Annotated in this window: 50 protein-coding genes, 1 tRNA gene and 1 pseudogene (2 of these 52 running past the window's edge); 29 read left to right on the top strand and 23 right to left on the bottom strand. The window is 42.8% G+C overall.

Translation table 11 applies throughout. The features are described from left to right. A protein-coding gene (locus tag HUX74_RS10185; RefSeq protein WP_174646605.1) for a recombinase family protein crosses the window boundary here: on the bottom strand, window positions 1–743 show its beginning. Its footprint begins 1,144 nt before the window's first position; 743 of the gene's 1,887 nt are visible here — the first part of the coding sequence; the start codon lies at window positions 741–743; its stop codon lies beyond the left edge, outside the window. An 86-nt stretch (window positions 744–829) separates the two neighbouring features. Here HUX74_RS10185 and HUX74_RS10180 point away from each other — a divergent pair. After that, window positions 830–1,450, top strand: a pseudogene (locus HUX74_RS10180) (ATP-binding protein); the annotation flags it as partial. A gap of 73 nt (window positions 1,451–1,523) precedes the next feature. On the opposite strand, the gene HUX74_RS10175 reads toward HUX74_RS10180, so the two are convergent. Continuing rightward, window positions 1,524–3,584, bottom strand: coding sequence for an acetate--CoA ligase family protein (locus HUX74_RS10175; RefSeq protein WP_174646604.1), 2,061 nt, complete (start codon window positions 3,582–3,584; stop codon window positions 1,524–1,526). A gap of 168 nt (window positions 3,585–3,752) precedes the next feature. Here HUX74_RS10175 and HUX74_RS10170 point away from each other — a divergent pair, with 168 nt between their 5' ends. Next, window positions 3,753–4,685, top strand: coding sequence for an acyltransferase (locus tag HUX74_RS10170; RefSeq protein WP_117601403.1), 933 nt, complete (start codon window positions 3,753–3,755; stop codon window positions 4,683–4,685). Between the two features lie 235 nt (window positions 4,686–4,920). Here HUX74_RS10170 and HUX74_RS10165 read toward each other — a convergent pair whose 3' ends face one another. Continuing rightward, on the bottom strand, window positions 4,921–5,349 hold the full coding sequence (locus HUX74_RS10165) for a hypothetical protein (protein ID WP_117713745.1): 429 nt from the start codon (window positions 5,347–5,349) through the stop codon (window positions 4,921–4,923). Window positions 5,350–5,528: 179 nt separating this feature from the next. Beyond that, window positions 5,529–6,380 (bottom strand): PepSY-like domain-containing protein, encoded by an 852-nt coding sequence (locus tag HUX74_RS10160; RefSeq protein WP_165491368.1) that lies wholly within the window; start codon window positions 6,378–6,380, stop codon window positions 5,529–5,531. 165 nt (window positions 6,381–6,545) lie between these two features. On the opposite strand from HUX74_RS10160, the gene metG reads away from it, so the two are divergent. The 7 genes from metG (at window position 6,546) to HUX74_RS10125 (ending at window position 15,045) form a co-directional block, all read left to right on the top strand. Beyond that, a complete protein-coding gene (gene metG / locus HUX74_RS10155; RefSeq protein WP_009037611.1) occupies window positions 6,546–8,588 on the top strand; it encodes a methionine--tRNA ligase in 2,043 nt (680 codons plus the stop codon). Window positions 8,589–8,680: 92 nt separating this feature from the next. Further along, window positions 8,681–10,126, top strand: a complete 1,446-nt coding sequence (locus tag HUX74_RS10150) for a lipopolysaccharide biosynthesis protein (protein ID WP_117713744.1) — start codon at window positions 8,681–8,683, stop codon at window positions 10,124–10,126. Continuing rightward, window positions 10,123–11,034, top strand: coding sequence for a beta-1,6-N-acetylglucosaminyltransferase (locus tag HUX74_RS10145; protein ID WP_087333210.1), 912 nt, complete (start codon window positions 10,123–10,125; stop codon window positions 11,032–11,034). The genes HUX74_RS10150 and HUX74_RS10145 overlap by 4 nt, the downstream gene beginning before the upstream one ends. Before the next feature lie 64 nt (window positions 11,035–11,098). Continuing rightward, window positions 11,099–11,968: a phosphorylcholine transferase LicD gene (locus HUX74_RS10140; RefSeq protein WP_005834345.1), complete on the top strand. Its 870-nt coding sequence runs from the start codon at window positions 11,099–11,101 to the stop codon at window positions 11,966–11,968. Between the two features lie 15 nt (window positions 11,969–11,983). Beyond that, window positions 11,984–13,000, top strand: a complete 1,017-nt coding sequence (locus HUX74_RS10135) for a hypothetical protein (RefSeq protein ID WP_016272354.1) — start codon at window positions 11,984–11,986, stop codon at window positions 12,998–13,000. Between the two features lie 40 nt (window positions 13,001–13,040). Beyond that, a complete protein-coding gene (locus tag HUX74_RS10130; RefSeq protein WP_008662500.1) occupies window positions 13,041–14,306 on the top strand; it encodes a glycosyltransferase family 4 protein in 1,266 nt (421 codons plus the stop codon). Then, window positions 14,299–15,045: a glycosyltransferase family 2 protein gene (locus HUX74_RS10125; RefSeq protein ID WP_174646603.1), complete on the top strand. Its 747-nt coding sequence runs from the start codon at window positions 14,299–14,301 to the stop codon at window positions 15,043–15,045. Before HUX74_RS10130 ends, HUX74_RS10125 begins: the two co-directional genes overlap by 8 nt. Before the next feature lie 265 nt (window positions 15,046–15,310). Here HUX74_RS10125 and HUX74_RS10120 read toward each other — a convergent pair whose 3' ends face one another. Then, window positions 15,311–16,027, bottom strand: a complete 717-nt coding sequence (locus HUX74_RS10120) for an NAD-dependent deacylase (protein WP_117601410.1) — start codon at window positions 16,025–16,027, stop codon at window positions 15,311–15,313. Between the two features lie 182 nt (window positions 16,028–16,209). On the opposite strand from HUX74_RS10120, the gene HUX74_RS10115 reads away from it, so the two are divergent. The 20 genes from HUX74_RS10115 to HUX74_RS10020 all read left to right on the top strand — a co-directional run bounded on the left by HUX74_RS10115 (window position 16,210) and on the right by HUX74_RS10020 (window position 34,272). Continuing rightward, on the top strand, window positions 16,210–16,803 hold the full coding sequence (locus HUX74_RS10115) for an FKBP-type peptidyl-prolyl cis-trans isomerase (protein ID WP_138346247.1): 594 nt from the start codon (window positions 16,210–16,212) through the stop codon (window positions 16,801–16,803). 18 nt (window positions 16,804–16,821) lie between these two features. Next, entirely contained in the window at window positions 16,822–17,688 is an 867-nt protein-coding gene (locus HUX74_RS10110; RefSeq protein WP_138346245.1) for an FKBP-type peptidyl-prolyl cis-trans isomerase, read from the top strand. Between the two features lie 229 nt (window positions 17,689–17,917). Continuing rightward, complete coding sequence (locus HUX74_RS10105) at window positions 17,918–18,382, top strand: Lrp/AsnC family transcriptional regulator (RefSeq protein ID WP_005830846.1); 465 nt, start codon at window positions 17,918–17,920, stop codon at window positions 18,380–18,382. A 9-nt stretch (window positions 18,383–18,391) separates the two neighbouring features. Further along, entirely contained in the window at window positions 18,392–18,703 is a 312-nt protein-coding gene (locus HUX74_RS10100) for a DUF4491 family protein (protein ID WP_005830847.1), read from the top strand. Between the two features lie 92 nt (window positions 18,704–18,795). Next, window positions 18,796–18,869: transfer RNA gene (locus HUX74_RS10095), tRNA-Ile, on the top strand. Window positions 18,870–19,022: 153 nt separating this feature from the next. Then, entirely contained in the window at window positions 19,023–20,291 is a 1,269-nt protein-coding gene (locus tag HUX74_RS10090) for a phage integrase SAM-like domain-containing protein (RefSeq protein WP_174646602.1), read from the top strand. A gap of 107 nt (window positions 20,292–20,398) precedes the next feature. Further along, window positions 20,399–21,391 (top strand): hypothetical protein, encoded by a 993-nt coding sequence (locus HUX74_RS10085; RefSeq protein WP_038605116.1) that lies wholly within the window; start codon window positions 20,399–20,401, stop codon window positions 21,389–21,391. Window positions 21,392–21,618: 227 nt separating this feature from the next. After that, window positions 21,619–22,101 (top strand): hypothetical protein, encoded by a 483-nt coding sequence (locus HUX74_RS10080; protein WP_032944109.1) that lies wholly within the window; start codon window positions 21,619–21,621, stop codon window positions 22,099–22,101. Between the two features lie 61 nt (window positions 22,102–22,162). Beyond that, window positions 22,163–23,971 (top strand): DEAD/DEAH box helicase family protein, encoded by a 1,809-nt coding sequence (locus HUX74_RS10075; protein ID WP_038605110.1) that lies wholly within the window; start codon window positions 22,163–22,165, stop codon window positions 23,969–23,971. A gap of 663 nt (window positions 23,972–24,634) precedes the next feature. Further along, the gene (locus HUX74_RS10070; RefSeq protein ID WP_234237639.1) at window positions 24,635–25,150 is read left to right on the top strand and encodes a winged helix-turn-helix domain-containing protein; all 516 of its coding nucleotides are present in this window, start codon (window positions 24,635–24,637) and stop codon (window positions 25,148–25,150) included. 369 nt (window positions 25,151–25,519) lie between these two features. Beyond that, window positions 25,520–26,536, top strand: coding sequence for a DUF3871 family protein (locus HUX74_RS10065; RefSeq protein ID WP_038605103.1), 1,017 nt, complete (start codon window positions 25,520–25,522; stop codon window positions 26,534–26,536). Window positions 26,537–26,589: 53 nt separating this feature from the next. Continuing rightward, window positions 26,590–26,862: a hypothetical protein gene (locus tag HUX74_RS10060; RefSeq protein ID WP_016272340.1), complete on the top strand. Its 273-nt coding sequence runs from the start codon at window positions 26,590–26,592 to the stop codon at window positions 26,860–26,862. Between the two features lie 416 nt (window positions 26,863–27,278). Continuing rightward, entirely contained in the window at window positions 27,279–27,545 is a 267-nt protein-coding gene (locus HUX74_RS10055; RefSeq protein ID WP_021970885.1) for a hypothetical protein, read from the top strand. 447 nt (window positions 27,546–27,992) lie between these two features. After that, window positions 27,993–28,256 (top strand): hypothetical protein, encoded by a 264-nt coding sequence (locus HUX74_RS10050; RefSeq protein ID WP_229126086.1) that lies wholly within the window; start codon window positions 27,993–27,995, stop codon window positions 28,254–28,256. Between the two features lie 41 nt (window positions 28,257–28,297). Continuing rightward, the gene (locus HUX74_RS10045) at window positions 28,298–29,713 is read left to right on the top strand and encodes a hypothetical protein (protein WP_038605090.1); all 1,416 of its coding nucleotides are present in this window, start codon (window positions 28,298–28,300) and stop codon (window positions 29,711–29,713) included. Window positions 29,714–29,723: 10 nt separating this feature from the next. Next, window positions 29,724–30,593 (top strand): penicillin-binding transpeptidase domain-containing protein, encoded by an 870-nt coding sequence (locus HUX74_RS10040; protein ID WP_038605087.1) that lies wholly within the window; start codon window positions 29,724–29,726, stop codon window positions 30,591–30,593. Further along, entirely contained in the window at window positions 30,590–31,225 is a 636-nt protein-coding gene (locus HUX74_RS10035) for a hypothetical protein (protein WP_022192717.1), read from the top strand. Before HUX74_RS10040 ends, HUX74_RS10035 begins: the two co-directional genes overlap by 4 nt. A 20-nt stretch (window positions 31,226–31,245) precedes the next feature. After that, window positions 31,246–31,719: a lipocalin family protein gene (locus tag HUX74_RS10030; protein WP_038605082.1), complete on the top strand. Its 474-nt coding sequence runs from the start codon at window positions 31,246–31,248 to the stop codon at window positions 31,717–31,719. A 258-nt stretch (window positions 31,720–31,977) separates the two neighbouring features. Then, the gene (locus HUX74_RS10025; RefSeq protein ID WP_038605079.1) at window positions 31,978–32,550 is read left to right on the top strand and encodes an ORF6N domain-containing protein; all 573 of its coding nucleotides are present in this window, start codon (window positions 31,978–31,980) and stop codon (window positions 32,548–32,550) included. Between the two features lie 453 nt (window positions 32,551–33,003). Next, window positions 33,004–34,272, top strand: a complete 1,269-nt coding sequence (locus HUX74_RS10020) for a phage integrase SAM-like domain-containing protein (RefSeq protein WP_174646601.1) — start codon at window positions 33,004–33,006, stop codon at window positions 34,270–34,272. A 206-nt stretch (window positions 34,273–34,478) separates the two neighbouring features. Here the strand turns inward: HUX74_RS10020 and HUX74_RS10015 are convergent, their stop codons facing one another. From HUX74_RS10015 to HUX74_RS09930, 18 genes are all read right to left on the bottom strand, one after another. After that, a complete protein-coding gene (locus tag HUX74_RS10015) occupies window positions 34,479–35,591 on the bottom strand; it encodes a BF3164 family lipoprotein (RefSeq protein WP_230583255.1) in 1,113 nt (370 codons plus the stop codon). Between the two features lie 315 nt (window positions 35,592–35,906). Then, complete coding sequence (locus tag HUX74_RS10010) at window positions 35,907–38,006, bottom strand: family 20 glycosylhydrolase (protein ID WP_229034792.1); 2,100 nt, start codon at window positions 38,004–38,006, stop codon at window positions 35,907–35,909. Window positions 38,007–38,029: 23 nt separating this feature from the next. After that, window positions 38,030–38,329, bottom strand: a complete 300-nt coding sequence (locus tag HUX74_RS20755) for a hypothetical protein (RefSeq protein WP_254592855.1) — start codon at window positions 38,327–38,329, stop codon at window positions 38,030–38,032. Between the two features lie 12 nt (window positions 38,330–38,341). Then, entirely contained in the window at window positions 38,342–39,901 is a 1,560-nt protein-coding gene (locus tag HUX74_RS10000; RefSeq protein ID WP_057281450.1) for a DUF4434 domain-containing protein, read from the bottom strand. 30 nt (window positions 39,902–39,931) lie between these two features. After that, on the bottom strand, window positions 39,932–40,939 hold the full coding sequence (locus HUX74_RS09995; RefSeq protein WP_057281451.1) for a GRP family sugar transporter: 1,008 nt from the start codon (window positions 40,937–40,939) through the stop codon (window positions 39,932–39,934). Between the two features lie 30 nt (window positions 40,940–40,969). After that, a complete protein-coding gene (gene rbsK, locus HUX74_RS09990; RefSeq protein WP_174646600.1) occupies window positions 40,970–41,866 on the bottom strand; it encodes a ribokinase in 897 nt (298 codons plus the stop codon). 33 nt (window positions 41,867–41,899) lie between these two features. Further along, complete coding sequence (locus HUX74_RS09985; protein ID WP_174646599.1) at window positions 41,900–44,677, bottom strand: sugar-binding domain-containing protein; 2,778 nt, start codon at window positions 44,675–44,677, stop codon at window positions 41,900–41,902. A 9-nt stretch (window positions 44,678–44,686) separates the two neighbouring features. Then, window positions 44,687–45,574, bottom strand: coding sequence for an ROK family protein (locus tag HUX74_RS09980; RefSeq protein ID WP_229034790.1), 888 nt, complete (start codon window positions 45,572–45,574; stop codon window positions 44,687–44,689). Further along, window positions 45,574–46,635, bottom strand: coding sequence for an SIS domain-containing protein (locus tag HUX74_RS09975; RefSeq protein WP_035447300.1), 1,062 nt, complete (start codon window positions 46,633–46,635; stop codon window positions 45,574–45,576). Before HUX74_RS09975 ends, HUX74_RS09980 begins: the two co-directional genes overlap by 1 nt. A 74-nt stretch (window positions 46,636–46,709) precedes the next feature. Then, window positions 46,710–48,320, bottom strand: a complete 1,611-nt coding sequence (locus tag HUX74_RS09970) for a DUF4434 domain-containing protein (protein ID WP_035447789.1) — start codon at window positions 48,318–48,320, stop codon at window positions 46,710–46,712. 5 nt (window positions 48,321–48,325) lie between these two features. Further along, window positions 48,326–49,837: an ADP-ribosylglycohydrolase family protein gene (locus tag HUX74_RS09965; RefSeq protein ID WP_131225606.1), complete on the bottom strand. Its 1,512-nt coding sequence runs from the start codon at window positions 49,835–49,837 to the stop codon at window positions 48,326–48,328. Continuing rightward, complete coding sequence (locus HUX74_RS09960; protein ID WP_035447304.1) at window positions 49,834–50,901, bottom strand: DUF4434 domain-containing protein; 1,068 nt, start codon at window positions 50,899–50,901, stop codon at window positions 49,834–49,836. The genes HUX74_RS09965 and HUX74_RS09960 overlap by 4 nt, the downstream gene beginning before the upstream one ends. A gap of 21 nt (window positions 50,902–50,922) precedes the next feature. Further along, a complete protein-coding gene (locus HUX74_RS09955) occupies window positions 50,923–52,026 on the bottom strand; it encodes an SGNH/GDSL hydrolase family protein (RefSeq protein WP_035447306.1) in 1,104 nt (367 codons plus the stop codon). A 10-nt stretch (window positions 52,027–52,036) separates the two neighbouring features. Beyond that, window positions 52,037–53,419 carry a DUF4434 domain-containing protein gene (locus HUX74_RS09950; RefSeq protein WP_131225607.1) on the bottom strand — a complete coding sequence of 461 codons (1,383 nt, stop codon included), beginning with the start codon at window positions 53,417–53,419 and terminating at the stop codon, window positions 52,037–52,039. Window positions 53,420–53,486: 67 nt separating this feature from the next. After that, window positions 53,487–54,479, bottom strand: a complete 993-nt coding sequence (locus tag HUX74_RS09945; protein ID WP_131225608.1) for a metallophosphoesterase family protein — start codon at window positions 54,477–54,479, stop codon at window positions 53,487–53,489. A gap of 121 nt (window positions 54,480–54,600) precedes the next feature. Beyond that, window positions 54,601–56,019, bottom strand: coding sequence for a DUF5018 domain-containing protein (locus HUX74_RS09940; RefSeq protein ID WP_131225609.1), 1,419 nt, complete (start codon window positions 56,017–56,019; stop codon window positions 54,601–54,603). A 37-nt stretch (window positions 56,020–56,056) separates the two neighbouring features. Further along, entirely contained in the window at window positions 56,057–57,646 is a 1,590-nt protein-coding gene (locus HUX74_RS09935) for a RagB/SusD family nutrient uptake outer membrane protein (protein ID WP_131225610.1), read from the bottom strand. A 12-nt stretch (window positions 57,647–57,658) separates the two neighbouring features. Beyond that, window positions 57,659–57,671: the 3' portion of a TonB-dependent receptor gene (locus tag HUX74_RS09930; RefSeq protein ID WP_131225611.1), read on the bottom strand. Its footprint extends 3,104 nt past the window's final position; the window shows 13 of its 3,117 coding nt (coding positions 3,105–3,117); its start codon lies off the right edge, out of view; it ends in the stop codon at window positions 57,659–57,661.

The following is a 57,671-nucleotide window of genomic DNA, read 5'->3' as shown; positions in this document are numbered from 1 at the left end:
AGATTCACCTTCTTAATACCAGTAGCATAGCTTTCATAAGTAAGAATATGTTCGATAGTACCTAAAGAGAATTTCCTATTTAGCTTCTCACCATACTTATCAGTAATAGCCAAAGCAGTGGACTTTAAAGTAGCACCTTCCTTTAGATATTCATTATATACTGCCTGTACTACTTCTGCTTCTTCTTCATTAACTACTATCTGGTTCTTCTTACTCTTATCAGTGCCTTCATATCTCTTATAGCCAAAGTAAGGCTGCCCGATAGATATTCTGTTATTATCCAGTTCGTTTCTTCTAGCAGATGCTATTTGAGTTTTCATACTCTTTAGATACTTCCAAGCTGCATCGAAGGCTGCACCGATAACTAATTCTGCATCCCTTACCTTCTTACCTGTTTCTGGGTTAATAGTCCAAAGGTCTATATCTTTAAAGTAAACAGGTATATTCATATTAATAAGTAGACGCACATAGATACGACCAGAAGCAGGGTCACGGCTCATTCTACTTACTTCTGACACTAACACTACATCAAACCTCTGCTCTTTAGCTGCTCTTAGCAATCTATCAATAGAATCCCTATTCTTCTTAGTAACATCATCCTTACCAGTAATCTTTTCACCATATACTAAATTCTCTAGGTCATATTCATAACCCATAGATTTAGCCAGCCTAGTTAAATCTCTGGTCTGTCTGTTTAAATCTTGGTTCTTAGTAGAACATCTGATTAGAAATGCTGCCTTCATATTCTGTTGGTTTTAAATTCGTTATCTTCGTTTCGGAAGCGAAATTACCAAAAGTCACAGAACTATGCAAGTGATTTCTTTATATTGAATTGCCTGAGTATAACCGCAGCGTTTTGGAGGTTCTCCGCCAACCGCTGGAAGATAGAAAAATTACTGTATCACGCATTCGATGCAATGTGGAATATCCTGCCAGTTTTATGCTGGTAGCCTCCATGAACCCATGCCCATGCGGATACTACAACCACCCGACCAAAGGCTGCGTTTGCAGTCCCGGGCAAGTACAGAAGTATCTAAATCGCATATCCGGACCTTTACTCGACCGCATAGACCTGCAAATCGAAGTTACCCCACTTCCTTTTGAAAAGATGGCAGACACTCGCCCGGGTGAGTCGAGCGCAACAATACGAGAGCGTGTGATACATGCCCGACAAATTCAGGAAACAAGGTATGCAGACATTCCCGGTGTATATTGCAATGCCCAGATGAACAGTAAACTGCTTGCCTGCTACGCCCGTCCGGATGACAAAGGACTTGCCATGCTCAAAACTGCCATGAACCGGCTGAACCTTTCGGCCCGCGCCTACGACCGCATATTGAAAGTATCACGCACCATCGCCGACCTGGAAGACTGCGAATCAATACAGCCGGCACACTTGGCGGAAGCTATCGGATATAGGAATCTGGATAGGGAGGACTGGGCAGGATGAAAAAGGGATTAGGGATTAGCGGTGAGCGATTAACAGTCAGCCCCTTTAATCTCTAATCCCTAATCTCTAACCCTTATTTCTCTATCCGAATGCGCGCATCCACCGCTATCACCTGCTTTTCAGTCGCCAACAATGGATTGATATCCATCTCCTTGATTTCCGTTGCAAAGCGCAGCAAGGTGGAAAGCCGTACAATAATTTCGGCAAATTTATCTTCATTCACACCCTTCTGCCCGCGCGTACCTTTGATAATCTTATAGGCACGCAACGAGTGAATCATGGAGTAAGCCTCCTCATAGGACAACGGTGCAAGACCGGAAGATATATCCTTCAGCACCTCCACAAAAATACCGCCCAGGCCGCAGAGTACCACATGTCCGAACTTCTCTTCATATTTGGCACCGATAAACAATTCCGTCCCTTTCAGCATCGGCTGCACCATAATAGCACTGGCTTCGGGAATCTGCATCATACGGTCGAATTCCAATGCCAAATGCTGTTCACTTTTGATATTGAGCACAACACCGCCTACATCCGACTTATGCACCGGCCCCACCACCTTTGCCACCACCGGGAATCCCGTGCGGCGTGCAAAGGCAAGCACTTCTTCCTTGTTGTCCGAAACAAACTCCTCCACAATAGGAATACCTGCAGAGCTGAGCAATGCCTGCACATAGTGCGGTGCGATATAACCGTCCGCAGGAATGGAATCTATAATCCGGCGGATACGGGGAACATCCACTCCAAAGAGCTCGATTTCATTATTGGCAGGCCTCGGGGCATTCATTATCCGAGAAAGTGCCGTGCCCAAAGTCACTTCATCGGCAAAGTTCACATGGCCTTTTGCCAGAAAAGCAGCAACCTCGGCTCCTGCCGTATTGATGGAAGGAAGAATCGGAAAAATCGGCTTCTTGCAATGCAGCATCTTCTCATGCAGCACGTCATACATTTCAAACATGGTCACCAGTCCCGGAGTACCGAAAATAGCCATTACAGCATCAATATTGTCCAACTTCTCCTCACAATACTCCAGACAGAGGCGCAGATGTTCCGGCGTACCCGTAGCCAGAATATCAATGGGATTCCCCACAGCCGCACCGGGGAAAAGCTTGCCCTTAAGTTCCTCCGCCACCGGTCCTTCCAGTTTCGGGACATTCAGTCCGCCCTTACTCAACGCATCGGTCAACATCACTCCCGGACCGCCGGCATGGGTAATGATGGCGAAGTTTTTCCCTTTCAGTTCCGGCAGTGTAAAGATACAACCTACGGTTGTCAGCTCCTCGCGCGAATAGCAACGCACAATACCCGCCTTACGGAACAAGGCCTCTACCGCCGAATCGCTACTGGCAATGGCCCCCGTATGCGAACTCGCCGCCCGGCTGCCGCTTTCGCTACTGCCCGCCTTGATGGCCGCAATCTTGCAGCCCTTCTTGATGAGCGAGGATGCATGAAACAGCAGACGGTCGGGATCACCGATACTCTCAATATAAAGAAGTTTTATTCTGGAATCCGCTTCCGGATTGAAGTGTTCGTCCATGTATTGCAATACATCCTCCACACCGATTTGCTTGGCATTGCCCACAGACCATACAGAGTTGAACTGCAAGCCCTTGGTCACAGCGCTCTCCAATATGAACACCGCTGTGGCACCGGAGCTGGAAATCAAGTCTACCCCTTGCGGATGCAGTTGCGGGATGGGCTGGCTGAATACACTGTGATGCCACGAGTTCATAAAACCGATACAGTTGGGGCCTATCAGAGAGGCTCCATACCGGTTCACCGTTTCCAGTATGCGATCTTCCAGCACAGCACCCTCATGGGTCTCCTCACCAAAACCGGCAGAAAGGATAATGAACGCCTTCACCTGCTTCTCCGCGGCAAGCACCTCCACCGCATCGGGACAAAGCGCGGCAGGTATGGCAAGGATGGCAAGGTCCGTATCGGGAATGTCCTTCACATCCGCAAAGGCAGCAACACCCTGCACTTCAGTCTCTTTCGGATTCACGGCACGAAGCTCACCGGTATATCCGCCGCTAAGCAGATTTTTCAGGATAGCTCCTCCGGGTTTGTGTACATTGTTAGATGCTCCCACTACCACAATACTGGCCGGGTGAAGCAATTGGCTTGTTATCATAGTTGTTTTTACATTAAGTTAGTGATTCATGCACAAATATACATTTTCCATACATAAAAGCAATCGGTAAAAGAGAAAATAAGCTTAATCCCTTTGCAAAATATAAATAAGTTTACGGAAGTATATATATTTGTGCCATCAATAACAATACGCAGAAAACTACCCCATATGGAAAGCCGTGTCAAAGAGATAGATTATCTAAAATGCATCTTCATCACCCTGATGATTATCTTCCACCTTGTATATATAGGTGACAAGTATCCGTATGCGAAACAAATCGTCTATACGTTCCACATGTCCGCTTTCCTGATTATTTCGGGCTATCTGGCCAATAACCGGAAGGATGCCCGAAGCTTTCTCCGCAAGTTTCTATGGATTTTCATTCCGTATGCCTGCATGGAGGCGGCCTATACGGTGATGTCGCATTTCCTGCCCGTACGCGAAAGTGTAGATGCCATTACTCCTGCTATATTACTCGACAAGATATTCCTCCATCCGATGGGGCCTTACTGGTATCTGCATACACTGATTCTGTGCAGCCTCATCTATTATATCACATTCCGCTATGTACGGCTGTCGGTTGTCTCCCGGCTGGTTGTGGCCGGTGTCTGCCTGTTTGCCCTTTCCCATTGGGGAGGATTGATGAACTTCTCCAATGCCCTCTATTTCCTTATCGGCATGACAGTGAGCCAAAGCGGGCTTCGTTTTACACAAGTCTTTCGCGCCACAACCTTCGCCATTGTTCCATTCGTAATACTATGCTGCTTTCCCGCCAATCTGGATAGGGGTACTCTGGCAGGAGTCGCCATCACCTGGCTTTCCATCAGCCTGTTGTTGGCAGTCTACAATTATCTGCCGGCACAAGCCAAGCGGCTTTCCTTCTTTATAGGACGCAATACGTTGGTCATACTCCTTTTCTCGCCCATTTTCACCATTCTGTCCAAAGCGTTTCTACCCGTATTTGCCTTCGACCCTACGGGGATACTGTTCCTTGTCACTGCTACCGTCTTCACTCTTAGCGGCTGCATGAGTATGGCATGGGCTATGGACAAGATGCACGTTTCCAAATTCTTCTTCGGGAAAAGGAGTATATTGTGCTGAGACGAAATCATCAGATGATAAACAGTAATTCAAGGCAAACTTTTCAGCCAAATCCCCATAGATAGACTGGAGCATTCTCTTCCAGCACCCCAGCCAATACCCGCTCCGCCTGCCCTACCTCGATCACCGTTTCATATTGCTAGCCAGTTCAGCAATGTCTGCATATACCAGACATAGCCTTCGAAACGCCGATACAGCCATATAATCGAAATTCTCCTTCAAAGTCTGCTCGGACTTATCCAGTACAAAATTCAAAGATACGGTAGGTATAGCTCATCAGTACTAACCATCGGATGGCAAGAACGGAAAAAAACAGTTTGTGCAACACCATTTCACTAAGCGTATCCAACTGTCCAAGTACTGTTTTTGCCAGCAAGCAAACAGAAGCAGGCAAATTCCGCGTGGCAAATATGTCCATATAAAAAACAAGCAACATCATCTTTCGCCTGACGCTGCTGCATATTATAGAACACGTCTTTATGAACCCCGTTTTTCCAATACGCTGGAAAGTAATCAAGGCAATGTTTCTACCATTCTCCAATGCAGAAAGCATCTTTTCCGTTTCCTCCGTTTGGTCGCAAAAGTATCGGAGAGAGGCATAGCCATAAATCAGAAAAGGATTTCTCAGTTCTAAGCCGACTTGTTTCACACCTAATGATTCCACGTTTTGCGTTACACACTTTACATAATGCAAAATATGTTTATATGATAACTCCAGTTACCCCAACAGTAACTCCATTTACACTATAAGGTAACGACCGTTCATGGAATAAAAGCCGTTACACCTTACAGTGAACGGCTTTACATTAGAAGGTAAGCAATCGATAAATACACTGTATAAGACTATGGCAGTATTTCACCTTCCGCTGTCACCTTTACGTAGATTTCCCTTTCCCCTTGCTCCATCTCTACCAAAAAGTAACTGCCATCGGGAGTCTCAATAAAGTCGGCATCATCAATGACATAACCAGGATGGGCAGCCATAACAGCGTTCTTCACTACATCCTCCAGATGCCTCTTGCTGATGTCCCAGGTAGTATAGGCCCATGCACCCTCAGCGGTGAACATCACATCCTTGCTGATATTTCCATGCACGATTTCGACTTCTGTCATACCGCTCTTTTCTTTTTCAATATCCACAATGCGGGCATTAGGATATTTCTCTGCTATAAAATCCTTGATGGCGGTGGAAATATCAGAAGGGAGATAATCTTCGGGAGAACCGCCGTTGTGCGCATCGGCCACTTCTTTCACCAGAATGCCGTCTTCCGAATAATAGAGGTCCATTTCCTGATTACCTTTCTCCACTTCGATGATGTAGACAACAGCCATTTCCTTACGTTCCAGCTTGTCTACATCTTCCACCTTCCATACATTATAATAGGTACTACTCTCGTAAGAGCTTCTCACCGGAGCGGGAAGGTCCGCATAACGGAGGTCGGTTTCGGTCATCTGCCATACACCGTCTTTGGTGAACCAAGCCTCCTTCTCGAAATTGTCCTCATGGAAATCGGCCACATAATATGCACCTTTTGTTTCCCATTCTATACGCTGAGCATTGGGATGCTCCTTGGCCAACGCATTACTCAGTTCCGCGGGCACGGAGATTCCGTCGTTGTCGTCATCATCACAGCTTTGCAAGGCAAAGGCAAACACGCCTAACGCCAATAATAAGAAGTACTTTTCCAGTTTCATAGTCATTTCATTTTTTACATTATCAATATCAAATTTGTTCGTTTCGTAGGACAAAGATGAGGCCTAAATCTGGAAAGAATCTGGAAGAATACTCATATTTTGCAGAAAACAGCTATCTTTGTGCCACTAAAAGCGTTCATAACAAAAGAGATACATAATAACACAATGGAAAAGAAATTCAAACGTACCACCGTGACCTCGGCATTGCCGTATGCCAACGGCCCGGTTCATATCGGACACCTGGCAGGCGTTTATGTTCCTGCCGACATCTACGTCCGCTACCTGAGACTGAAAAAGGAAGATGTAATCTTCATCGGCGGCTCCGACGAACACGGAGTGCCCATCACCATCCGCGCCAAGAAGGAAGGCATCACCCCGCAAGACGTGGTGGACCGCTATCATACACTTATAAAGAAGTCTTTCGAAGAGTTCGGCGTCTCCTTCGACGTGTACAGCCGTACTACTTCAAAGACGCATCACGACACGGCTTCCGACTTCTTCCGCAAGCTGTACGATAAGGGAGAATTCATCGAAAAGACCAGCATGCAGTATTACGACGAAGAAGCCAAGACCTTCCTTGCCGACCGCTACATCACCGGCGAGTGCCCCCACTGCCATGCCGAAGGCGCTTACGGTGACCAATGCGAGAAGTGCGGCACCAGCCTCAGCCCCACGGACCTGATTAATCCGAAGAGTGCCATCAGTGGCAGCCAGCCCGTAATGCGCGAGACAAAGCACTGGTATCTGCCGCTGGACAAGCACGAGGAATGGCTTCGCCAATGGATTCTGGAAGACCATAAGGAGTGGCGTCCCAATGTTTATGGCCAATGCAAGAGCTGGCTCGACATGGGCTTGCAGCCGCGTGCCGTGAGCCGCGACCTGGATTGGGGTATTCCCGTTCCCGTAGAGGGTGCCGAGGGCAAAGTGCTCTATGTATGGTTCGACGCCCCTATCGGCTACATCAGCAACACCAAAGAATTGCTGCCCGACACATGGGAGAAATGGTGGAAAGACCCCGAAACGCGTCTGGTACACTTCATCGGAAAAGACAATATCGTGTTCCACTGCATCGTGTTCCCCGCCATGCTGAAGGCAGAGGGTAGCTACATCCTGCCGGACAACGTGCCGAGCAACGAGTTCCTGAACCTGGAGGGCGACAAGATTTCCACTTCACGCAACTGGGCAGTATGGCTGCACGAGTATCTCGTTGACTTCCCCGGCAAGCAGGATGTGCTGCGCTACGTGCTGACAGCCAACGCACCGGAGACAAAAGACAACGACTTCACCTGGAAGGACTTTCAGGCACGCAATAACAACGAACTGGTTGCCGTTTATGGCAACTTCGTGAACCGCGCCCTGCAACTCACCAAGAAGTACTTCGACAGCGTAGTACCCGCCGCAGGCGAACTGAACGACTACGACCGCGAGACGCTGAAAGAATTTGCCGACGTCAAGGCAGAAGTGGAGAAGTTACTGGACGTATTCAAGTTCCGCGACGCACAAAAGGAAGCGATGAACCTTGCCCGCATCGGAAACAAATACCTTGCCGACACCGAACCGTGGAAACTTGCCAAGACAGACATGGAGCGCGTAGCCACCATTCTCCACATCTCGTTGCAGTTGGTCGCCAACCTTGCCATTGCTTTCGAACCGTTCCTGCCCTTCAGCAGCGAGAAGCTTCGCAAGATGCTGAACATGGACAGCTTTGACTGGGCAGAGCTGGGACACACCGACCTGTTGCCTGCCGGACACCAGCTGGGCACCCCCGAACTGCTGTTCGAAAAGATAGAGGACGACGTCATCCAGGCACAAGTGGACAAGCTGCTTGCCACCAAGAAGGCAAACGAAGCCGCCACCTACAAGGCAAACCCCATCAAGCCGACCATCGCCTTCGAAGACTTTGAAAAGCTGGATATCCGCGTAGGTACAGTGCTTGAATGCGAGGCAGTGCCCAAGATGAAGAAGCTGCTGAAGTTCAAGATTGCCGACGGGCTGGAAAACCGCACCATCGTCAGCGGCATTGCCCAGCACTACAAACCGGAAGAACTGGTAGGCAAGCAAGTGCTGTTCATCGCCAACCTCGCTCCACGCCAATTCAAGAACGGGCTGGTAAGTGAAGGAATGATTCTCTCTGCCGAGAATTATGACGGCTCGCTGGCGGTGACTTCACTGCTGAAAGAGGTGAAACCGGGCAGCGAGGTGAAATAAAGCAGTAACAAGGTAACGAGTTAACAAGGCTACAGGGAGGAAGGAAAAGCCTCGTGGCCTTGTTAACTCGTTGGCTTATCAACCAATAAACTATGTCCGATACATCACTCAAAGAAAAAACAGCCAAAGGCCTCTTCTGGGGAGGATTCAGCAACGGCATACAGCAGTTGTTAAATCTGGGATTCGGAATAGTCCTTGCCCGTCTGCTGGATGCTTCGGATTATGGTATGGTAGGGATGCTTACCATTTTCTCCGCCATTGCCGCCGCCTTGCAGGAGGGTGGGTTCATTTCGGCACTGACCAACCGGAAGGAGACTTTGCACAAGGATTACAACGCCGTGTTCTGGTTCAGCCTGATGTGCAGCACTACTATATATATATTACTCTTCTTTGCCGCACCGCTGATTGCCGACTTCTACGATACGCCCGAGCTGATACCGCTGTCCCGTCTCTCTTTCCTCGGATTCGTCATCTCAAGCATGAGCATCGCACCGAGAGCGTATCTGTTCAAGAATCTCAGAATCAAGGACACTACCATCATCTCCATTTCGAGTCTGATAGTCTCCGGCATTGTGGGCATCACACTGGCTGCCAACGGATTCGCCTATTGGGGGATTGCATTGCAAAGCATCTCTTTCATCACCGTAATGACGATTCTTAACTTCTACTTCTCGCGTTGGAGACCCCACTTCCGGTTCGACTTCACACCCATTAAGGAGATGATAGGGTTCAGCAGTAAGATAATCATTACGAATATCTTCACCATAATCAATAACAATTTGTTTTCCGTCTTGTTGGGTAAGTTCTACTCGGAACGGGAAGTGGGTAACTTTACGCAGGCAAACAAGTGGAACGGCATGGGACATACCACGATTACGGGCATGATAAACGGCATTGCACAACCCGTCTTTACCCGTGTTGCCGACGACAAGGCACGGCAACTTGCCGTATTCAGAAAGCTGTTGCGCTTCACCGCCTTTATCTCTTTCCCCGCCATGCTGGGATTGAGTTTGGTTTCGAAGGAACTGATTGTTATCACTATCACGGAGAAGTGGCTGCCCAGTGCCGATATCTTGCAACTGTTATGTATTTGGGGAGCATTTATTCCCGTCATCAATCTGTTCTCCAACCTGCTCATCAGCCGGGGGCATTCTTCTATCTATATGTGGAGCACCATCAGCTTGAGCCTGCTGCAAATAGTAGCTGTATGTGCCATATACCCATACGGGTTGGAGTGGATGCTGCGTATTTTCGTCATTATCAATATCGGCTGGCTATTTGTATGGTTCCGTTTTGTCAAGAGGGAGATAGGATTAAGACTGCGCGATATGCTGAAAGACATCTCTCCTTATCTCTCCCTATCCATTGTACTCGTAGTATCAACTCACTATGCCACTCAGCCCATAGAAAACCTATACTTAAATATGGCAGCCAAAATCATTATGGTAGCTGGGCTTTATGCACTGGTTTTGTGGAAACTACAATCTACCATCTTCCGGGAAAGCATTGAATTCCTCTTAAAGAAAAAAAGAGCATGAGCCGCATAGCCTACATCATATCCGCCTACAAGGATGCCCCACACTTGGCACGCCTGGTTGCCGCACTGGATGACCGGGCAGACTTCTACGTGCACATCGACCTCAATGCCGATATACACCCTTTTGAAGAAGCCTTGGGAGACAAGGTCACTTTCGTGCCCCGCCACCGGATAAGCTGGGGAGGATGGGAACAAGTGGAATACCAGAAAGAATTGCTTGCTGCCGTATTGCACAGCGGTATCCCCTATACCCGCGTAGTATGCCTGAGCGGGCAGGACTACCCATTATGGAGCAACAACGCCATCCACCGCTATTTTGAGGAGCATCAAGACACTGAATTCATCGGCGGTTTCAACCTGACACACTGCACCGTGAAACAGCAGTTGCACAAGATAACCCATTACCACCCTTTCCGTGACCTGCCTTGGAAGAGTATATGGTGGAAGAACAAACTCATCGTAGCATCGCGCAAGCTGGTACAGATACTCCCCATCCGGAAAGCCCCTTTTGCACCCTTGGAAGGCAAGCAGGCAGATGTCTATTTCGGTTCCGACTATTGGGCCATCACGTTGCCCTGCGCACGATATGTATATGAAAAGTTGTGCACGGAGGAGAAGCTGGTGAAGTATTTCAGAACCAGCTTTGTACCCAGCGAACTGTGCATACAGACCATCGTATTCAACTCCCCTTTTGCCTCAAAAGGGCTTCTTTTAGAGGGAGAATACCCCGGACTTACCCGTCTCACCCCCTTGCACTACATAGACTACGGCGCATCCATCCGCGTGATGACACTCGAGGACCTGCCGGTATTGCAGCAGTCTGGAAAGATGTTCTGCCGGAAAGTGGTAAGCGGGGAGTCCGACACACTGATAGAAAAACTCAAGTCCGATTTCGCAAAAGAAGATTGAAATGGAAAGTGCTCCTTTCAACTATTATCATTATTTTTGCAGACATCAATCAAAAATGGTATCCATGGTGAAGCAATATACCCCAGAAGAACTGACCCAACTACATCAGGTGCTATACGAAATACTGGAAGAGATTGTGCGCATCTGCGACAAACACAATATTCCCTATTTTGTAATCGGCGGAACAGCAATAGGGGCACTCTATGACAAAGCGATTCTTCCTTGGGATGACGACATAGATATAGGTATGAAACGGGAAGACTACAATAAGTTTCTCCAGATAGCCTCCCAAGAACTGAGAGAACCATACTTTCTTTCATGGATACATACCGACCCTCATAGTCCTTATTACTTTGCCAAAGTCAAGAAAAACAACACCTTGTTTGTCGAAGAGATGTTTAAAGATGTACCTATGCATCAGGGAATCTTTGTCGATATATTCCCTTTTGACCGTATTCCAAACAATAAGCTATTAAGGAAGATACAATATGAAGCCGTCAACTTTCTGAAATGCTGCCTGATGGGAAAAGAGGTATGGCTATGGAAACACTTCGGAAAATGTCAAATATCCAACCCTACCAATCGTGGAGCTGTTGCCTGCCTTCTGAACCGGATAGTTGATATGACACTCTCTAAAAAGACAATCTACCGTTTGATGGTGATAATGCAAAGTTGTTTCAACTCATGGAAAACTTTGTATTACAACAATGTGATTACCACTACCGACCATGTTTTGGAGACGAGTCTCAACCATTTACAACCAATCAAATTCGGTCCACTTTATCTGAAAGCACCTGATGGATTGGAAAACTTTCTACGGTACAACTATCCCACTTTACACCGGTATACAGAAGAAGAGCAGGACAAGATAAACAATCATTATCCGGCAGTTCTTTCTTTCAACATACCAAATGACCATATAGCCACCTCCTAATCCAACAAAATTGCCATGAAACCAGCCCTTGTAGATGTATCTGTACTGATTCTTTTCTTCAACCGCCCCAAACTGCTGGCGCAAGTATTCGAACAAGTGAAGAAAGCACGCCCCGCACGACTGTTTCTCTATCAGGACGGCCCGCGCGGCGAGCGTGACATGCCGGGCATAGAAGCTTGTCGCAAAGTAGTGGCAGACATCGACTGGGAATGCGAAGTACACCACAACTACCAAGAGAAGAACTACGGCTGCGACCCATCGGAATACATGGCACAGAAGTGGGCATTCTCCTTGTCGGACAAATGTATCGTGCTTGAGGATGACGACGTGCCCGCCGTCTCTTTCTTCGGCTTCTGCAAGGAACTGCTCGACAAGTATGAGCACGACACACGCATCAGCATGATTGCCGGATTCAACAACGAGGAGATTACACCCGACATCACTTCCGACTACTTCTTCGCCACCACCTTCTCCATCTGGGGATGGGCGAGCTGGCGGCGGGTGACGGACCAATGGGATGAATTCTACACCTTCCTGGACGACAAGGAGAACATGCGGCAACTGAAGAACCTCATCCACACACGGCGCTACCGCAAAGACTTCATCTACATGTGCCAACGCCACCGCGAACACGGGAAAGCCTATTACGAAACCATCTTCCACGCTTCCATGTTGTTCAATTCGGGTCTGAGCATCGTGCCCACCCGCAACATGATAAACAATCTGGGAGCCACTGCCGACTCCACCCACTTTGCCGGCTCCGTGCACACCATGCCGCGCGGTTACCGCCGCATCTTCACCATGAAACGCCACGAAGTGGAGTTTCCACTGAAGCACCCTCGTCACGTCATCGAGAACACAGCCTACAAGGATAGCGTTTACCGCATCATGGCATGGCGGCATCCCTGGATAAAGATTGCACGGTCGTTCGAGGAACTGGCGTTGAACCTACGGTACGGCAACTTCACCATCATATGGCAAACGCTGCAAAAGCGTATCCGGAAATGGATGAAACAAGACCGGCATCTGTAACAAGAAAAAACATTCAAAAAAGAAGAAACGAACAACAGTCATGAGAGTACTACTTATCAATACATCCGAACGCATCGGCGGCGCAGCCATCGCCGCCAGCCGTCTGATGGAATCACTCAAGAACCACGGCATCAAAGCCAAGCTGCTGGTACGCGACAAGCAGACCGACCAAATCTCCGTTGTGTCACTGGACCATAACTGGCGCATGGTGTGGAAGTTCGTCTGGGAGCGCATCGTCATCTGGAGCGCCAACCGCTTCAACAAGAAGAACATCTTTGCCGTAGACATTGCCAACACGGGGACAGACATCACCTCACTGCCCGAATTCCAGCAAGCAGACGTCATCCATCTGCACTGGATAAACCAAGGGATGCTCTCGCTGAAGAACATCGAGAAGATTCTCGCCTCGGGCAAGCCCGTCGTCTGGACCATGCACGACATGTGGCCCTGCACTGGCATCTGTCACCATGCCCGCGAGTGCACCCACTACCAGCAGGAATGCCACAACTGCCCCTTCATCCACGGAGGTGGAGGCAAACGTGACCTTTCCTACCGCATCTTCCACAAAAAGCAGGCATTGTATCGCAACCGTCACATCAACTTCGTCACCTGCAGCCGCTGGCTGGAAGAACGTGCCCGGACAAGCGCCCTCTTCTGCGGGCATGCCGTGACATGCATCCCCAACCCCATCAACACCAATCTCTTCAAGCCCCGAAACCGGCAGGAAGCCCGCAGCCGTTGCCTACTGCCGCAAGACAAGAAACTCATGCTGTTCGGCTCGGTGAAGATTACGGACAAACGGAAAGGCATTGACTACTTGATAGAATCGTGCCGACTGCTGGCCGACAAGCATCCCGAACTCCGGGAACAGTTGGGTGTCGTCGTCTTCGGCAACCAATCGCAACAACTGGAAAACCTGCTTCCATTCAAAGTCTACCCGCTGAACTTCGTCAGCAACGAACACCAACTGGTGAACATCTACAATGCCGTGGACATCTTCGTGACCCCCTCGCTGGAAGAGAACCTGCCGAACACCATCATGGAAGCCATGGCATGCGGCATTCCCTGCGTCGGATTCAACGTGGGCGGCATCCCTGAGATGATAGACCATCTGCACAACGGCTACGTGGCACAATACAAATCCTCGGAAGACTTTGCCAACGGCATCTACTGGACGCTGACCGAACCCGACTACCCCAGCCTCTCGGAACAAGCCTGCCGGAAAGCCATCTCCCACTATTCGGAGAACGTCGTCGCCAAGAAATACATTGACCTTTACAACAAAGTGACCGGAAGAAATGCATAACCACCCCACCCCGAAATTCAGCATCATCACCGTGACCTACAATGCCGAAGCGGTACTGGAGGACACGATTCAAAGCGTTATCTCGCAAACCTACCACCACGTAGAATACATCCTTGTGGACGGTGCGTCCAAAGACGGCACGCTCTCCATTATCGACCGTTACCGCGACCGCATCACCCGCATCGTGAGCGAACCGGACAAGGGACTGTACGACGCCATGAACAAAGGTATCCGCCTTGCCACCGGCGATTACCTCTGCTTCCTCAATGCCGGCGACAGCTTCCACGAGGACGACACCTTGCAGCAGATGGTGCGTTCCATCTCCGGCAACGAACTACCCGACGTGCTGTACGGCAAAACGGAACTGGTGGACAAGGAAGGTCACTTCATCCGCATGCGCCGCCTCGCCGCCCCGGAAGTGCTTACCTGGCGAAGCTTCAAGCAGGGCATGCTGGTCTGCCATCAGGCCTTCTTTGCCAAAGCTTCCCTTGTAGAACCCTACGACCTGCAATACCGCTTCTCCGCCGACTTCGACTGGTGCATCCGGGTGATGAAGAAGGCACGGACCTTGCACAATACCCATCTCACCCTCATCGACTATCTGGAAGAGGGAATAACCACCCAGAACCGGCAAGCATCCCTGCGCGAACGCTTCCGCATCATGGCGCGGCATTACGGACTGATGAGTACCATAGCCCATCATGCCTGGTTCGTATTACGGGCCGTGATAAAGAAATAGCACAAATTTCGAGGACAAATATACTTTGTTCCCGCAAGACCTATACCTTGCGGGAATCTCCCCTATACCCAGCTCTCTACAGTATAGGAGTGAGTACCCAAAACATCCCCATGTTTTCACCTAAAACATCCGGATGTAATGGGGCAAAACATCCCCATGTTTTTGGGTAAAACATCCGGGTGTTTTGGAGAAAGACATCCGGATGTTCTGCATATTAAGTCCTATACCGTGAGGGGTTAAGTCCTAAGACGTAGGAGATTAAGTCCTAAGGCAAAGGAGGCTGGGTAGCTGCAAGCAGCGCCTTCAACTCTTTTACCCCTTCCGAAGCTCCCTTTTGAATGACATGTATCGGACGCATGACGTGCGTGTCCACCGGCTTGGGGTCTATCAGATACACTTCGGCGGCACGGGGCACGTAGTTCAGCAGTCCCGCAGCGGGATAAACGTTCAGGCTGGTGCCGATGATGACGAAGATGTCCGCCTGCTCCACATACCGGATGGCAGTTTCAATCTCCGGCACCGACTCGCCAAACCACACGATGAACGGGCGGAGCTGCGTACCGTCGCCCGCCTTGTCGCCCAACTTTACTTCATATTCCTCCGGCGCCAGTTCCTTGACGAAATGCGGATTATAAGGGTCGCGGCTGGAACAAACCTTCGTCAGTTCCCCATGCAAGTGTATCACGTGCGTACTGCCGGCACGCTCGTGCAGATTATCTACGTTCTGGGTGACGACCGTTACATTGAAATCCCTCTCCAGGTCGGCAACGCCCAGATGCCCGGCATTCGGCACCACATCGAGCAACTGCTTGCGACGTTCGTTATAGAAATTAATGACCAGTTCCGGATTACGTGCATACCCCTCGGGAGTCGCCACCTGCTCCACCGGATATTTGTCCCACAGTCCGCCCGCATCACGGAATGTGCTGATGCCGCTCTCGGCGCTCATACCGGCACCCGACAATATGACCAAGTTCTTCATTTTCTGCTCCTTTCCTTTATTAAAGTAAGACAAATATAAGAAGAATGTTCAAGTTGTGATATAAATAAGAAAAATTAAATACTTAAAAGTCTTATCATTCAAATAAAAGACGTACTTTTGCCATTCGTAAATTTGCAATAGACTGGAAAAGAAACCAATCCGGTCGTCAACAAAAGAATCTTATGGATAAATTCAGTTATGCTATCGGCCTTGGAATAGGTCAGAATCTTTTAAGCATGGGTGCCAAAGGCATTGCAGTAGATGACTTTGCACAAGCAATCAAAGACGTTTTGGAGGGCAACCAGACGGCAATCAGCCACACAGAAGCCCGTGACATCGTCAACAAGTACTTCGCCGAACTGGAGGAGAAGATGAACGCAGCAAACATAGAAGCCGGCAAAAAGTTCCTGGAAGAGAACAAAAAACGCGAGGGAGTTGTTACGCTTCCCAGCGGACTTCAATACGAAGTTATCACAGAAGGAAACGTCGGTCACTATGCCAAAGCAACCGACCAGGTACAATGCCACTACGAAGGCACACTGATTGACGGAACGCTGTTCGACAGCTCCATCAAGCGCGGCCAGCCTGCCACGTTCGGTGTAAACCAAGTGATACCCGGTTGGGTGGAAGCCCTTCAGCTTATGCCCGAAGGTGCCAAGTGGAAACTCTACATCCCCAGTGATCTGGCATACGGAGCGCAGGGTGCCGGCGAGATGATTCCCCCCCACAGCACGCTCATATTCGAAGTTGAATTACAGAAAATTTTATCTAAATAAACAACAAGTAAAAGCAAAATGAAAAAAGTAACATTTCTCATGGCTCTTGCAGTAGCTGCCGGCATGGCATCTTGTACTGCTCAAAGTCCGAAAGCTGATTTAAAGACGGACATCGATTCATTGTCTTACGCCATCGGTATGGCACGTACAGAAGGTTTGGACCAGTATCTTGCACAACAAGGCATTGACTCAACCCAGATGTCAGAATTCCTAAAAGGTTTCAACGAGGGTGCAGCCAAAATCGATAAGAAAGACGTGGCCTACATGACCGGCCTGCAAGTAGGCCAGATGGTCAGCAAGCAATGGGTAGAAGGTTTCAACCAGCAAATCTTCGGTAATGACTCTACACAAAGCATCAGCCGCGAAAATATGCTGGCAGGTTTCGTCGCAGGTGTCATTGGCAAGGGTGGTGCCATGGATATGATGAAAGCTCAAGAGTACATGCGCACTCAGATGGATGCCATCAAAGAAAAAGCGACTGCAGAGAAGTATGCTGACAACAAAGCTGCCGGTGAAAAGTTCCTGGCTGAGAACAAGACTAAAGAAGGTGTAGTAACTACTCCGAGCGGTCTACAATACAAAATCATCACCAAGGGTAACGGTGCCGTTCCCGCTGACAGCAGCAAGGTGAAAGTAAACTACAAAGGTACACTGATTGACGGAACAGAGTTCGACAGCTCTTACAAGCGCAAAGAACCTGCTACCTTCCGTGCCAACCAAGTAATCAAAGGCTGGACTGAGGCCCTCACTATGATGCCCGTTGGCTCCAAATGGGAACTCTATATCCCCTACGACCTGGCATACGGTTCAAGAGAAACCGGTAGCCAAATCAAGCCGTTCTCTACTTTGATATTCGAAGTGGAACTGCTGGGTATCGAGAAGTAATGTAACAATCCGAAGGGAGGGGCAAAACCCTCTTGATACTTCTTTTAGGCGCGGATTACGCGGATTTCACGGATTTAGTTTACCAAATCCGCATATTCCGCGTAATCCGCGTCTTATCGTTACCCCTCACTTTTATTCATTTTTCTGTCCATTTTCATAGATAAATTAAAATAAAGTCCTATATTTGCTTACTATTTGATAACAACAAGAACTTTACTTATTTACTATTATGGAAAAAATAGACAATCTTGACCGGCAGATTCTGGAAATCATTTCCCAAAATGCCCGTATCCCTTTCAAGGACGTAGCCGCTGAATGTGGCGTGTCACGTGCCGCCATCCATCAACGTGTACAGCGCTTGATTGACCTTGGCGTTATTGTGGGCTCAGGCTATCATGTAAATCCCAAGTCTCTTGGATATAGAACCTGCACTTACGTAGGAATCAAGCTGGAAAAGGGCTCCATGTATAAGACGGTAGTTGCCGAGCTGGGCAAGATTCCCGAAATTGTTGAATGCCACTTCACCACTGGTCCGTACACCATGCTGACCAAGGTATATGCCCGCGACAACGAGCATCTGATGGATTTGCTGAACAACAAGATGCAGGAGATTCCTGGCGTAACCGCTACCGAGACCTTGATTTCCCTGGAACAGAGCATCAAGAAGGAGATTCCTATTTGCCCCGAGAAATAACGAACAACAATGGATTTCTTGAACGAATATCATCTGTCGGGCCTTGTCATAGGTATCTGCACATTCCTCATCATCGGCTTGTTTCACCCCATAGTTGTGAAAGCCGAATATTATTGGGGCACCAAGTGCTGGTGGATTTTCCTTTTACTCGGCATCGGCGGCATCATTGCCTCCCTTTATACGGAGAACATCATGATAGCCTCCCTTTTGGGCGTCTTTGCATTTTCCTCGTTCTGGACCATCAAGGAGATATTCGAGCAGGAAGAACGAGTGAAAAAAGGCTGGTTTCCCAAGAATCCAAAACGAACTTATAAGTTCTAAGGACAAAGGTTATAAGGAATTTTATCCAAAAGTCTTGCATATTTCAATAGAAAATGCTACTTTTGCCCCCGCTATCCAAGCAAGGATGCATCGGACTTGTAGCTCAGTTGGTTAGAGCAACAGACTCATAATCTGGAGGTCCCTGGTTCAAGCCCAGGCTGGTCCACAAAGAAAACAAGCGCTAATTGCACGAAATCAAGCAGTTAACGCTTTTCTTTTTGCCTTTCGTTATGGGTGGAGGTTGGCTCAAACCAACAGAATTACCTATCTTTTGCAGCATTTGTTTACCGCTTGTTTACCGATAAACAAAAGGATTAATATGCTGACAATCAACGCAGAAATCAAGAAAGACGGACTACGGTCTGATGGTACTTACAACGTAAAGCTAAGATTCACGCTTAACAGAAAAATGAGAAGGCTGGCAACAAGTCTGTTTGCCACAAGTAAAGACTTGAATAAAGAACTGAAAATCAAGCAAAGTTCACCTATTAAAAAAGAGATAGATTCTCTTATTCGCGGTTATCAAGAGAAATGTTCACAGCTCCAAGTTGAGTTAAACAATTACACCATCGAAGATATAATGGATTATTTGGACGGTGAACATCAGAAGCAACAAACCATTGACTTTATAAAGTTCAGTCGTGAGTGGATAGCTTCTGCTACTATTAAAGGTGCTCCTAATTACACTACTGCCATCAATGCCTTGGTACGGTTTGTTGGTAAAGAAGAATTGGACGTAAATCTGATTACCACCAATTTTTTAGATAGTTTCAAAGCGTTTCTGAATAAAGAGCGTGAAGTACGAACGAAGAAACTGATTCTGCAAGGTAAGCGTGTGCCCTCTAATCGGTCTTTATCTCTTTATTTGGTAAGCATTAAGAAACTGTTCAAAGAGGCTCAAAAGAAGTACAATAAGAGAGAGAATAATCTCATACTGATACCTAACAATCCATTTATAGACTTTGAGATACCCAAGCAAGAAGCAACAAGAAAGAGAGCTATTCCGGCAGATATTATCAAAAAAGTATGGAAGCTACCCTATAAAGATATGAAGAAAGGCTATAAATCCACTTGTCGTTATAATTTAGCTAAAGACTGTTTTATTCTATCATTCTGTTTAATGGGCATTAATTCAGCCGATTTATATAATGCTACGGAAATGGTAAACAATACCATCATTTATAATCGTACCAAGACGAAAGACCGTAGATTGGATAATGCTCAAATGAAAGTGGATATACCTAAAATCGCATTACCATTTATAGAAAAATACAGAGATAAAAGTGGTAAACGCTTATTTAACTTTTACCAATATTATGCAGACGAAAAAGGTTTCAATAAGGCTATCAACTACGGTCTAAAAGAAATTGGTACAATATTAGGCGTAGATGATTTGGAATACTACGCAGCCCGGCACTCATGGGCTACCATTGCATTGAACAAAGTTGGCATACACAAATATATAGTCCATGCAGCCCTCAATCATATAGACGATTCCATGAAAGTGACAGACATTTATATTGAACGAGATTTTGTGAATGAGAACAAGGCTAATGCCAAAGTTGTGAAGTATGTATTCGGTAAATGAATATCGTTTACCACTATGAAGAACCTACTATAACAAAAAGAAGTCTGTAGTCCGAAAAGATTGCAGACTTTTCTTTTATTTTGCAGTATAACTAATAATAATGTACGATGTCAAAAGAAGAACTGCACCAAATAGAAGAACTGCCCGATTTAAAAGTGGCTTGGCATGAAAGCCACAAATGTCTAAATGAGCTACTTTTAGAATATGTGTGGGAAGTAGCCAACCACTTCCTGCCCGATAATGAAGATGTGTCCACTGCACCTGCCATATTCGCCAACAGATATGCGGAAAGAAACTTATCCGTTGAAGAAAGGTACGAAAGAAGCAAAAAAATGAAGACTTTCAAAGGGAGTTTGGAAGAATACAAAAAACGAGAATACAGAAAGTTGGACGATTCTTTCAAAGAGAAGTTTCTAACCAACGAAGATTTACAGAATACCATTGAAGCGTATAAATTAGACGTTAGTAAGTTTTGGTATCTGCTTCTGTTCGTATATGATTTTATAGAGGATATTGGCACAAATGCACCTGCATTGAACAAGTCTGTATTGGAGGACTTTAGCTATTTTCATGCCAATCTGCTGGAAGCTACAAGCATCACCTTAAAGAAGGACAATAAGAAAAGCTATGTTATTGAAAGAGAGGGCACAATCAGAATCATTCAAGCAGCCTTGCAGCATTTTGTCAATACATATAGCGATATTATACATAGTGAACAAGACAGAGAAGCTGTGATTAAACAATTAAAAGACATAGGTTTAAATGGATTTATCAGAAATGACTTATCGTCAAAAATCAACTTTACGGACAAGTTCAGTCTTGACATATCTTATAAGAAGTGGAAGTTTACGGATATGTTTCTGTTCTTCATTGAGAGAAGAAAGGCTACCACCATATCCAACAAAAAGGTAAAGGTATCTAAAGACAAGATGATGCTTGTTTCAAGGCTTATCTATACAGTGGGCTATGATGGCAAGAGGTATAATGAAGAATACGATTCAGAGGGCAACAAGAACAGAATGTTATCCAATCTCCTTAGAAGATACAAGAACGAGAAATTTCCGTCTGTCATAGCTAATAACTACATGGTAGTCTCATAAACAACATACATAAAACCATAGCAGAAATGCGTACTGAAAGGCTTATTCTTTTCGGTACGCATTTTTTTTGCGTACTGGAATAGACACGTTTTCTACACACATGGGCATTCGGCAAATTCCTTTGTTACCCCTAAATTCTGCCCTACTTTTGCAATGTCAATCAGAGACAATAAGGCGCCAAAGTCAATGATTGCATTAACATATTCATTAATTAAAAAATTATAACCATGAGTAATTTTGATTACAATTTCGGTACAAAAACCGCTATAAAAGAGTATGATAACCAAGGCGCATACAACACCTTGCAGGAAATGATGAAGCGTAAAGAACAACTGATAGTGAAGTTCTACGGTAGCAAAGACAATACACGTTGTGCATGGATAGAATCCGCTCACGTGGCAGGATTCAAATACCAACTGAAAAGCGCATCCTATCAAGGCTTGTTGAACTACTTATTCAAAGGTGACGTGACAGACTTCGATACAAACCCGAAAGAAGCGGACACGTTGGATGAGAACGAGGACTTCCAGCTTGGAATACTGAAAGCAATGATTGACGCTGGTAAGACAATACAATATGTTCCGTTGTTTAGAGAGCATCCCGAATCTATCAGTGCGATTCTTCCTTGCTTCAAGGGAAAGATAATGTTCAGAATCAAGCGGACAGATGAGACATTGGACTATTTACGTGAGCATAAACAGATTATCTAAACAACCAAAAGTAAAGGGGGAAGTTTCCCCCTTTTTTATTAACTATTTAAGTATAAGAAAAATGAAGAACAGAGAGATAACAGTCAGCAAGGAAGCAAACGGAAAAATCCAATACTTGACAGAGATACTGCCCGAAATCCCCACCAACACCATATTATATAAGAAACTTACGGGACTTGGTGCTACTTATGGAGAACTGAAAGCACACCGCAATTCAATCATCATAGAGCCGAACAAACCCGTTATCAGCGGAAAATGCAAAGACCCGAAGCATGGGAAAGACAATCTTTTCGGTGTTTTTGATGGTGTCTATGCGGATGACATAGTGGCATATATGGAAAGGAGCATCAAACAGAGTAAACATTTCAAGATACTCACCACTCCCGAAAGTTTCCACAAGGTGCAGGAAGCATTTGAAGAAATGGATATGGATATACGCTATAACAGCTTTCTATTGTTTGATGAATGCCATAAGATAGTCAAAGATTCAGGTTTTCGTCCCGATATAACATTACCTATGGACTTGTTTTTTGAATGTGAACAGAAAGCCTTGGTATCTGCCACTCCCATCGAGTTTACAGACCCACGTTTTGAAGAACAGAAATTTCAGACCATTACCATCAAGCCTACATTCGACTATGTAAAAGGCATGAATCTCCATGCTACCAATAATCTGTTGCAGGCAGCAAAAGAAGTGTTTGCAGGTCTGAAAGGTAATTGTTTCGTATTCTGTAATTCTACAGATACCATCTATTCACTGATGCAGCAACTTGGCTTATTGGACGAATCCGCTGTATTCTGTTCCGAAAAGAGTGTGGAAAAGCTGAAAGAATTGAAGTTTGAGAATGTTTCCGATATATGGGACAAGGACATAATGAGGCGTTACAACTGGCTCACTTCACGTTTTTATAATGCGGTGGATATTGAACTTGAAGAGAAGCCGACCATCTTATTACTGACAGACTGTTATTTTGCGGACTATACCGCATTTGACCCGAATACGGACACGATTCAATGTGTGGGAAGATTCAGAAACGGTGTGTCCTCTATCCACCATATCAGCAACACCAACCGCAATTTCATGGTGAGAAGCACGGAAGAACTTAAAGGACGTATTTCGTGTTGGAAAGACGTGTACGATATGTTACAGAATCATTATGACTGTGCGACCACAGTTTCCGCAAAAGACGCATACGGTACAATACTTGTCAGTCTGCCCTATGCGGAGATGCTGGACGAGAAAGGAAGAACCAAATACTTCAAGATAGACAACTACATCAATACGGAACTGGTGAAAGGATATTATAATTGTCCCGATAATCTGCATGAAGCATACAAGAACTGCGATGCTTTTACCATAAATAATTATAGCATTTTGGATTATAAACTCGGTGACTATGAGAGACTGCAACGTAGCAACAAGTCAAATTCCATCAAGGAGAAACGTAAGATAATGGTACAACAGCTTGAATTGCTTGGTGAATGCCAAACGGAAATGGAATACCAATTCAAAAGGGACCTGGAACAAGCGGACAGTTTTATAGTGGAAGCATACGACAAGATAGGCAAGAAAGAAATTGAACGGTTGAAATATAACCGCAAGAAAATAAAGGAAGCAATGATTATTGCAGACTACCATACCAAAGTTACGGGAACAGAAGTCTCACAGATGATATACAACTCTTTTGAAACGGGAAAATGGTATTCCCGAAAATTCATAAAGGAAGAAATCAGCAGGATTTTTAAGCTGTTTGGCATTGTTCCAAAGAAAGCGGTAACATCACATACCATTCTTGATTTTTTTCATGCGGTGGAAAGCAAGCGGAAAAATATAAAGGGTTATCAACTGACCATGCGGAAAGGCATATAGGCGAGTACCTTTTTTATGAAGAAATTCCTATATATACCCTGCTTTAAAAAAGTACCTGCACCTGCATATACAGAAAGTCATCTTACGTTTATACAAGATTATAGGACAGATGCAAACCGTGTCTTTCCTATAATCACTAAAAATGGTTGGTTTTCTCTATAACTAATGATTGCACCGATTCTACTTGGAACTTTTTAATACAATGAATAAGATAGCATATCTGAAAAAACAGAAATCCAACCTCACAAAAACAGCATCCTCAAAATCCGGTTCTGATTCTCAAAAAAGAGGTGTTCATTTTAGGGGGTGCGGAGTGTTCATCTTAGGTGGGTCGCTTATAAATACCTATATATAAATACCTACCTACCCGATTTTTCAAATCGGGACAGATTGGTTAATTCTCAAAATCTCATATTTAATTGCCTATGATTATCTATTTGCCTACAAAACAGACGTTCACGAATCAGAAAGAAGCGAAAAGCTACTTCGGAAACCACCATTACAGAAGATTGGTAAAGAAAGGAGATATTTATTTTACTAACTATAAACATACGGTTGCTAATGACCTCATACAGAAAGATAACATCTAATATCGCAGGAAAACTTAATTTGCTGGAAACGTACCTATTCTATTGCTTGACTCTCTGTTCCGATTGCAATACGATGGAATCATATATCAAACAAGATAACTTGACAGATTTCTACGGAATTAAAAAGACAGACCAGATAAGGGAATGGCTGCACAAGTTTGACTCTCTCGGATTAGTAAGCATAGATAAATTTGATGTTTACGGACAATATGGAAAATTCAACAGATGCAGCTACCGATTAGATACGGAACATTACGTTCTTATAACGAATAAGTTATATGATGAACCTATAAGCAAGGAACTGAAAGGCTTTCTTGTCCTGCTGAAATGCCTATGTTTGAACGGAACGAACACCACTCTTTACAGCCAAAACAAATTAGCGGAAGAACTTGGCTTGTCTAAAGGTACAATATCAAGATATATGAATGAAGCCATAGAAAATGGCTATGTAAAGAGGGACAAGAAAGGAATACACCTGCTTAGAGAGGATATATTTCTGATAACTTCTGAAAGTCAGTTGGCTATTATCAAGAACCTATATCCCGAAATAATCACCGATGAAGACCTTGAAAGAGGTTACATTGCCTAATATATTGCCAAGCCGTAAGTAACCCTTGCGGCTTTTATTTTTGGCGCAGAACCACAGCCGTACATTTTTCCGATTCTGACTTTCTGAAAATTTCCACTTTAATAAGAGTTATATAGCCTATACTTTATAATATGCCACATACAGCCTATGACATTAAAAAGGCTACCTAATTAAAGAATCACCTATATGCAGTTTAGCTAAAAGTCAAGAGAACAGATATATAAGGTACTTAATACAGAAATCCCCCTCCCTATTCAGCCAGTGAACTAAAATATATAAGAGTGGCTGTCTTTACGGCATACTACCCCTCAAGTCCCCCTCTGTACATTGATATAAAAAGAATTATTAATCATTTAAACTTTTATCATTATGACAAATTTAGTTATCATGCCAACAGAGAACAGAGAGAGAATGAATTTAGGTGAGTTTGCAGAAGAAGCAACCATTATTGAAGAAACTGCAACGCCTAAAAGGGTAAATCATTTCATTGAGGCAAACACCCAAGGAGCTACCTTGCAACATTTGAAAAATGATTGTATTACTCCCGTTTTTGCAAAAGACAATGAGCTTACAGTAAACCATGCTGCATTTATTGAAACTGTTTGGGAAGCTGCAAACTCCTACTACAATGGTGAGACTATCGGAACACCCGATATTCGTGTCTCTCATGTGATTAAGGGTCGTATTCCCGAAGCTATCCACAAACCTGCCAATCAGTTGTTGGAATCAGACAAAACAATCTACTATGAGAGGGCAGCTTTCAGTATTGATATTCCTACAATCTATGAAACGGTTGAGGGAAACAAGTTGAACCTTTCAATAGTAGGGGTCAGAGCCTATAATCAAATGAACTTATACAGCAAGAAAGTTCCAGAGTTGTTTAGGTTGGCTATTGGCTTTAAAAACCAAGTTTGTTGCAACATGTGCATCTTTACAGATGGTTACAAGGATGATTTAAGGGTGAGCAATACAAGTGAACTTTACCGTTCTGCCTTGGAGTTGTTCAACAACTACAACCCTGCCAAACATCTGCATTTGATGCAACAGTTGGGCAATACTTCAATGAGTGAACACCAATTTGCACAAATATTGGGCAAAATGAGACTTTATCAGTGTTTGCCCAATGGCTACCAAAAGAGACTGCCAAGAATGTTGCTTACAGATACACAGATTAACAGTGTTGCAAAAGCCTACATTAATGATGAGAACTTTGGCAGCTTTGGAAATGACTTGAATATGTGGAAGTTCTACAACCTATTAACGGGTGCAAATAAGAGCAGCTATATAGATTCATTCTTAGACCGCTCATTAAATGCAACTGAAATGGCTGTTGGAATCAATGCAGCCCTGCATGGGGATGAGCATTACAAATGGTTTATTGACTAACTAATGAGAGGGCATCTATTTATTTAGGTGTCCTTTCCTATTTTTACAGAACTATGGATAAACAGATAGAAAAAGTAATAAAGCACATTAAAGACTTGGAAAACAGATTGGGTTATGTGGATAACAACCTACGCTATATCAAAGTTATACAAGCCTTGAAATATTGGTTGGAAAAGTTTGCAGACCTGCTTAGTAACAACCAAGCATTACAAAGAGAGTACCAAGCAACCTATTTAAGCTACTTTTATACGGGTTGTGGTTTTTCCTTTTATGATAGGGTGTGTAATTCCATATTAGAGTATAAATATGGGAACAGACCTTTTTAATAACTTAAAAATACTACAAAATGGAAGATAATGGAAAATTGATTTTATGGGGAACATTGGTTGTTCTCCTACTGATAATAATTGGTATTATCAATCCTTTTTTGCTGATACTGATTTTATCCATCTTTATTTATATACAATCATAGTTACACTTGTTTTATTGGAATGTGACAAAGTTTGAAGTTTCTGAACCATTTACAGAAACAGAAAAGTTTGTCACATTCTGATAGTTCCAAGAAAAACGGAGTGCAAACCAGTTCTGTAATGGAGTGGGAAACTCTCTTTAAAAAATGGCATAATATGGCTTGTAGTTTATGGTATGTGCGATTTTGGGGCAAATTTATCCTCACAGATACCGCCATAATTGCAAATGAATCATTAATTTTGTGGTCTAATTAACTAAAAGCGCAATAGATATGGAAGATATGTTCTCTTTAGGCAATGTTGGATTATGGAGAATGGCAAGCAATGGCTATATGTCTCTAACTGGAGAAGTGGGTGAATTATTCATTACCAAAATTTTAGGAACTATTATTCTTAAATTGAAATATAAAGATATTGTTTACGCAGTTTCAAAAAACGCAAATGAAAGATATTTTAGAGTACCAACCTCGGAAGGTGGATATTTCTTCTACTTTGACAGCTTTAATGAATTAAAAGAGACTATTGAAAAGAATAAATAACAATCTGATTTTTTTAAAAGTTCGCAGTATTTGCGGACTTTTTTTATACCCATTATGAAGATTAGATACTTCTTTCATTCATTACTTAGTTAGGCAACAAACCCATATACCTTATAATCTCTAATAAAACTACATCTTTCAATCCGCAGAATCTACGGGTACTTTTTTCGGGAAGAAATCTTCTTATAGTCCCCGTTCAAAAAAAGTACCTACTTATGCTATTATGAAGAAAAGAAGATGATACTTCCCTAATTACTTACTAAGGATATGCTTTAGAACACTTGGAGCTGCATTTATCAGCGTTTTATCTTTAGCTATTCAAAACCTTTCGCTAACTTTGCAACAATTTCAGAGGTCTTAATGCTCTGAAAGGACATATTTAACGAAAGGTGTTATTGAGATTATCTTCTTTTCTCAAATTCTCGCAAAATTTGAAAAGGCATGAAGATGATAGCAGTAGCACCCCACCATTTGATATATACCTACCTTATATCTATAAGGCTCTTAGATATTGTCAAAATTGGTGTGGGTTGCTATTGTTTTATCCATGCCAAGGCAATGCGAGAAGCCAGAGAAAAGGATAAAGCAGATATAGTTCCCACACCTTATTTTTTATCCGCTTTCTTCGGGGAATTGGGAAGCATATCTGACAAAAGATATGACATATATTATCGTCTTTCTCATTTTAATTGTCATTTGGAAGGCAGTTGAAGAACAGTAACTACATAATAACCTCAATACTTAATTCTACTATGGCGGAAATTTCAGACATACTCAAAATAGGTAAAGATAAATACTTAGAAAAGAATCTTGAACAGAAATGTGGAAATCCTTTTAACGAATGGATTCCTTATGATATTATCAGTTTTAGGTGTTATGTCGAAAATGGAATCAAAAAATATGAAATCTATGGTGAGGACATATATAGCCGTATAGAAAGGATTAAAATTAGACCTTGGAGATATTTAATAAGCCAAGAAGATGGAGAATTTGCTATAAAATACGGTATAGAATCATATTTTATATGGCGTAATTTTTGGGTATCTAACTATCTTGAATATCAAGGATTTGACTGTCGAATACATCATGATTCAAATTATGATTGTTCTAATTATGATGATAGAATTAAAGAATGCGATAATGATATAAAAGACTTTTGGAAAGACTTTAATAAAGAGCTAAATCGTAGAATAGAAAAACTTGAAGAAAAAGACAGAAATAATGAAGATAGGCTTTTTTACACAAAGGTACGGTTAATGGTAGAATATTGTTGGGGATTAATAAATACTGAATGGGGAGATTTGATTGGTGGTGTTCGTTCCAGTTTTTATTGGCAAAGAAAAAGAGAGGAAGAAGAAGAGAAAAGAAAACAAGAAGAGATTGACAAGAAACTTGAAGCCGAAAGACAAGAAGCCGAAGCACGTAAAGAGAAATTTAGATTCAACCAAAGGAACAAGCATCCACTTGATTCTACTATATCCTTTCGTGCATCTGACCATCTTTATATAGTAAATGGAGTTTGTTTAGAATCTGTAACGACCTTTGTTAGTAGCTGTTTCCCGAAATTTAATACAGAGCTTCATGCAAAACAGAAAGCAGGAGCATTAGGAATATCTGTTCAAGAAGTAATAGAAATGTGGGAACGGAAAGGAAAAGAAAGCAGAGATTTAGGTACTGCAATGCACAAAAAAATAGAGAATTATTATCAAGGTATTGATTCTGCAAATGATGATACTTTCAATTTGTTTAGAACATTTGCGAACAATATTAAATTAGTGCCATATCGTACAGAATGGATTGTATATGATTGGGAGTACAAACTTGCAGGGACTATTGATTTCGTAGATTATCAGAATGGAGAATATACAATTTATGATTGGAAACGAAGCGATAAAATCATAGCCAGTGGTATGCCTATAAAAATAAATAAATATGGAGAAAAAGGGAATTATCCTTTGGAACATATAGATAACTCACCTTATTATCATTATGCGTTACAGTTAAGTCTATATAAATTCATTTTAGAGAGAAATTATGGTATTAAAGTTGATAAATTAAGATTGGGTATCTTTCATCCTACATATAACAAACCATATCTTTTGGAAGTTCCATATCTTGAAAATGAGATTAATACTATTTTTAATTTGCGTTCTGAAGTTATATTTTAATTATGGAGTTATGGCGAAAATATTCTATATTATAACATTAGCTATATTACTTATATCTTGTAATTCTAATAATGGTAAGACAAAACAAGTTTCTACCATAGACAGCACTTTACAAGTAAGTGTTGATTCTATCCTGCAAAACAAACTATCCGAACTTGATGCTACAATAGGGCAAGTTATCATAATGGAAGTACAGACGGGAGAAATCAAGGCTTTTGTTGGTTCTGATTCTATTCTGCAAGAATCGGGATTAGTACGTACCGCTTCACTTTTGGCAGCGTTGGAAACAAAGACAGTTAAATTATCCGATACGATAGATGTTGATAATGGTATCTTAGCTATTGGTAAAGATACATTGTGCGACCATAATTGGCATAGGGGTGGATATGGAAAAATCACAGTGGAACAAGGCTTTGGAGTAGCATCCAATATCGCCAATTACAAAATAGTAAAAAAAGTATTTGAGAATGAACAAGCCTTTTCGGAAGCACTTGCAAAGTATGGCTATCAAGTGAAAGACACAAGTCTTGTTTATAATCCTTTGGGATATGGCATTCTCACCACTCCATTACAGAACTTGACTTTCTTTAATTACATAGCTAAAAGTAAGACTGCCATAAAAGAAGCATTGGAATACGCTGTTTCTGACGGATTAGCCAAGCCTGCCCAATCCGATAAAGTTAAAGTAGCAGGAGCAACGGGAACAATCCAACTTTCAAATGGAGAATATGCCGTAGAATTTTGCGGTTACTTCCCTGCCGATAATCCGAAATACAATGTTATCGTTACCATTAATAAGACAGAATTACCTGCAAGTGGTGGACTGATGGCAGGTAGTGTGTTTAGGCAGATTGTTGATATTATGAATGAAAGACAATGAGAAGATTGCTATTTATCATTATTGGATTGCTTGGTTTTGTGGCTTGCAAAACAGACAAAACATCTGTTCCGCAAGAATTTGAGTGCTTTAATCAGCCACATATCTATATAAAGTACAAACAACCGATAAACGGATATACAGTAAAAGTAATGTGGCTGCAAGATGGTGAGGTAGGTAATGCTCTATTCTGTTTAGAGAAACAAGGAGTAGAATATTACTACTTTGCGGAGAAATGGACTGATAGGGTTCTGTATGATAAAGGCAACACATATCCGAACAACACAGTTATAGAGTTAGACTATACGGCTAAATTAGAGAACGAAGAATACCTTTCGGATAATTCTCCTTTCTTCTTTTCTGATGTTGATTTTGACGGAGAAGATGAGTTCATTATCAACCGCTATAAAAGTGGTTCAAGAGAATCAAATGCTTATGATGTGTACGATGTTAGCCCATACGGTTACTTTATGCAGAAAACAGAAGTACCATTTACAGAGTTGGAAAACGGACAATGTAAGTTTGATTCAGAGAACAAGACCATTACTGTTTACGGCTCTAATGGTTGGAGCAATATTATCAATAAGACCTATCAACTAAAAGGCGAAAAGTTTGAATTAGTACAATCAGAATAACTATTTTAAAATCAAACGAAATGAAAACATTTAGATTTATTGGAATGGCTTTATTAGCCATAGTAATGTGTGTGAATTTTGCTTCTTGCAGTGATGATGATGAAGAAGAACAAGGAGAAACTTACAGTATTGAAGGTACTTGGCTATTGCAAAGTTCAAAAGGTTACATTGAAAATAGTAACGACAAAAACACTTGGGATGAAAGTTATCCAGATTTGCAAGAAACCAAATTAGAAATTACTAAAAATTCAAATGGAAAATATACTTTCAAAGAGTATTATTTTCAAGATGGCTCAAGCTCATGGGAGAATGCCCCTTTTACATACTATCCTACACTATCAGGAACAACATTGACCGTTACCCCTCATATAATGGACTGCTGGGATACTGCCAAGATAAAATCTTTAGATAAAACAAAATTAGTATTGGAATGTGTCGGTGATGATGGAAATGAAAACTGGTACACTTTAGATACTTATGTAAGAGCAAAATAATTAAGTAAAAAGCCAACCTACCCAATTACGGATAAGTTGGCTTTTTCAGTTCTAAACAAACATCTTATTAACTACAAAACTATGTGTTATACAACTGTATTCAAAATTACGCAATAGCCAAAATCAAAAACGAACCAAAATAGAATAAGAGCTTTAATCATACAGAAATACTTTTATGCCATATTCTAAAATATTGTCTATACATTCTATTTACATTATATAGAGTTGGTTATCTTTGCAACATAAAAGATTTAATCAATGGAACAATTACAAATAATTCAAAGCAAAATATATGAAATCAGAGGTCAGAAAGTAATGCTTGACCGTGATTTAGCAGAAATGTATGGAGTTCAAACGAAAGCGTTGAATCAAGCCGTAAAACGCAATATAGACCGTTTCCCCGAAGATTTTATGTTTCAACTGACAAGTGAGGAAACACAAAATTGGAGGTCACAATTTGTGACTTCCAATTCTATCAAGATGGGAGTTAGACGTAATCCGTATGCGTTCACTGAATTAGGGGTAGCCATGCTAAGTAGTGTATTGAACTCCAAAACAGCAATTCAGATTAATATGGGTATCATGCGTGCTTTTGTTGCAGTTCGTCAAATGGTGGCATTACCCAAGACAGACAAACTGACAGAGTTGCAGAACGAAGTAAAAGAGTTGAAAGACTACATAGAAGAAGTGTTTGCTGATTACAACGACATTAATGATGATACACGAATGCAGTTGGAACTCATTAATCAGACATTAGCAGAACTGCAAGCTAAAAAGAAATTGGAAGAAAAGCCACGCAGAAGAATCGGATTTATACAGCATGGTGAATAATCTGATTCTGCCAAGCACGAGATTTTATAAAAACTATGATACTTCCACGTAGGTAAAAAAGTGATTGGAGCAACTCCAATTATAAGATATAATTATTGCATAACAGTGCAACATTGACTAACTTTGCAACAAGAACGATTGTTTACCGCTGGTTTACCGATACGTTCTTAATAGAGTTCATTAACAGGTTTACGAACGCTTAGAAGGTCTTGTAGCTCAGTTGGTTACACACGATAAATCCGCAGGATTTGTCGTGCTCGGCAACAGACTCATAATCTGGAGGTCCCTGGTTCAAGCCCAGGCTGGTCCACGAACTAAAAGGCTGATTCCTAACGGAATACAGCCTTTTTTAGTTCATGGAGACCTCCGATTAAGGGTCTGTTGCTTGGTTATATTAGCCTTAATAAAGAGCAGTTGTTTCACTATTGTTTCACCAATTAAACAATGTGTAATATGCTGACAATCAACCCAGAAGTAGTTAAAGTACAAAGAAAGACAAATGACTGTTTCACCGTAAGGCTTAGATTTACTCTTAACAGAAGAATGAAACGTATATCAACAAGCCTATTCGCAACCCCTAATGATTTAACAAAGAACTACAAGATTAAAGCCTCAGCACCCATAAAACAAGATATAGACGCTTTAATCCACAGCTACTATGACAAGTGTGCCAAACTCCAAATTGAGTTAAACAACTACACGTTAGACGATGTAATGAACTACCTAAGTGGAGAACAAGAGAAGCAACAAACCATTGACTTTATAAAGTTCAGTCGTGAGTGGATAGCCTCAACCACTATCAAAGGTGCACCTAACTACACCACTGCCATTAATGCCTTAGTCCGTTTCATAGGTAAAGAGGAATTGGATATTAATTTGATTACCCTTGACTTCTTAGAAAGCTTTAAAGCATTCTTGAATAAAGAACGTGAGATACGGACTAAAAGATTAATGCAGCAGGGTAAACGGATACCTTCCAATCGTTCACTCTCTCTATATTTGATAAGCATTAAGAAGTTATTCAATGAAGCCAAGAAGAAATACAATAAGAAGGAGAAGAATTTAATCCTAATCCCTAACTCACCCTTCATGGAACTTGAAATACCCAAGCAGGAAGCTACCCGTAAGAGAGCCATATCCGCAGATATTATAAAGAAGGTGTGGAAGCTACCCTATAAAGATATGAAGAAAGGCTACAAGTCCACCTGCCGTTATAATCTGGCAAAGGACTGCTTTATACTTTCATTCTGTCTGATGGGTATCAATTCTGCAGACCTTTACAATGCCACTGAAATGGAAGGTAATACAATCGTCTATAATCGTACCAAGACGAAAGACCGTAGATTGGATAAGGCTCAAATGAAGGTTGACATACCCAGATTAGTCCTGCCTCTTGTTGAGAAGTACAAGGACAAGACTGGTAAACGTCTCTTCAATTTCTATCAATATTATGCTGACGAGAAGGGTTTCAATAAGGCTATCAACTACGGCTTAAAAGAAATTGGTACAATATTAGAAATTGACGATTTGGAATACTACGCAGCAAGGCATAGTTGGGCTACCATTGCACTTAATAAAGTTGGCATTGATAAATATATAGTCCATGCAGCACTTAACCATATTGACGATGCAATGAAAGTAACGGACATTTATATTGAACGTGATTTCGTAAATGAGAACAAGGCTAATACTAAGGTTGCGAAGTACGTGTTTGGCAAGTAAGCTAATAATTCCCCACTAAAAATCTACTGAGCTATAATTAGTCGCTATCCTTTTTCGGCTTCCACATGCTTCAAAGGTAGAATGCCTAAAAAGGATATCAAATCAACACTTCAGTAATTTAATGGATATCAGTTATATACAAATTAAAACATATAATTATACGCTATCCTATTTCTAGTGTATAAGGGAAATACTAGACTATATATCTAAAAAACGACATCAAACGAAACAAATGCAGGTTCTGGCAGATTCCCCAGCCCGATAATCTTATGCAATTTTGTACACAAAGCCATCTGATAGATTCGTTTATCCAATATCAACTTGGCTATGGGTACTCCCGAGTAATTGAAAACCAGCACCTTGTTCGCCATGGATTTTTGCGGGTCATTATAGTCATACTCGCTTAAAAGTTGATCTAAGTACAAAATATAGATATATTGGTCATCCATTGCCAAATCCAACACCTGCCCAAAGCTTCTTGCCTTACTAAACAAGAGGTTATAGTCTTTACATTCATAAAAAGACCGATCAAAATAAAAGTTCCAGTCTTTTACCATGGTTCCATTTTCCAGGTGGTATTTAGCAAGATACGGCAGTTTGCTAGGCGCAAACACCATATGCCCGTCATGCACCGACAGATAACCTTTCAAATTCATCCGTGAAGACTGGACAGAAATTTTGTTCCCCACCGGAGATTCGCCGAACCTCTGTAAAGGCTGCAGATTGGCATCCAGTAAGGAAAAGAAACTACCGTCCTTTCCGCACAATAGGGAGACAAAATGCTGTTCATCCAGTCGTACGAAATTATAATCTGCAGGATTGAGCTCACCTTGCACACGCTTATAAGGAGTTTTTTTTCTGGACAGCTCTTCAATTTCAATAGCATTTCCGTTGCCTTTTAGAGACATCACTGCCAACATTTGTATATTGACATCATTCAAACCGAAGGTGTTTTCGTGAGCGTATGTAATTATTGGCTGTAGGAACTCGCCAGGACCATTTCCCAATGAACCCCAAGTATGGATTTTTTTCATACCCGAAGGAATGGAATATACATGGCAAAAATCATTTTGGGCGACATGCGTCATTACCAAGAATGTATCAACACAGTCAATCCATCCCATATTAATCAGCAATTCTGTATCAGATTGCTCACCATCTACTCTAATCTCCTTATCAAAGGCTGGAAATTCTGTTTTAGATTCGAAGCTACAACTTGACAAGAAGCATAGAAGAATGAATATAATAGAAGTTGTTTTCTGCATAAGTACTTCAAAGCAACATGTAGAATAATCAATGAGCCCTACTTTAAGTTTCACTTTACATCTTATTACATATCTGTTGTAACAAGCTAATGGCTAAAAGTGAAATTTAAAGCAGGCTTAATAATTGCACTTTAGCACTAATCATTATATCCAACCAGGCCTTTTGGTATGACCCAGCAAAATATTTTCACCATAATCTCCGTCAGGATATATTACAACCATTGAATATAAATCAGGGAATTATCACTATCCTTTTTCAACTTCCACATGCTTCAAAGATGAAAAAGCATTAGTGTCCACCAATGAATTCTTACAACAAATTAAAGGCAAAGAATAACCTAAAATGGATCCTTGTAACATGAACTCGAATTACTTTTGCAGTACTTTCAAATTTAACAATTGCCCACTAAAATTTCCAGTAAAAGCTAATGGGAAAACAAGAGTGGACTGGTAGTACACCACCTCCTCGCCAATTTTATAAAGTATCTTTTTATCCAAAGTCTGATGTAGTTTTCCATCAATGTATAAACTTGTAGAGGTATGGTCACCTTTAATCACAATTTGTACCCGTTGACCGATAGGAAACATATAATCAAACTCATTTAAATAACCATCTGACCAGAATGCCAATTTTCCAGACTTTGGGCTACTCTGATACAAAATGGCATTGGAAGATTTAAAAAGCACACTGCCCTTATCTGCGGATTTTGCAGTGAAATCAAAAGCCACTTCATAATCATACCCTATTTCTTCTATCAAAAGCTTTTGATTCCTTTTCAACTTCGAGACTTGAAGCACTTTCCCATCCATCGTTTTTACCTTTGCTCCAATATTCACTCCCGGAGCTTCCGACAAAGCACGACGGCAAGAATCAAACCGTGCGAAAGACAAATCATCCACAGCACCGGTCCACATTTTCAAGCTTAATGTCTGCATAGCAGGATACGCACGATGATGAATGTCCTTGAAAGTAATCCCATTTCCAATGTAATCATTCCATACGGCAAACATTCCCCCTTTCACACGCCTATCATTCCGACTAAATATTCTATCATCAAACATATAGGGTTCCCAGTTATTAAAAATCCACTCTATATTCAGGTAATCGTGGTAATAGAGTGCCGTCAATGGTATTATGTACAATTGGCTACATGCCACATTCACCAATCCAAATCCCAATTCGGCCATTTCAAAGGGATCGGCATAACCATTGTACCAAATGTCCAATAGTACCTCGTCAGACTTCACAGGAAGATCTCCTCTGGCATGCGTCAATGCACCCCATGCCACCGCTTTCTTCCCAAAACCCTCCACATATTTAATGTAATAATCAGTAAAAAAGCGAAACTTTTCAACAACATTAGGATCCGAATTATCGTATTCATCTGTACCAATATGCACTTCTTTACCCCTAAACACCGGATTTTCTCCACCTAAATACTCTGCAAACAAGCTGTCCAAGAACAAATAAGTCTCCGGATTAAACAAATCCAGGTGATCCTCTCCGTACTCCTTACTAGCAATTTCCGGCTTATAGCGCGTAAAGGCCAATGAATGCGCAGGCACATCTATTTCCGGCAAGACAGTCACTCCATACTGCTCGGCTAACATCTGAAGTTCAACAAATTCTTTTTTTGAATAATGAGCCCCCTCCGTGGCCAATCCCGGAAACACGGTACTTTCTAATCGGAAAGCCGCGGGTGTTTGCGACCAGTCATTGCCATAGAACTTTTTAAAGCCGTTGTCATTCAAATGAATCTGGAAACAATTCATTTTATAATAGGACATTATCTTCACATAATCCCTCAAAAAGCCAATGGGGACAAATTTACGTCCTACATCCAACATAAATCCACGCTTAGGATAATTGGGCCAATCTACAGCCACTCCCTGCGGCACCGCCCCATCATACTGTTCCATCATTTGAAGAATGGTCCGAGTTCCCCAAAACACTGCCTGCGTCGTTGCACCCGTCAACACCATCCGATCAGACACATCCAAATAATACTTCTCCCGATTCTCTTCTGTTTCTTTTCCAGCCAAAGTCAAAAAAATATCTCCCGAGCAGGCAGAAACGCCTTCCGCCACCTTATATTTCCTGCCAAACATCACTGCTAAATCTTCGGCAAATGTGTTTGCCACCGGATTGAGTTCTGCTGCATAGCGGGGGTCCAACACCAACCGACACGATGAGCGCCAATAGCCATCCCCGCCTTTCCACTCCTGTAATGCCGGTATCACAAATGGCCTAGAATTTTCTGCCTTTAGCCCTGGCACAAATAGTATGCAAGACACTGCTCCCAATAACACACCTGCCTTAAACACCTGCAACACTTTACCAAAGAGAAACTGCCCCAAAAACAAAATAGTCATTTTCACATCACGAAATATCCACCTCATGTAGTTTGGTCCAAAAACATCAATCCAAGCATTATGCTTGGTAATCCATCTATCCAAAGCAAATTCCATACTATTTATTTTAAAGTTTCAGTTCACTCTACAAGAGTGATTTTTTTTACAAAAGTAACTCCATGATAAGGGACTTGTGTCCAAAATCCCCCTTTATACTCCCCTAAATCCTTTTGATGCCACAAATCACGAACAGAGACTTTTTCTGTATTTCCAAAGCTGCACCATAGACTATTAATCTGTGGAACCTCAGGTGCTTTGGGGGTTAGGATATATTTCTCCTTTGCCATCGATTTTGACCAAGAAGGAATTGGTGCAATTTCCCCGCGGCCTACACAAGCAAGAAACAGCCACACCGTTAATAAACACAAACTCACTCTCATCTCAACTGGTCTTTATTTTATCACCGGATTAACAAACAACTCATCCATATACACTTGTTGCGAAGCTTCGAAAGCCACCTTCATATAACGGATGCTTTCATCCAATTGATCAAATAACAAGTTTTCAATCCATGCATCATGCCGATTGTTCGGGAAATGGGGAGTATCCTTGATAGAAGCTAATCTATATTCTTTTCCATCCAACGAAGTGAACAGATAAACTTTCAGCGGCATACCTATTCCATCTAAATTATAGTCCAGCATACGAAGCATGACTTTCCGTAGTCTGGTCTTTTTCTGCAAATCTACCACAAGCTCATGATAACCTTTCTCGAATTTCACCCAACGGGCATCTTTACTGTCTTCCTCGGCAACCCTGCCATCAAGCAATGCCTTCAAATCCGCTTTTCCCAACACCATGTCAATGGTAGCCCCGTTAGCCAATCTCTCCATAAAGGCAGCTTCGGCCAATTGCCAGCAGCCAATCCGCCTTTTCCAGGCCATATAGTCATTGTATACTTTATGTGACCACACCGGTTGCCCCAACTGATAAGTTGACGTGGGGCTTTCTATGATTCCACAAACCATAAATGAGATAATCCTGTCAACCCCTGCCACAGAAGCAGCCACTTGTTGAGATAAAAGACGCGGATAAGCGGCAGGAATCAAGGCCGAAGAACGGTCGTTGGTTCCCTGTTCCCAAGTGAAAGTCTCACAATTGGCCCACATCTCAATATTCAGACGGTTGTGGATGTCTCTCAACCGTTTCCAAGTCTTCTTTAAGCGAGGCAACATGAATTTATCGCGTACACAGCCCACTTCGTCCTGATAGGCTATGATGTCGACTTTCAGCTTTGCCAATTGTTTCTCATACTCCGGATTATCAAAATCAGACAGTCCGATACCATAAGGAGAAATCAGTGTCTTCTTATCCGGAGTCAATGCTTTTGCCTTTTTGGTCAATGCATTAACCGATTGTACAGCATGTTCTGCAAAAATGGGGCAAAGACAATCCTCTACCGGCAAATACCAGCCATAAAAGGCTTTATGATTTTTATAAAAGACGGCCAGTTCCTCCATAATTTGCAATTGGCGTTGTTTGATAGCAGGATCCTGCAAATTATCATCCTGGTCTTTTGCCCATCCAGTACTCATAAAAACCTTCATGTCATATCGGGCAGCCTCATCAAGAATGGCTTCCACAGGACTCTGTTTATCTTTATCATACCACCAGGGCATTAATTGAGAGGGATAATAAGCCTTACCCTCATTGGCAACTTCCATGAATACCAGATATTCAATGCCCATAGCTGACAGTTCCCGCACTTTAGCTTTCCATAATTCCGGATCCGTATTATCAAAACTCTGCGGATTGGTATATCTATTACGTACATCCTTATATGCCAGATTTATCCAAGTACCAGTAATGGGCTTCACCCTCAAAACAGATTCCTTCACCTTCTGTTTTCTCTGTCGGCCAGGAACATCATTGCCAGCAAAAACTACTGCCGACGGCAGTACGGCTGATATCATCAGTACCCCCAATAGGATTGGCAGAAAAATCCTCTTCATAATATACACATTTTTTTAATTAATAAAAGATCAATTGCCACCGGACGTAATAATTAACGCCAAACCTAAAATAAAGAGAATAAACATCAAGGCAATCAATAGATTAGTAGATTTAGAAGCCCCTTTGAATTCCTTCCAAATAAACACCCCCCATAATGCGGCAACCATCGTAGCCCCTTGTCCCAACCCATAGGAAATGGCAGCACCGGCTGTTCCGGCAGCAATATAACTGCACGCTGTTCCCAACGCCCAAATGGCACCCCCCAAAATACCAACCAAATGAGTATTCATATTTCCTTTGAAGTATTGACTGTAAGCCACAGGCACCCCCGTAAAAGGTTTCCTCATTAACAAAGAGTTGAATAGAAAGTTACTGATAAAGATACCTATTGCAAACACAAACAAGGCAGAATACGGAGTCATCATACCAACAGCAGGCGATTCCAGATTTTCCAAATCCATAGCAGCGGCGACAAAACGATAGAAAAACGCCATCAGAATACCAGCGCAGACAGCAATCAGAACTCCTCTTTTTCGGACAGTCTGACCTGATACTTCAGAAACTTTACTGGAAGCAATCCCATTAAAAACAATGGCCAACACAATCAAGAAGACACCCCCAAAAAGAGTGACAGGATCCCCCTTCGGTACACTAAAGTAATTGACAAATACGCCTAATACCAACGCCAACCCCACCCCTATCGGGAAAGCAACCGACATACCAGCCAACGACATGGAAGCCGACAACAATATATTCGAGGCATTGAATATGACGCCACCCAGAAAAGCGCTCCAAAAATTCTCCATACCAACTTGCTGCAAGTCCTGCATAAATCCGCGTCCCCCTTCTCCAATGCTGCCCAGTGTCAAGCCCCAAACCAAAGAAAAAAGAAGTATACCAATCACATAATCCCAATAGAACAATTCATAGCGCCATGTTTGGGCTGACAATTTTTGAGTATTTCCCCATGATCCCCAGCATAACATCGTGACCCAGCACAACGCTACCGCCAATCCGTAACTTTCAACTATAAACATAATCGTGATATTTAATATTGTTTTTAATGATTACAACTCTTCACGGTAAGGAATAGAAGACTGGGCTCCCATTCTGGTTACAGCTATGGATGAAGCTTTTGAAGCCATCACAGCAGCTTGTTTCAAGTCCATGCCCTCTGACAATCCTACGCACAAAGCCCCATTAAACGTATCTCCGGCAGCTGTAGTGTCAACAGGCGCCACTTTGAAAGCATCTATACGATAAGAAACGCCCTCTTCCCTTATAAGACATCCTTTCGAACCCAAAGTGATAATTACATTCTTTACCCCCATCGCGCAAATCTCTTCCGCCACTTTCTCAACATCGGCATCATTGGCAATCTTTATGCCCGTAAGCATCTCCGCCTCGATGCGGTTCGGAGTGACCATGTACAGATGCCGGAACAATTCTTTGGGAAGACTGCGGGCAGGAGCCGGATTCAGCACCACCTTCACTCCTTTCCCGAAAGCCTTTCTGGCAGCATACTCCACTGTTTGAAGCGGAATTTCCAATTGCATCAAGAGGATATCTCCCTCACACATTTCCTCCAACATTTTATCCACATCTTGTTCGTTCAACAACATGTTGGCACCGGATGCCACTACAATACTATTCTCCGCATGATCGTCCACGCTGATCAGAGCTACTCCGGAAGCAGAATCTTCATCGAGAGCAATATATCTTGTATCAATTCCTTCCTTTTTAAAATAACCGACAGATTGCCGACCTAATACATCATTCCCCAATTTTGCCATAAATATCAGATTGCCGCCCAATCTCTTTATTGCAACAGCCTGATTTGCTCCTTTTCCACCCTGGTTCATAAAGAATTCCCCTCCCAGAATCGTCTCACCGGGAGCAGGCAGATGAGAAGTTCTCACCACCATGTCCACATTGGAACTGCCAATCACTATAATTTTTTTCATAACACTATATTATAAATAAATTCAATCTATTCATCATCGTGCCCGGAAGAACACAGGAGGTGTATCTCCGGCATCGGATACTGCCACACGAGCCGTTATTACCTTTTCATCTCCCGGAAAGAGCGTAATAAAATTGTCACTCCAGAATACCGGATTAATCTCCTTACCCCGGACGTCCAGCAAAGTCAGATGATTGAAATGGGACAAACGATCCGATTCGTTCTTCAAACAAATAGAAAAGACATATTCCCCTTCCTCTTTGGTAACTTCAACCTCCTCCTTCAATTCCGGTTTCTCCATAGAAGTGAACCAAAAGAAATCCATATGCTGGGAATAGAACCAATATAGGTTCTCGGACAGAAGTTTACCGTATTTATCATGCAGCTCCAGCTTCACAAAGTAATTATAAGAGTATTTTCCACACCGGGGCACCGTAACAATCTCCTGATAGCAATCGGGAGAAACAGTTATCCGCTGGGAGTCCTCCCAAGCCACTTCCATGTCATTGTTGATAACTTTAGCCGTCACTTTCACGTCTTGCAGTGTCTGATGGGAGGCATTAATCACAGAAACCCTGAAATCATTCGCATTCAACTGTACGTGCACCGGTTCCATAGCTTTTTTTGCAAAATAATAAGAAGCATTGGGAGCCAGATACCAGTCGTATATCTGCCAGCACACATCGGGCCAGCAAGAATTAATCTTCCAAATCATCACACCGGAAGTAATATCCCACATCCGGTGATTAGCCGCTTCAAACATAGCGCGATAACCATCGGCACTCAGAAACTGGGCATTGTCGGCATATTCTTTTGCCGTCTTCGGATCACCGAACATTGTGCGAATGGCATTGTCATAAGAGCGATAGCAATAATTACTTACATCCCAAGCACCATGTTCAGCCCAAATGCTATCCAATGGGAAAATAGGGCTGTTTACATTAGCCGTACTCTCCGCGGTAGGAATAAATTTCCGGAGGCTGTTGTACGTCGGCATGGAAGGCATCCCCAGTTCATTGCGGAACATCTGCAAATGGACCTCACGCACTTTATCAAAGAAGTAGGAAGAAGGCGCCCAATTATAGTCGGGCGCACCGTCATCCGTCGTACCTGTTGGCAGATCTTCTTTCAGATAAGGAGTCAAGGCGTCTACATCCCAATGAAAACTGGTAGTCGGAAGATAAACACGCGTAGTATCGATACTCTTCACTTTCTCCTTGGTCAGCTTGTACAAGCTTTCATTCATCAAGACCTCATTGGCTCCTATCCATGAAATAATAGAAGGGTGATTGCGATAGCGGAGCATCATATCTTCCACTCCTGCCACCGCCAGACCATGATCCAGAGGATTGTCAGCAGTTTCAGTTCCGGGAGTCATACGGAAACATTGATAGAAAACATGCCACCACATCAGGCCATATTTGTCAAAACTTTCAAACCAGGTTTCAGAAGGAGACGGCATATCTTCACTGCCAATCAGGTTGATGTTCGCCTCTGCCATCAAGCGGGCTTCATCATAGATACGTTTTTCAGATTCCTCCAACAAGATGTCCGGCTGTATCCAACCGCCCTTACAGAATATCCGCTTGCCATTCACATAATATACACGACCACATTCATCTCCCACCCGGTTCAGTCCACTTGCCACCTCACGGATTCCGAAATCAAACTCTTTGGTATCGGACACTTTTCCACCGATGCTAAAAGACAGTTTCATGTGATGCAAGTATTGCTCGCCATACCCATTCGGATACCACAAATACGGGTTTTCTATCAGCAAGGAAGGAAAGTCCTCAGGGGTCAGTTCCACTACTTTTCTCTCACCGGCACGCAGGGCTACTTTCTTCGTCAGCTTGATTGGCTTGAGGTATCCCTCCATATGCTTGGTATAAGTGGGAAATTTGACTTCGTTGATTAATGTAATCCAAGCATTCACCTTTCCCTCGACAAGCTTTGCAGAAGTATTCCTCACTTCAAGTTTAATATTGACCTTTGCAAGCCCAGTGTCAACCTTCATAGGCATGGTAGTGGACTTTGGTAAAGTAGTGATAACAAAAGGATTTTCAATCAACACCTCGTCCGTGGCTTCCACTATCACTTTCTGGTAGATACCCATATTCCGGTCGCGAACCACGGGAGCACAATCCCAGCCACCGGATATCTTCAATGTCTCATCCTTAAAGATATCGTAGGAATGTCCGCGTACAGGACCGAATACTTTCAACTGGGTGCCGGGAGTCGGGACGCCCGGATGATCCACCTGATAAATTTTTATCGCAATACAATTGTTGGCTCCGGCACGGGCATATCCGGTTATATCAAGTTTAAAGCGACGAAACATACCCACAATATCTTTTTTATCAGCAACCTGACGACCATTTACCCAGACATCTGCCCGGTAGTTGATGCCGTTCAAGGTCAGCCATACCTTCTTGCCTTTATATGATTTGGGAAGAACGACTTCCGTACGATACCAGTATGGATCTTGCCAAGGATTACGGCCACTTTTCAGGTAGTTGTATTTAGATAGATCCATCCGGGCATTAAATTCATCCGACACATCCGGAATCAGGTAATTATTCAGGCCGATTCTCGGATCAGGATATACGTTTTCCTTCACCAAAGCGTTCAACACGGTAGTGGGCACAGTGGCCTGATACCATCCGGCAGTGGGATAAGACAATTGCGAAACCTCAGCAGCTCCGGCGTTTAGCTCGGAAGAATTGATAATCTTCCAGTTCTCCAGTTCAAGAGATTGAGCATTGACAAACAACATGTTACATATCAACAGTATAAAAAAGAGTTTTCTCATAGTTTCTTGTTATTTTAATATTAATGCAGCCGCACCAATAAATCCGGCATTGTCTCCCAAGGCTGCAGGCAGCAAAGTAGTATGCCGGGCTGCTGAACGACAAATGAATTTACGAAATAGCCACTCTGCCTTGTCCCAGTATAAATCGGAAGATTTCAGAACAGATCCACCTATGATGACAATTTCGGGATCGGTAATATTCACTGTCCATGACAAAGCATGAGCTAATGCCTGGGCAAAAGCATCCCATACCTGCAAAGCCATTTTATCACCGGACCGTGCCAGTTCGGCTATACGATAAGCCGGCAACTCCTCCTTTGTATATTCTTTATAAAGACGGGTGACGGCATTGCCGGATACATAATCTTCCAATATCCCTTCTTTATAAGGTGATGTCCATACTTCTCCAGCACAACCGGAATGCCCACGCCATACTTTTCCTCCATTAATCCAAGCACATCCTATCCCCGTTCCTAAAGTGAAACCCAGGACTGAACCGGCATTCCGACCCGCTCCCCATAATGCCTCTGCATAAATCAGCGCATTGGCATCATTATCAAGGATCACCCGCAACGGAAATGCTTGTTCAACGGTGTCTTTCAACGGAAAATAGTTCAAAGTGGGAAGATTCTCAACATCCAGCAGTATACCTTTATCTATATCGAGAGGTCCGGTACACCCGATACCAATGCCCTGAATATCGTAATCCGCAGCATCAGCCAGAATATTTTTCAACAGAGAAAACAAATTGGCAATAATTACTTCGCCGGGTTCTTTCGGATTAGTTGCAATAGTACGGGGAGAAGCATAAACCAATCCCTCTCCGCCAACAATACCCGCACTGATCTTTGTGCCTCCGATATCGACTCCTATAGCTACCTTTCTTCGTCCCATCATTATTCTATTGAAGTCACTTTAGCACCATGTGTAAAACTGCCGGGCACTAGTTCCATTTCTTCCGCCCAAGCATTCACTATCAGCTGAACAGGAACAATGGACGGAATTGCAAACAAATCAGGGTCTCCGCAATGAACATTGATTTCCAGCAAATTCACACTTTCAATGCCGGAGGAGATATCCGACACCAGGATCACTTTACCATTAAAAGACAGAACATCAGCCATAAGCCTGATGCTCTGCCGATAAACACCGGACCGTGAATGCGCATAAATGATACAGATAAAGCCAGGGCCTACCATCTCTAGTGGGCCGTGGCGAAACTCACCGCCCAACAAAGCTGAAGCCGGAGTCTTGGTAGCCTCCATAAACATCAGGGCGGTTTGGGCAGCGCTTGCAAAAACCGTACCCCTGCCTATCACTTGAACAAACGGATGCCCACTTAAAAAAGCGACCGAACGGGATAAATAAATCCCCCCTTTCTCAAGCTGAAGACCGACTTCCCGAACGACACTATCTAAAAGAGCATTATCCACCCTGCGACCATCCAATGCTCCTGCAAGCAGATACACTACCAGATAGGTGGTGATAAATGTCTTCGTAGATGTCATTTCCTCCCTCCCAGCCTTACATAGCAGACTGAGAGTAGCCATCGCCGCTAAAGAACTTCCAGACTCATTTGTGACCCCAACCACTGTCAACCGTGAATGATGCCGTTCACCAAGTTGTTTAAGCAGTTCAATCACCTCATAGCTCTCGCCTGACTGTGAGATAGCAACCAATAAAGTGCGCTCTGTCAGAACTGAAGACTGAAAATGCAATAGCTCCCCGGCATTGATAGCAAAAGCGGGTATATTATAAGCGGTCATCATGGTCGCGGCAGCTTGCGATACAAAATAAGAACTTCCCATACCGGTAAGTACTATTTTGTCATAGTCACCGGTTGTCCACAGAGTACAGACAGCATCCAAACGCTCCTTTCCTTCTCTTGAATGATAATAGCCAAGAGTACGTTCCAACATTTCCGGTTGTTCTTGTATTTCTTTGATGAACTGATTCATAAAAAATATTTGTTTTTTATTGATTAAACACTACCAATTCCGCTAATGAGCTATTTTATTGCATCAGCAATAGGTCATTTTCCTTCAATATACCTCTTATAACCTTCATAAGTGTCCGTTCCCGGCTTAAAGGTAGCCCAACTGAAATTCGTAATATGATCGGTAAACATTCCGGCAACCCTTAATTGTTCTTCCAACTCTGACCAAGGCTTGGTACGCATTGTAATCTTCGGACACCAGCATTCCTTAAACGACTCGATGTCTACCCCGAAAATCACTCCGTTGGCATCGCAAGCTTTCTTTATTTCGGCAAACCAATTGGGCAGATCCACATCAAAGTCCACCAGACAACGTCCGCCTATGTCCTGAAGATAAAGAACATCAATATCGGGTGTTTGGGCAAATATCTTACCGAACCACTCCCCACAAAGATCGGCCGGCATGCCACGCCACAAGGCAGGAGCGATGCAGACTTCCTTGGGAGATTTCGACTTTATATAAGCCGCCACCGTCTGCAAATAGTTGGCCAGCATGGAGAGTGAAGGTTCTTGCTGCCACCCCACGGGATAGGAGCCATCGTGAAACTCTTCCGTTATATACCAACCATCCAGGCAGGGATGATTTCCCCAAAGGGCAAACAGTTCATCAAAGACCTGCTTGTTCCGCTCTACGAGGAAGTCGTATTGCTCGGGGCTTGCAGTGTCTTTTTTGCTATAATCACCGGGATAAAGCCCTACGATAAGCTTCATTCCATTCTGCTTGGCAGCCTCGAACATCCGGTTCATGATATCATATTGTTTCGTGACCCAAGGAAGTTTTGTTGGAACATAAAAAGAAGTTTTTTCTTCTGCACGGTCATTGAACCCCTCGGCATACTGTATAATCCAGGTATCAATGCCCACCTCTTGGCTTGCTTTAAACTCCTTATCCCAATCGGTGTTTTCATATACCCCGTCCAATTGAATAAACACACTGGAAAACTTTGGAGTCCCTTTGAACTCGGGAGCATAAGAAGTCAACTGCTCCAGATTGTCAATGCAGAACGAACCGGTACACATTACACCCTCATCATTGGTCACTTCTATCCGATACCCCTCAAAGCGGTTCAGCATCAGTTTATTATCCCCCATATCATGTCCCTTGACAAAAGTAAAGGCTTCGTATGGCATCACCACCCGAGTCCACTCTTCTTGAGTCAACACCTCTTTGTCCACATATTCAAAGAATTGCCAGCGCCCTTTGTCGTGCAGTGTCCCCTGGGTGAACATGCCTGCATCTTGAATTATCATAAAACGGAATGTACCCTTGTTGTTCTTATTACCCTTCACCCAAATGGAAAGTCCCAGAGGATGAAAAGATAAATCACTGCGGTAGTCTCCACCACTTTGCTGGATATACACCGATTCCGCTTCGGAAGAATTGCCGGAAAAAGAGTATCTGATTTCAAAACTTCCTGCACCTTCTACACAGTCATCACTGACAAAACGGTCTATCGAACTTTTAGGCGAGGCAGGAGTTACCTTCATATCATACACCACACAATTCATCTCATCATAAGCGTTCAATGTCTTCACAGCACGAGCTTCTGTCAAGATATCCTCGCTTGTGGGGAGCTGCTTATTGCTGCAAGCTGCCATACATAGCAACAAAGAAGACAAGGTTGCCAGAATCATTCTTTTTTTCATGGCTGTCATTTCGTTGTATAGGTTATAATTTCGGTAATCCATATCTTTCCGCCGGACACGGGATTTTTCCATTTAAAAGTCACTGCGTGCTTACCCACCGGACAGTCGTAGCAGAAGAACAACTCGCACTTCCGGTGATTGAGTTCCTGAGGCAAAGCAGTGGTCTCATGCAATTTCCCATCTATATACACCTCCATTTCGGCCGTATAGTCTGTCGGAAGAGCACCTGCGACGTACCCCTTCACCACCAGACCTGTGCCTACGAAAGTGAATGAATTCACCTCATCTATCGATTTTTCAACAGTAAGTTTGCCACTAACTTTCAGGTCCTCAAAGGCCACTTCCAACGCAACAGGACGAATATCCTCCCGCTTGATTTCAAAAGCATTCCCTATTTTCGCATTTCCATGCTTCCGGAGCATATCACAAGCATGTTTATAAGTCATTTCGTAAGCCTTGTTCAGACTTATGTCTGTATGAGAAAAAGGCCGGTCTTCCACCTCATACAAAGTCCCTTTCCAGTATTCGGGAATGTTGCTGTAACCTATCATGGTTCCCAATATACCTGCTGCCGATGCCGGGTTGCAGTCAGAATCCTGCCCAGCACGGGTAGAGATATCAATGGTTTTTGTAAAATCACCCTCTCCATAGAGCAATCCTAAAAGGATGTAGGCCCCGTTGATTTTCGTACCGATATTAAAAGAATTGTGGATGCCTTCGGGACAACTGATTTCTTCGCTCCACTTGTTCTGCAGTTCAAACCAAGTACGCTTCCAGTCATTGGGATATTTCTTGTGCCAACGAATGACATCGGACATGCACTTGTGAAAATCGCTTTCCTCCGGTATGATTTTAAGGGCTTCTTCCACAATATACTCCATATCATCACTGACATAGGCCAAAGAATACATGGCTGCAACATACACCCCCCCGTACCAACCTTCGCCATAAGACATGATGTGACCTACCTTATCGCAAATTTCAGCCGCTTGATTGGGCATCCCAGGCGACATAATTCCGGCAAAATCAGCCTCAATCTGGAAATCGATACAATGGGCATGAGGGTTGTTCTTCCAATGCCCGCTCTGAGGAGCTTTCATTCCTTGCAGCAGGTTATAGCGCGCTACCTGATTGGCATGCCACAAGGGATATTCCGTTCGCTTAAAGGCAACGGCAAACGAATCCACCGGAGCATCCAAACCGCATCTTTCAAAGACTTCGACAAATGTCAAATCTACATAGACATCATCATAAAGTCCCGGAAAGCTATCGTACCATTTTTTCACCATGTGTTCATTCCAAGGAATGGGAATATAATCCTGAATAATAGTTCCCAGGAATTTGAATTCGGTGGGACCACCATAACTGCACCCTAACGTTTGCCCGGCCCAAGCACCTTTCACCTTATCCTTCAGCACTTGCTCTGACAAAATTCTCTTTTCGTTCTTTTTAAAAGCAGCTTTTACTTCAAAGGTACCAAACAGAACCAATAAAGTCAAGAGAAACACTTTTTTCATTCACACTTCTTTTGATAATGATTATACCATTCTGTATATTGCTCATATAATTTTATAGAATCCGGATGCCCTGCCACAATATCTGTATCAGGTTTGTTCATAATGCCCAAATATTGATAGCAGAGCACCTTATCCACATAAGGGGACACAGCTTCCAGCTGCCTGATAATGCGTTTGCCAAAATCAGCAGGAAGCAAATTACCACCGGTTCCATCCTCAAAATAAAACAATTCGACATCTGCCCACAAACGAGCCCTGCAAGCTTTTTCATGCGCCTTATACAATATTTCATAGAACTTGGCCGAGTCTTCCAATGAAGTATGGTTCACTCCCACCCCGTCCTGATAGGCTATGATATCAATATTCATCTTCTCCAACTGACGAACAAAATGATCATCAAAACGGGCTTCCTTGATAAAATAAGGGGCTATCAGGTTCACACAATTGGGCGTCAGGCGTTGGGCAAATGCCGCAGTCTCATTGACATAGTTCACACAAGCATCCACAAAATAAGGTTGCAGCATGGCTTCATTCGGAAAATACCACCCATAAAAACACGCATGATGACTGTACCTCTCAGCTATCTCTTCCATCGCCTGGAAACGAACTGTCTGTACTCCCTTGTCCAACATCATGTTGTAAGCATCTAAATCGCCCCAAAAATCATTGCTGACAAAAAATTTGATACCACATTCATCTGCCGCAGAAAGGACAGCTTCCAGCGGGTCATCACACCCCATTGGAATCCGAGGAGCAATTTTAGAAGGATAGAAGGGTTTGCCGGCACGAGCCACTCCCATCAAAACCAAATACTCCATACCGACCTCACGGATTTCAAACACCTTCCTGCGCCATTGGTCGGCAGTAAAATGGGCCAATGCTTCATTCCAATACCCGCCTTCGGCTGCCGAATGTTGAAATTCAAACCAAGAGCCCGAAATAGGCTTGGTCTTCTTGTCCGAACACAATGTGGTGGCGGCAGCAGGAACTGCATGCATAGCTTCGGGTATGGTCACAGCCACACTTCCCAAGCCTAAATATCTTATAAAATCACGTCTTCTCATCTCTTGTTCTTTTTTTCTGTTTTACTCAATAATTTTATCAGCCAATTCCCACCCCATGAGGGTCGAGATATAAGGAATTATCCACATAGCCATTTTCCTATGTCCACTGTATCCGGGATGCCAGGCTGCACCCAAATCTGTTGTCCTGTTATAAAGTCCTTCATCCAGCCTCAGCAGAAAGAGTTTCGGATCATTCAATTCAGACACTATTGTTTCATAATAACTGAACACCGGAGCCTGCATAGCAACCGGATAAAGGCAGAGAATAGGAATATTCCCATAATGCTCGCGCAACTGTGCTATTATCTGCATATAAGCTTTTACAAACTCTCTCTTGTAAGGATGCGGTTCTGTAGAAAAATCGTTCGAGCCTAAATTTATAACCACCAAATCCGGTCGATAGCCCGTGAAATTCCATTTAACAGTAAGGTCTTCATCAAGAGTATTTAGCATTCGGTCTTTCATCGTTACTTTCGACACCCTCACCGAATCACCGTAGTTACGGGCTACTCCTCTGCCCGAATGGGCAACCAACGTATAATCGGCATCATAATAGCGGGCTACCATGGCTGCAAAGGCATGATTACAGTTTTCCGTTTCCACCCCAAAAGGCTCATCACGGTGCCTACCATCCACCCCATACCCACAAGTAAGCGAGTTGCCGATAAACTCAATATGACGGGTACGCACAGTAGGACTTGCCTGCAACTGTCCCGAAGCAGAGAGCACAAATCGGTGGATGGTTGTCTTTCCAAACTCTCCCTCAGAACGTTTTTGCATCCTCAAGCTATGAAGACGCTTATCTATCCCCGACACCACATTAATTAGAGTATCTGTCCCGCACACCTTTACAACCCGGTGCAGTTCATCATCCACAAACACATTGTAGTAGCTTGTTCCGGTTTCAGAGACTATCAAAGAGAGTCTTCCGCCCGTAAAACGAGTCTCCCAATAGGTGCCCACCCAATCGAAAGATACCGACCCGTCCGAGGAAACCAGCGTTCTGCCAACATATCTCACGGCCGGATCATTCCCTTTGAAAACCTTGCCACAACTCTTAGCAGCAAGCTCCGACAGGCAACACATCTCTATTAGGATAAACAGGTATAGATAACAGCGCTTCATCACTTTCTTTTTATTTACGTGTTTTATTCCTATATTTCAGTTCTTTCAAATATCTCATATACCCATTGAACAAGTTGATTGTACGCGCTTCGCCCACACGGATAGACATCTCCGGATCGTTGAAAACACCGGGGAACTGATAGCAAAGGATCTTCTCGAAATTGTCAAACAGATTCAAATCATGAATAATCTGCTCTATAGGACGGGGATACAAAGAATTGTCCGGATTGAATAGAAAAGCCTCAAGATCGAACCACAAGTGCGCATTCGCCTCATCGCAAACCTTCTGCAACAAATCGGCAGCCTCTTTGCCGCTTATATCGGTTGCCGGCATACGTGCAAAGCCGAATGGACAAAGAATATCCAGATATTTCAATAATTCCGGATAAGTATCCATCCCAACAGGGACATCAAAACTATTAGTGGCAAGCATTATGGGTTTCTCAGGAGCTAAAGCACTACAAAACTCCTTAAATTCCTTGAAGAAATGTACTATTTCAACTTTTCTTTCCTTACTGCGTTGTGGATCTGGTTCCCAGTTATTTAGGCCCCCACCACTTTCTTCGGATACATAGAAAGCATAAAAAGACTCATGATGCCCATACATATCCCACAGTTCTTTGGCAACCCGTTTGTGCCATTCCAAGGACTCGGGGGTAAAGTCGAACCAAGCGAACATACCAACCCCCATCAATACTTGCATTCCTTGCTTATCCGCTTCCGAGAGAATGGCTTCGATAGGATCTTCAGCTGCAATGTCCATACGGCCGGGATATAATTTAGAAGGATAGAAAGCCTTCCCCGGATAATCCTCAACGGTAGTAGAACTTCCGATATAAGCTTGATGGCGAAATACTTCCTGAATTACCACCATATCCATCTCAATCTTGTGCATGGAACGAATCATCTCTCTCCAATGGTCATCGGTCATCTTTTTGATATCTTGATTCCAGTGCTTACCTTCCTCTTCACTCCAATGATAAATACCCGTCCATGCACCGGAAATCTGTTGTATAGAACGAGTATCCAAATTGATAACCTCTACATGCTGAGCCTTCCGATACACTCGTTTTCCGTCAGAAACCTTCAGAATAACTTTATGCTTACCGACTTTATCTTGCATAGGAAGTACAATTTTAACCATGTCCGACTGTCCTGCAGCTATCTGCAAAGTAGTATCACACAGTAAAGCGGATGTTTTTTCCTTACCCCAATACAAAGATACACGATAGGTCCGTAAAGAATTACCATGGTTTACAATTCCTCCCCGGATATCCAAATTAATTTTATTTGATATTTTCCCGGGAGGAATCAACGTCAATCCCACTCGCTCATCTGCATGTGTGTAGAAGACCGACAGTAATGAGAAAAGAATTAAAAATATATATTTCATAATTTATTATTTTATGCTTTTGTTCTCTAAATAATCATTCTATATTCGCAGGCTTGCAATACTTAAATCAATAAAAACTACTTGGGTAAGTTACAGCAGACTCAATCTCATTATTGGCAAGCCGGATATACGTATCAAACTTACGCTCACCCTCATGTAGTACTATAATGCGAGCTCCATTAAAAGCCAAGTCATTATAGACTGTATTGCCACCCGTGTAACGACCATAAGCTAATAAGACATCTTTATATGTAACTGCATAATCATTATTATGATCATGCCCGACGAAAATACCTATTACATCACCGCATTCTTTTACAGAAGTGAAAAAGCCGGAATTGGTAGTTGGACAGCATACCATTTCTGCCTTGCAACCAAACATGCGGTTTTTATCTTCCATCAATGCATCTTTAAATTCAGGAATAGCAATATGGAAGAAAGCCAATGCAGGCAAGGGGGTACTGTCATTGTTTTCTGTAAACTTCTTACTTTGCTCACGATACCAAGCTATCTGATTAAATTTAATCCAGTCATAACCCGGAACAGAATTTATCTTTGTATAAGAGTGTGAGTCAATACAATAGAATAAGGCTGCATCTTTGTTCTTCTCTTTAGAAGATTTAATTTGCAAAACATAATCCGAGTTATCTACGCCAAGACCTTCCGGCATCAGACAACCTTTCTTTTTGGATATATAATCATACAACTCCTGACGGGTACGATCATATTCATCATCATGATTACCAAAAACTACAGCGTATGGAATATTACGACGGATACACAAATCCAATACAATGTCCCAGCCTTTTAAAGCTTCGTTAGAAACAACAACATCGCCCGTAAAAACCACACAATCCGGATGTTCTGCATCCAAGACTTCATTTATACAATCGACAGCTCTTTGGGAATTTGCCTGATCATCGTATTTATAATGTACATCGGTGAACTGTACCACCTTAAATTTTCCGTCACGATTGAATTTTAAGTTATTCTGTTGTGACCAAACCGTATAAACATTGAATAACACACACAAACAAAAAAGTATTTTCTTACACATCATTTTTTCATCGGTTATAAATAGGTGCAATAAAGCAAAATCATTATCTATTTTAAAAGAATCAATAGGCAGAGCCCACTTGAAAAGACGAGCTCCCGCCTATTGACTACTTACTAAATAAAGGTCATTGACGATACCAAGTCATCTTGTAGACACGTACATGAGCTTCAGCAGCCGAAGAACCAACTAAACCTGTAGCTATGTAAATATCATAACCTGTAGCAGTTGGTTCAATCTTGGTAGCTACATCCCCCCAGTCACTATAATTGGTCGTATATCCAGGGGTATCTTCACCTTTGAAGAGACAGAACCTATCATAACCTGCATCATTGGGTCCTAATTCCATATGTTCCGGATTCGTAATATCAAATACTCGCAATGTAGACGGACCACCCGACCATGGATCAGCATATTCATCGACCAAGGCCAAATATGTATCGTTTTCTACATTGAATACATCAAATCCTAAAATACGATAGAAGTGGTTATCTTGATTCAAACTAGTAACTTCAAATGAAGAGGTAAACATACTGAACTTACTCATCAGTTCTGGATGCTCTTCCGGATTACCGCTACGACGATTAACAGCAATATAGTGATCAGAATCATCGTCCAAAGTAGCACGTTCAATCATCGGAGCAGAGGTCCAATTGCCACCAGCAGGACCATAACGGAGTATATTGGGTTTAGAAGCAGGAGTCTCCAACTGTCCGTCAACCAATTTCCAATAATATACTTCCATTTTGTTTGGACAGGTACCATAAATGTAAGCAATACCTTTGGTAACATCTCCCTTGACACTGAAGTTATGTCCCAAGTCATCCGGACAACCATCATCCGCTGTATAGTTTAAGATATTAATATGTTCTTGTGTTTCTTCAGAATAAAGATAAACCATGAAACCTGCACTATACACATTTTCTCTATTAGTCAAGAGATGTCCTGCATCATCAGTACGAGCACGCATCATAAAAGAACTTGCAGACTCAATATCCTTCACAAAAGCTCCCGTTTCACGATTATATAATTTAATATTACCATCATATACTTGTACAGCTAAATAGTCTTTCCACAAAGCTAGCCCGGTAGGATTATGAGTAGCCTGCATTGTTTCTCCACTCTGTCCCCACAACTTAGCATACTTAGTCTTCGGAGGAGTAGGCACTACCCTAATCGTATTGTGATGCTCGTTACCCAATGCATCTACAACTGTAATGGGATAAGGTTCTGTGAAATCCATTTCTCCGCCGACAGCAGGAGTCACATAACAATTATGTTCAACAATTACTGTACATACCAGACGAGTCACATCTAAAGGATTCTCGTCCGTAGTAGGTACCTTGACTATGATTTCTTCATTTTCGGCATAAGGACCGACCTTAGTAGCATTATACTTAGCCGGATTACCTGGCACCTGTATGGTAACACTTGTCAGACCACTAACTTGAGCGATATGACCTGTTTCGTAATCAGGAGACTCACATGATGATATAGCCACCCAACACAAACAAACAATTGCCGATAGCTTACTTAATATTTTCATTGTAATCTATTTTTTCTGTTAATACACTCTACTATTATTACTTCCATTCATCAAACTGCTGAATAGACGTATTTTGCTGAATCTCCTCAATAGGAATTGGAAATCTGTTATATCGGTCATACCAAACTCTTTTCTTGCCTCCATCAATATCAACTACTTCATACTTAAATTGATTTTCAGCAACTTTAATAGGTCTCACACCATGCATATTAACATCATTCAACAAAGTGGTTCCAAGTTTCCAACGACGAATATCCCAAAAACGATGACCCTCGAAAGCTAATTCAACCATTCTTTCGCGACGAAGAAGCTTCATGAATTCAATCTTCGTTGAAGCCGTCAAATCCTTAGTAAATCCGGCTCTTCGTCTCACTTGATTCAAAGCATCCAAAGCTGGTTCTAATTGATTTTGCATGGCCATTGCTTCTGCGTAAATCAACAAGACTTCAGCATAACGCATATAATAGTAGGTCAAATCAGACTGATCAGAAAAACTGCAACCTTTAGGTTGAATTCCTTCTTTCAACAGCTTACGCATGTAGTAGCCGGTACAAGTAGTACCACCGCCTAAGCCAAAACCGTCCACACTGCCTTCATAAGTGTAAAGCGTTTCACCTTTCCATTGACAACCATTATAAAGAATACTGGCATAAAAACGAGGTTCCCGACCTTCATACGGATTAGCTGCCATTTCAGGATTATTCCAGTCAAAATCACGACCATCGGCCATTTGATAAGAAGATACCAAATCTTCTGTCGGGGAAATCTGTGCATACCCAGCATCACTAGGTGGACAATAATAATAGTCAAAAGAATAAGTGAATCTATTCTTTAAATAGCCAAATTCGATCACACTCTCTTTATTTTTCACGGGTTCCAGACGAGAATTGTTGAATAACTTACCATAATCTTCATACAATTCATAGTCTTGACTCATCACTTGAGCAGCAGCATCGGAAGCATCTTTCCACCGCTCTGCATACAACATAGCACGTGCCAACATACCATATGCAGCTCCGCTAGTCAAACGCCCCAACTCCACTTTTTCTTTGGTTGGCAAATTATCGGCAGCAAATTTCAAATCATCATAGATGAACTGCCAACCTTCTTCTGGAGAACAAAGAGGATGATTCTTTTCACCTAATTCTGGTAATTGCTTATAGACAACGTATTGTCCACCATAACGTTTTGCTAAATTAAAGCAAGTTACTGCTCGAAAAAAACGCACTTGAGCCTCGGCCTGAATAAGTACATCATTGGAAAAATTAGAACTATTCTTAGCTAAATTTTCCAAAAAACGAGTACAAGACAATTGCCACGTATGACCATTTTCCCAAGTATCAAAAAGATTACTTGTAGTTCCTATAGGCATCGATCCAAAAACAAATGAATTATAATCGTCTGTAGGATTATTTACTTTTAATATATCAGTACTAGCCTCTTCACCTAGGCCATAATATCCACCCACCAATGAATAATAACCATTTATATAGGTATTCAAGTTTGTTTCATTGGCAAAAATAATATCAGAAGGATATTGCTTAGTCAGTATAGGATCAATATCACAACTAGATAAAATCAAACAAGTAGATGCGAATACCGTAAATATTTTCTTTATAGATTTCATCTTATCAAGTTTTTAGAAAGTAATA

It is taken from the genome of Bacteroides sp. Marseille-P8574 (assembly GCF_902825465.1).
GTDB lineage: Bacteria > Bacteroidota > Bacteroidia > Bacteroidales > Bacteroidaceae > Bacteroides > Bacteroides uniformis.
Note: the sequence above shows the minus strand (reverse complement) of the source record. Positions and strands in the feature narration are given on the sequence as shown.

Bases quoted from the DNA above. Each gene is read 5' to 3' on its own strand.
- HUX74_RS10175 (WP_174646604.1), bottom strand. From the start codon at position 3,584: ATGATAACAAGCCAATTGCTTCACCCGGCCAGTATTGTGGTAGTGGGA.
- HUX74_RS10170 (WP_117601403.1), top strand. From the start codon at position 3,753: ATGGAAAGCCGTGTCAAAGAGATAGATTATCTAAAATGCATCTTCATC.
- HUX74_RS10160 (WP_165491368.1), bottom strand. From the start codon at position 6,380: ATGAAACTGGAAAAGTACTTCTTATTATTGGCGTTAGGCGTGTTTGCC.
- metG (WP_009037611.1), top strand. From the start codon at position 6,546: ATGGAAAAGAAATTCAAACGTACCACCGTGACCTCGGCATTGCCGTAT.
- HUX74_RS10150 (WP_117713744.1), top strand. From the start codon at position 8,681: ATGTCCGATACATCACTCAAAGAAAAAACAGCCAAAGGCCTCTTCTGG.
- HUX74_RS10145 (WP_087333210.1), top strand. From the start codon at position 10,123: ATGAGCCGCATAGCCTACATCATATCCGCCTACAAGGATGCCCCACAC.
- HUX74_RS10140 (WP_005834345.1), top strand. From the start codon at position 11,099: ATGGTGAAGCAATATACCCCAGAAGAACTGACCCAACTACATCAGGTG.
- HUX74_RS10135 (WP_016272354.1), top strand. From the start codon at position 11,984: ATGAAACCAGCCCTTGTAGATGTATCTGTACTGATTCTTTTCTTCAAC.
- HUX74_RS10130 (WP_008662500.1), top strand. From the start codon at position 13,041: ATGAGAGTACTACTTATCAATACATCCGAACGCATCGGCGGCGCAGCC.
- HUX74_RS10125 (WP_174646603.1), top strand. From the start codon at position 14,299: ATGCATAACCACCCCACCCCGAAATTCAGCATCATCACCGTGACCTAC.
- HUX74_RS10120 (WP_117601410.1), bottom strand. From the start codon at position 16,027: ATGAAGAACTTGGTCATATTGTCGGGTGCCGGTATGAGCGCCGAGAGC.
- HUX74_RS10115 (WP_138346247.1), top strand. From the start codon at position 16,210: ATGGATAAATTCAGTTATGCTATCGGCCTTGGAATAGGTCAGAATCTT.
- HUX74_RS10110 (WP_138346245.1), top strand. From the start codon at position 16,822: ATGAAAAAAGTAACATTTCTCATGGCTCTTGCAGTAGCTGCCGGCATG.
- HUX74_RS10105 (WP_005830846.1), top strand. From the start codon at position 17,918: ATGGAAAAAATAGACAATCTTGACCGGCAGATTCTGGAAATCATTTCC.
- HUX74_RS10100 (WP_005830847.1), top strand. From the start codon at position 18,392: ATGGATTTCTTGAACGAATATCATCTGTCGGGCCTTGTCATAGGTATC.
- HUX74_RS10090 (WP_174646602.1), top strand. From the start codon at position 19,023: ATGCTGACAATCAACGCAGAAATCAAGAAAGACGGACTACGGTCTGAT.
- HUX74_RS10085 (WP_038605116.1), top strand. From the start codon at position 20,399: ATGTCAAAAGAAGAACTGCACCAAATAGAAGAACTGCCCGATTTAAAA.
- HUX74_RS10080 (WP_032944109.1), top strand. From the start codon at position 21,619: ATGAGTAATTTTGATTACAATTTCGGTACAAAAACCGCTATAAAAGAG.
- HUX74_RS10075 (WP_038605110.1), top strand. From the start codon at position 22,163: ATGAAGAACAGAGAGATAACAGTCAGCAAGGAAGCAAACGGAAAAATC.
- HUX74_RS10070 (WP_234237639.1), top strand. From the start codon at position 24,635: ATGGAATCATATATCAAACAAGATAACTTGACAGATTTCTACGGAATT.
- HUX74_RS10065 (WP_038605103.1), top strand. From the start codon at position 25,520: ATGACAAATTTAGTTATCATGCCAACAGAGAACAGAGAGAGAATGAAT.
- HUX74_RS10060 (WP_016272340.1), top strand. From the start codon at position 26,590: ATGGATAAACAGATAGAAAAAGTAATAAAGCACATTAAAGACTTGGAA.
- HUX74_RS10055 (WP_021970885.1), top strand. From the start codon at position 27,279: ATGGAAGATATGTTCTCTTTAGGCAATGTTGGATTATGGAGAATGGCA.
- HUX74_RS10050 (WP_229126086.1), top strand. From the start codon at position 27,993: ATGATAGCAGTAGCACCCCACCATTTGATATATACCTACCTTATATCT.
- HUX74_RS10045 (WP_038605090.1), top strand. From the start codon at position 28,298: ATGGCGGAAATTTCAGACATACTCAAAATAGGTAAAGATAAATACTTA.
- HUX74_RS10040 (WP_038605087.1), top strand. From the start codon at position 29,724: ATGGCGAAAATATTCTATATTATAACATTAGCTATATTACTTATATCT.
- HUX74_RS10035 (WP_022192717.1), top strand. From the start codon at position 30,590: ATGAGAAGATTGCTATTTATCATTATTGGATTGCTTGGTTTTGTGGCT.
- HUX74_RS10030 (WP_038605082.1), top strand. From the start codon at position 31,246: ATGAAAACATTTAGATTTATTGGAATGGCTTTATTAGCCATAGTAATG.
- HUX74_RS10025 (WP_038605079.1), top strand. From the start codon at position 31,978: ATGGAACAATTACAAATAATTCAAAGCAAAATATATGAAATCAGAGGT.
- HUX74_RS10020 (WP_174646601.1), top strand. From the start codon at position 33,004: ATGCTGACAATCAACCCAGAAGTAGTTAAAGTACAAAGAAAGACAAAT.
- HUX74_RS10010 (WP_229034792.1), bottom strand. From the start codon at position 38,006: ATGGAATTTGCTTTGGATAGATGGATTACCAAGCATAATGCTTGGATT.
- HUX74_RS20755 (WP_254592855.1), bottom strand. From the start codon at position 38,329: ATGAGAGTGAGTTTGTGTTTATTAACGGTGTGGCTGTTTCTTGCTTGT.
- HUX74_RS10000 (WP_057281450.1), bottom strand. From the start codon at position 39,901: ATGAAGAGGATTTTTCTGCCAATCCTATTGGGGGTACTGATGATATCA.
- HUX74_RS09995 (WP_057281451.1), bottom strand. From the start codon at position 40,939: ATGTTTATAGTTGAAAGTTACGGATTGGCGGTAGCGTTGTGCTGGGTC.
- rbsK (WP_174646600.1), bottom strand. From the start codon at position 41,866: ATGAAAAAAATTATAGTGATTGGCAGTTCCAATGTGGACATGGTGGTG.
- HUX74_RS09985 (WP_174646599.1), bottom strand. From the start codon at position 44,677: ATGAGAAAACTCTTTTTTATACTGTTGATATGTAACATGTTGTTTGTC.
- HUX74_RS09980 (WP_229034790.1), bottom strand. From the start codon at position 45,574: ATGATGGGACGAAGAAAGGTAGCTATAGGAGTCGATATCGGAGGCACA.
- HUX74_RS09975 (WP_035447300.1), bottom strand. From the start codon at position 46,635: ATGAATCAGTTCATCAAAGAAATACAAGAACAACCGGAAATGTTGGAA.
- HUX74_RS09970 (WP_035447789.1), bottom strand. From the start codon at position 48,320: ATGAAAAAAAGAATGATTCTGGCAACCTTGTCTTCTTTGTTGCTATGT.
- HUX74_RS09965 (WP_131225606.1), bottom strand. From the start codon at position 49,837: ATGAAAAAAGTGTTTCTCTTGACTTTATTGGTTCTGTTTGGTACCTTT.
- HUX74_RS09960 (WP_035447304.1), bottom strand. From the start codon at position 50,901: ATGAGAAGACGTGATTTTATAAGATATTTAGGCTTGGGAAGTGTGGCT.
- HUX74_RS09955 (WP_035447306.1), bottom strand. From the start codon at position 52,026: ATGAAGCGCTGTTATCTATACCTGTTTATCCTAATAGAGATGTGTTGC.
- HUX74_RS09950 (WP_131225607.1), bottom strand. From the start codon at position 53,419: ATGAAATATATATTTTTAATTCTTTTCTCATTACTGTCGGTCTTCTAC.
- HUX74_RS09945 (WP_131225608.1), bottom strand. From the start codon at position 54,479: ATGATGTGTAAGAAAATACTTTTTTGTTTGTGTGTGTTATTCAATGTT.
- HUX74_RS09940 (WP_131225609.1), bottom strand. From the start codon at position 56,019: ATGAAAATATTAAGTAAGCTATCGGCAATTGTTTGTTTGTGTTGGGTG.
- HUX74_RS09935 (WP_131225610.1), bottom strand. From the start codon at position 57,646: ATGAAATCTATAAAGAAAATATTTACGGTATTCGCATCTACTTGTTTG.